We start from the raw sequence: 57,671 nt of genomic DNA on the forward strand, positions 1-57,671 counted from the left end.
GGTTACCGAAGATCGATGGCGTCACGGTTCTAAAGGGGTGGCGCGAAAGCGAACGCAATCTCCCCGTCCTTGTCCTGACGGCGCGTGACGGCTGGCCGGACAAGGTATCGAGCTTCAAGGCCGGTGCCGACGACTTCCTTGCAAAGCCGTTCAAAATTGAAGAGCTGGTGCTGAGGCTGCGGGCCTTGGTGCGCCGGGCAACCGGCCATGCTTCTTCACGCATTCAATGTGGCGCACTGATGTTTGACGCCCAGCTTGGCACATTTGAGCTGAATGGACTTCCAGTCAAACTGACTGCGCTGGAATGGCGGGTCCTGTCATGCCTCATGCTCAGGAAGGAGATGGTTGTTGATCGGCGCGAGCTGAATGAGCGGGTTTACGACGGAGACGCTGAGGTGGATTCCAACTCCATCGAAGTCATCATCGCAAGGCTGCGCAAAAAGCTTGGTTCTGAAATTATCGAGACCGTCCGCGGTCGGGGCTATATGCTGACAGCGCCGGTGCAATCATGACGTTTCCTACGCTCAACCGCCCCAAATCAATTGCCGGACGACTGCTGATTTTCTCCGGCGTCTTCGTCACTCTGGCCCTCGTGGTGGCGTCTGTCGTTCTGTGGCTAGCGCTCAAAACCGTCATCCGCGAGCAGATCGATCAGCGCCTCGACACGCAGATCAGCGCCCTGGCCAGTGCGGTGGTGCGGGATGAAGGCGGTAGGCTCACGCTTTCCACACCGCTGGACGCGCCGCCGTTTGATCGCCCCGGATCAGGCTGGTATTGGCAGATCGAGAGCATGGGGCAGCAGCTCACCTCACGTTCGCTGTTGGGTGGAACCATAGACACTCCGCCACTAAGCCAAGATTTCTTCCAGATGATCACGGCCACGCCGACCCCCGGAGAGGGGCATGACCATGGAAAAAAGCTCTATTTGCGTCAGAGCACCCGTGATGTCGGTGGCGCCATCATGACGATTACAGTGTCCGCGCCTCAGGCAGCGCTCGCCGATCCTGCTATTCGCGCTTTGCTGTGGCTGGCACCCAGCATGCTGCTGTTGGGCGCTGTGCTGATGATCGGCACGCTCTGGCAGATCCGCTTTGGCCTTCGTCCCCTCACATCGATGGCAGCCGACATCGACGCCATCAACCGTGGAGAAAGGTCTCGGCTTCCCGATATGCCCATCATCGAACTCGCGCCACTGGCATCAAAGACCAATGCGCTGATTGAGGCCAATGACGAGAGACTGGCCGCAACACGCATTCAATTTGCCAATCTGGCGCACGGATTGAAGACACCCGTCGCCAGCCTGCTGCTGGCGCTTGATAGCGGCAACGATCAGGACGGTTCGCTGCGCGACCTCGTCGCTAAAATAGACAACAGGATCAAGCACCATCTCAGTGCCGCCCGTCGAGTGATGGCATCGGCAAACATAGTTGCGCGCACCAATGTGGCTCAGTCAATTGCCGACGTCTATGGCGCGATCAGCCTGATCCATGCGGATCGTGGCATCATCTTTCAAACCGAAGTTGCGGATGGATTGTGTGTCGCCTGCGACGACAAGGATGTCGAGGAGATGTTTGGCAACCTGATCGACAACGCCTTCAAGTGGGCATCGGAGCATGTTTCAGTTCTTGCTGAGCGGGATGGACCTATGGTGAGGATCAGCGTTGAAGACGATGGTCCCGGCATCCCGTTGGAGCGTCTCCATACAGTTCTACTGCCCGGTGTTCGGGAAGACGAACGGGTTCCTGGCGATGGTTTTGGTCTGACGATTGTAACGGAAATGGCTGGTCTCTATGGGGGATCGTTTGAACTAGAGCGGCTTGCCCCGACTGGCTTGCGTGCGGTGCTTGCACTTCCCGCCGCCAAAGGTTCCGTCCAATAACCTGATGAAGTGCTGCTTATCTTGATTGGTCAACCAATCGTGACGGCTGACGCATTTTCTGTAAAGCACCCTTGTCCAAATTCCTTGCCGACCGCAGCCGTAAAGCCATATAAGGCAGCATGACCTCTGATTCAAAGATTTTTGTTGGCCTCCGGTCGACACGTAAAAAGCCTGCTCCAGACCGTGGATCGACAGGTCCGAAATGCCAATGGGATGGCTGCGAAAAGGGTGGAACGCATCGCGCTCCTGTCGGGCAAATTGCCGAGGGTCTCTATCTGCTGTTCTGTGCCGATCATGTGAAAACCTACACCAAAGGTTACAATTTCGCACCCAATCTGTCCGACCCCGTAACGGCGCGCTATCAGAAGGATGCGGCGAGCGGCAAGCTGCAGACGTGGGGGACCAGCGTCAATAAGCCGTCGGAAATTCCGCTGCCTTCCACGGCCCGCTCCGGCTCTGCAAAGGCCACAAACGCACGTAAAAGCGCGGCACAGCGCCAAGCGGAAAAATTGGATATTCAGCGCCGTAAGCTCAAGGTGCTGGAAGCGAAGGCTTTCGAGACGCTTGGCCTTTCCCCGGATGCAACGCCGGAAGAGATCAGAAGCCGCTATAAGCAGAAGCTCAAAATGCATCATCCGGATGCAAATAACGGCGATCGAAACTCCGAGGATAAGCTTCAGGCTTCGATCGACGCCCATAAAATCCTCAAGCTCAACGGATTTTGTTGAGTGTAGGGCACGAAAGAACAGGCAGGTTCAAGTGCGGTCTGTCTCCCGAATTGCACACCACTGAACCTACCCAATCTCCAGAATAGCCTTGATCACACCGGCTTGCGGCTGGGACCATTCCTTGAACAGCTTGACGCTATCATCAAGGTGGCCGGTATGGGTGTTCAAAGCGCGCGTCGGCACCTTGCCAGCCTCAATCTGGCGGACGACTTCGGCAAAATCGTCGGGTTGGGCATTGCGGCTGGCAATCAGCGTTGCCTCGCGTTTGTGGAATTCCGGATCAGAGAAGGTTATGTCCTGGCGAACGACGGAGAGCAGGACATAGCGTGCGCCATGGGCGAGGAAATTGAAACCGCGCTGCATCGGAATGGCATTACCGGTGGCATCGATCACCACATCGAAACCATCGCCACCCGTCATCCTCTCAACTTCGGCCTCGGCGGAAGTATCGGCAAACAGCGATTGATCCGCCATGAGGCGATCCACGGCAAAGGCCAGGCGATCCTCGCGGGTATCCATAACAGTCACATGCGCGCCTCTCGCCTTGGCAAAGATGATGGCCGACATGCCAATCGGGCCGGCGCCGGTGACGAGAACACGATCCTGCTGTTGGATGTTACCGCGTTTCACACCATGAGCGCCGATGGCCAGAAACTCAATCATCGCCGCATCAGCAAGTGAAATGCCACCGGTCGGTACGACGTTTTCTTCCGGCACGCTCACATATTCGGCCATGCCGCCATCACAGTGAACACCAAGAACCCGGATATTCTGGCAGGCATTCGAGAGACCCTTGCGGCAGGCATGGCAGGCGCCGCAGGACAGGTAGGGGACAATATAGACGGCATCCCCGGTCTTCAGATGACTGCCTGCGGGCGCCTCCGCAACCGTTCCCGACAATTCATGTCCCATGACGCGAGGATATTCAAGGAAGGGATGCTTGCCCGCATAGATGTGAAAATCCGTGCCGCAGATGCCGACATGGCGGATCCGCACGAGAACCTCATTTTCTGCACGCGGTGGCGGCGCGCGCTCGATAAGGGAGAGGCGGCCGGGTTCTTCGCAGATGAGCGCTTTCATCAGGATGTCCTTTATTCAGTGGATGACGGGTCGCGTGTTGGGAAACTGACGCGTCAGACTGCCTTTGAGGTGGGGAACGTATAGGCAGCAATTGATTCAGGCTTCATCTCGATGGAGAAGCCGGGGCGGGATGGCGGCATATAGGCGGCGTTGCGGATGACGCAGGGATCGATGAAGTGTTCGTGCAGATGGTCTACATATTCGATCACGCGGCCCTCTCTGGTGCCGGAGACCGCGATATAATCGATCATCGAAAGATGCTGGACATATTCACACAGCCCAACACCGCCCGCATGCGGCCAGACAGGCTTTTCATATTTCGCCGCCAGCAGCAGTACGGCGAGAACTTCGTTGAGCCCACCCATGCGGCAGGAATCGATCTGGACGATGTCAATCGCGCCTTCGGTGATGAATTGCTTGAACATGATGCGGTTCTGGCACATCTCGCCGGTTGCGACCTTGATCGGCGCAATGGCATCGCGGATCTTGCGGTGACCTGCCACATCGTCCGGGCTGGTTGGCTCCTCGATGAAAAAAGGTTTGGCAAAGGCGAGCTTTTTCATCCAGTCGATGGCCTGGCCGACTTCCCAGACCTGATTGGCATCGACCATCAGATACCGATCCGGACCGATCACCTCGCGGGCAATCGTCAGACGACGAATGTCATCCTCAAGATCACGCCCAACCTTCATCTTGATATGATTGAAACCCTGGTCGATGGCGTCCTGCGCCAGACGGCGCAGCTTGTCATCGTCATATCCCAGCCATCCGGCCGAGGTTGTGTAACAGGGATAGCCTTGCCTTTCGAGAAGCGCGATGCGGTCGGCCTTGCCGTCCTCCGCCTTGCGTAAAATCGCGACAGCTTCCTCGCGGGTCAGCGCATCGGTGAGATAGCGATAATCGACGATATCGGCGATCTCTTCCGGTGACATGGTCGATACGAACTGCCACACCGGCAGACCGGCCTGCTTTGCCATGGCATCCCAGAAGGCATTGACGACAGCGCCTGTTGCCAGATGCATGGCGCCCTTGTCGGGTCCGATCCAGCGCAACTGGCTATCGCCAGTCAGCTTTCGCCAGAACTTGCCAGGCGCAGCCCGTACTTCGTCCAGATCCACGCCCACCACCAGATGGCGCATGGCCTTGATCGCCATACAGCAGATATCGTTGCCGCGGCCAATGGTAAAGGTGAGGCCATGGCCTTCCAGGCCAGGCTCATCCGTTTCGAGGACCACGTATGCCGCTGAATAATCCGGGTCCGGGTTCATGGCATCGGAGCCGTCGAGGCTTGCAGATGTCGGAAAGCGCAGGTCGAAAACATTGAGATCGGTAATGCGGGTCATATCAGCCTCTCGGGCAGATCCGCAAAGCGGTGATGCGCTTTTGCGCCGGACCTGCAAATTGAAACAAGCATGGGTGCCTTCTTCTGCTCACTTAAAAACGGGTCATTATACGAAGAGTCATTGAAAATGACTCTTCGTATACCACTTTAGAATATCTCAAGCCCTTGATGCATTTGAGATATTCGAAACTTTTTCAAGTCGAGGATGCGTGAGCATCTTCGAGACTTGGTATTATTAGTCCCTCAAAGGCCATAGAAGCGGCGGGCATTTTCACAAAACACCCGATCATGTGCGGCTTCCGGCACGATGGCGCGGGCCTGGGCAAACCAGCTGTCATAATCGCTGACGAGGTTCAGCACGGGCCAGTCGCTGCCCCACATCACCCGCTCCGGCCCAAAGAGTTCGAGGATCGTCTCGGCATAGGGACGAATGGCTTCGGGCTGCTGCGCACCGGCTTCGGTCAGCAGGCCGGATAGCTTGCATGAGATGTTTTCCAGGTCGGCAAGCCGCGTCATGGCCGTGCGCCAGTCGCTATAGAGCCCTTGGGCGATGACGGGTTTTGCCCCGTGATCGATGACGACAGGAAGAGCGGGATACCGGCGCGCAAACCTCTCCAATGGTGCGAGGTGGCGGGGCAGAACCAGCGCGTCGAAGGTGAGACCCGACGCCAGCATCGCCCCGATGGCCGGGTCGAGTGCGGGATCGTCGATCCAGTCATCCTCGGCAATATCCTGCACCATCGGGCGCAGGCCCTTCAGCTTCGGATAGGTCGCCAGTTCCGTGATGAGGGTGGCCGCGTCCGCCGCCTTCAGGTCAACCCAGCCCACCACGCCAAGAATGAAATCATGGTGTTGCGCCAGATCCAGCAGGAATCGCGTGTCATCAATGCTCGGCAGTGATTGAACCAGAACCGTCCCCCCAACGCCCGTCGCTGACAGTTGCGGCTCTAAGTCTACGGTCCCGAAATCCCGGTGAATGGTGGCAAGTTCCGGTGGGGGCCATTGGCCTTGCCGGTTTTTCATGAGCCAGAAATGCTGATGGGCATCGATGATCATGGTCACACTCCGATCGGGACGCCATCGGCGATGATGCCCTTGTCCTTCAGGGATCGCCACACGGAGGAGGGGACGTCTTCCTGCATCCAGGCCACGTTGGCGCGGATCTGCTCGGCGTTGCGGACGCCGGATACCACGGAGACGACGGCGGGATGCAGCAGCGGAAAATTCAAGGCCGCCGCCTGTAGCGATACGCCTTCAGCGGCACATGCCGCTTCGATTTCTGCGACGCGCGCAAGAATGTCGGCGGGTGCCTCGGCATAGTTGAACTTGCGGTTTCCCGCCAGCAGGCCCGAATTGAAGACCCCGGCCACGACGATCCCAACATTGGCTTTTTCCGCCCGGTCCAGCAGCGTCAGGCTGTCCTGTTCCAGCAGCGTGTAGCGCCCGGCCAGCATGGCGACATCGATATCGAAGGCATCCATCGCATCCCAGACCGCCTGCCATTCATTGACGCCGAGGCCGATGGCCTTGACGAGGCCAGCGTCGCGCAATTGGCCGAGCGCCTTGAACCCGCCGCCCTTGGTCAACTGTTCCCAATAATGCCCGTGTTTTGCACCATGCGTCATCTGGCCGATGTCGTGGACATAGAGAATGTCAGGCTTCAGCACGCCCGTGCGCTGCTGGCTTGCCTCAAAGGATTTCAGAATGGCGTCATAGGTGTAGTCGTAGACCGGACGGAACGGCAGGGGCTGAATATAGGTGTCTTCCTCTGGTCCGACGGTCTCATCGGGGACCATCACGCGGCCCACCTTGGTGGAGAGCACGTAGTTTGCGCGCTCATGCTCGGTCAGCATCGTCCCGAGACGGCGTTCGGAGCGGGTGTAGCCATAGAAGGGAGCGGTATCGAAGTAACGAATGCCTGCATCCCAGGCGGCATCGAAGGCCCCGAGCGCTTCCTGGTAACTTGTCCAGCGATAGAGATTGCCCATCTGCGCACAGCCCAGACCCATCACCGTGAAGGAAACATCGCGATTGCGCAGCTTGCGCCTGTCGTTGACCTGCATTGTCCTGCCTATACACTGAAAAAATCCGGGGAAACGGCACGCGAGATGAACCCGCGTGCCGCAATTACATCAATAAAGCACGTTCTTGGCTTCCGGCTTGTCGATGTTCTGCTTGGTGACGACCACGACGCCGGTGTCGATGAACTTTTCGACCTTTTCCTTCGACAGAAGCTTCAAAAGCGTATCCACGCCCTTTTCACCCATCTGATAGGAACCCTGGACGACGGTGGCTTCCAGTGTGCCATCCTTGACGAATTCCTGAAGGTCCTGGTTGCCGTCAAAGCCGATGGCGACGAGCTTGCCAGCCTTGCCAGCCTGCTTGATCGCCCGGCCCATGCCGATGGCGGTCGGCTCATTGGCGCCGAATATGCCCTTCAGGTCGGCATTGGCGGCAAGAACGTCGGTCGTCTGGTTCAGCGCGGTCGCCATCTGCGACTGCGAATAGTAGGGGCCGACGATCTGGAGTTTCGAGTTTGCCTTGATGTAGTCGGTAAAGCCGCCAACGCGGCCGATTTCGGAACCGGCACCTGCGACATAGGACATCACGGCGATCTTGCCTTCGGTCCCGACTTTCTGGATCATCGCCTTGGCCGCCAGTTCACCGGCGGCCTTGTTGTCCGTCGCCAGGAAGGCCTGGTAATATTTCTCGGCATCCTTCGAGAGCATCGAGTCAATGATGACGACGGGAATGCGGGCTTCCCAGGCCTTCTTCACCGCCGGGACCAGTGCGTCCGGGTCGGATGGCGCAAGCAGGATGGCATCGACCTTCCGGTTCACGGCGTTCTCGACCATATTGACCTGATCGGCAATGGCGGATTCCGCAGCCGGACCCTGGAAGGTTATCGTATGGGCCTTCTGCTTGCCAATCGCGGCATCCGCGCCCTTCTGGACGTTCTGCCAGAAGGTGGAGTTGACTGTCTTGACGATCACGGCGATTTCGCCCGCCGAAGCGGTGAGCGCGCCCGACAGTGTAAAGACTGAAGCCGCAAGGGCCAGGGCTAGTTTACGCATAGTTTTCCTCCTCAGTGTGACGGGCCCTGCCGGGGACCGATGCGGGGGAAGGCTCCTCCCTTCCCATATTCGTTCTGATCCCCGCGTGATGGCGGGTATTATTTCCGATTGCGGATCTGATCGATCCAGACGGTGCCGAGAATGACGAGGCCTATAATGATCTGCTGGGTGAAGGCGGAGACGCCGTTCATGTTCAGGCCATTGCGCAGGATGCCGATGACAAAGGCACCGATGAAGGTTCCGGAAATCGTGCCGACACCGCCGATCAGCGAGGTTCCGCCAATCACCGCAGACGCGATTGCATCCAGCTCATAGGCCACGCCCTCATTCGGCTGGGCGGTGACGAGACGAGACATCAGCATACAGCCGGTGAGACCGGCCAGCGTGCCGGAGACGATATAGGTGAAGGCGGTGACGCGGGCGACATTGACGCCTGAGAGCTGGGCGGCGTCCGCATTCGAGCCGGTGGCATAGATATGCCGGCCAAGCACGGTTCGGTTCAGCACGAAGGCAGCGGCCACGGCAATGACGACCATCAGCACCACGGGATAGGGAATGCCCGGAAAGCTGACCACTGGAAATCCTTGATCGTCAATGCTTTCGAAGCGCAGCAGCGAACCATTGCCCAAAACCCCGAAGGATTCGCCAAGGCCCGAGACGGCGCGTGCGCCGGTGATTTGTAGTGCGACGCCCCGTGCAATCAGCATCATGCCAAGGGTCGCAATGAACGGCGGCAGCTTCAGCCTGGTAATGACCAGGCCATTGATGACGCCGCAGGCCGTGCCGGTGAGAACGCCGAGCACCATGCCGATCCACACCGGCGCGCCGAGTTCCTTGACGGCAAGGGCGGCGACCACCCCGGCAAGGGCCAGCACGGAGCCGACCGAGAGGTCAATGCCCCCGGTGATGATGACATAGGTTGCCCCGATGCCGAGAAAGGCAATCGACGTGACCTGTAGCGCAATCGTCATGCCGTTGTTGACGCTCAGGAAGGCATTGGATGTAAGAGCAAACACGGCGGCCAGAACGACCAGGCAGCCAAGCGCTGCAAATTTCTGGATGATATCTTTTTGCCGGTCGCTCAGTCCCCTTTTGTGGCCCTTTTTCTGGTCCGCCTGCGGTGGCTTGTCGGTGATGATCTCAGCCATGGGTCATTCCTCGCGCGCTCTCCCGGACACGGCCGGAGGCATACAGCATGATCTCTTCTTGCGACGTCTCGCGCGTCGTCAGTGTTGCGGTGATGCGGCCTTCGTGGAAAACTGCAACGCGGTCCGATAGTCCGAGGATTTCTGGAAGCTCGGAACTGATCAGAATGATGCCGATGCCTTTGGCGGCAAGCTCATCCATCAGCCGGTAGATAGCGAGCTTGGCACCCACATCAATGCCTCGCGTCGGCTCATCAAAGAACATGATCTTTGGCTGCCGGAACAGCCATTTTCCAATAATGATCTTTTGCTGGTTTCCGCCCGACAGAAGGCGGACGGGTTGGTTCAGGCTGGGCGTTTTGATATTGAGCAGATTGACATAGTGCTGGCTCGACTGGCGGTGCAGTTCCTTGTCGATCACGCCGAACGGATTGGAGACGGCCTCCATATTGGCCATCATCAGATTGGCATCGACCGGCATCTTGACGGCCAGGCCTCCCGCCTTGCGGTCCTCGGAAAGATAGGCAAGCCCTGCGTCAATGGCCGAACGCGGGTCGGAAATCGAAAGGGGCCGCCCTTCGAGCAGGAGTGTTCCACTGTCGAACGGATCGGCTCCAAAGATCGCCCGGGCCACTTCCGTCCGGCCTGCACCCATCAATCCCGCAAAGCCCAAAATTTCACCGCGGCGCAGTTCAAAGCCGATATCGGAGAAAACGCCATGGCGGGTAAGACCCGAAACGGAAAAGATGGTGTCCTTGCTTGGCGAACGGGTCGGTGCCGGGAATTTCTCTTCCAGCGAGCGGCCCACCATGCGGGCCACGATATAGTCCACGGTGATCGCATCGAAATCATCTGTGGAGATGTAGCGCCCATCGCGCAGCACCGTGACGCGATCAACGATCTCTGCCATTTCGTCGAGCCGGTGCGAGATATAGATGATACCGGTTCCCTCGCGTTTCAGGTCACGGATGACGCGAAACAGAAGCTGTGCTTCCTGTTGTGTTAGCGAGGAGGTCGGTTCATCCATGATGAGAACGGAGGCGTTGAGCGAAAGGGCCTTGGCAATCTCGACCATCTGCCGCTGCGCGACGGAGAGCGTGCGCACCTGCGCGTCGGGGTTGATGTCGACCCCCAGACGGTCAAGGCATCGCTTGGCGTCCTGGCGCAGCTTGCGCCTGTTGACCATGAAGTCCCCACCGATAAAACTTAGCCGTGGTTCCCGGGCAAGATAGATGTTTTCGGCAACGGAGAGATGCGGAACAAGGTTGAGTTCCTGATGGATGATGGCAATTCCGGCTGCTTCCGACTGCAATGTGGAGGTGAAATGAACCGTCTCGCCCTTGTAGATCATGTTGCCAGCGTCTCTCTGGTAGACGCCGCTGATGATCTTCATCAGCGTGGATTTTCCGGCTCCATTCTCTCCGCAAACCGCATGGACTTCACCGGCCCTGACATCAAGGCTGACGTCCTGCAGGGCCTTCACACCAGGGAATTCCTTGGTGACGCCCTCCAGTTTTAAAAGCAGCGGCGCGGGTTTGCACTCGCCAGCGGCAAGCGACACTCCTCCCATCGCGATGTCCTCCAATTCGAGAAAGCCTCCCAGACTTTCGGTAGACAGACATAGGGCATGCTGCGATAATTGGTCAAGCCAATTATTCTTTCTCGCTTGCATGCACTGCAATATCTCGGATAAATATCGTTTTATTGATGGAATTCTTTAAATTGGACTGACCAAAATGACATTGCCCAAACGTCTTTACCAACAGATTGCCGACCAGGTTCGGCATCTGATCCAAAGTGGCCCTTATCCGGCAGGGGCGCGGCTGCCACCTGAACGTGAGCTGGCGCAAACCCTGGGGGTCTCACGACCGTCCTTGCGCGAGGCGTTGATTGCGCTGGAAATCGACGGAACAATCGAGATTCGCATGGGATCGGGCATTTATGTCCTGTCTGCCAGCAAGTCCGCCGCCTCTGGGCGATCACTGGGGGAGAGTCCGACAGAGTTGATGCAGGCGCGTGCCGTCATTGAAAGTGCTGTTATCGTCAAGGCCGCTGCCGCAATGACCGATGCGGTTTTTGCGGCGCTTGTCGGGATTGTCGAGTCAATGCGTCAGGAGATTGCCGGCGGTCGCAAGCCGATTGATCAGGACCGCCAGTTTCATCTGACCATCGCGGAACAGTCGGGCAATTCGGTGCTGGCGGAGATCGTCGCCAATCTCTTTGACGAACGCCATAGTCCTATCTCGGACCATATACGCGGCCGCTTTGAGACGCCCGAAACCTGGTCACTGGCGCTGATCGAGCATGAGGCAATTCTGACTGCGCTGGAAGCACGCGACCCGCTCGCAGCACAGGCTGCAATGTATGCCCATCTGACGGCATCGCGAAGGCGATGGTTGGAGAATTGACTGGCTGTATGATCTCTCGGTCAGCATGTTCTGCTTCAAGATATTGAAAAATAAACAAATAACCATGAATCTGGACGATTTTGCTTTGCTCAAGCGTTGCCTGAGTTCACCAGTTTTCATCGGCAGAGTCAATTTAGTTGACATCGTTTCATTTTAGATGACAGTATAGCGTCATAACGGGAGGAGGAGCCCCTATGATGACTACCAGTTTCACGGCTATCGCCGGGGATGCGTCACGCTGCGCGCGTCTCACTTTGGCAGCGTTTACCCTCGCATTGGCCTCAAGCGGCTCGGCCTTGGCCCAGCCCAAAGGCGATCTGGTCATCCTGCAATGGATGGCAGGGTCTGACCTTGAGGTGATCCAAAATCTGGAAAAAGCCTTCATGGCCAAATATCCGGATGTGAAAATCAAGGAAGTACCGGTGACATGGTCCGGCGATCCGCGTGGCGGGCTTCGCACCTCGTTGATGGGCGGCGAAAAGGCTGATCTGATGATCAATACGTGGCCTGCTTTCCGCACAGAACTCGTCACCGCCGGTCTTTTGCGCCCGCTGGATGATGCCTATTCCGCTCTGAAATGGGGAGAACGGCTCGACAACAGCTGGAAGGATCTTGGGTCTGTCTCCGGCCAACTCTACGGCGTTACCTTCACTTATGGCGACCGTAGCGGTCTTTGGTATGATACCGGAACCTTCAAAAAGGCAGGCATCACCACGCCGCCTAAGGATTGGGCGCAGTTTCTGGACACTATCGCCAAGCTGAAGAGTGCCGGTGTGGTGCCAATGGCCGTCCCTGCCAAGACCTGGGCGCATGCCGAAGTGTTTGAAACGCTGATCTTACGCGAGGGCGGTGCGGATCTTTCGCGCAAGCTGGTGGCCCACGAGATCCCCTGGACCGATGATCGCGTCAAGGCGGCCCTTCGCAAATGGCGCGAGCTGTTGAGCGCCGGTTGCTGCGGCGATGCCTCCACAATGCTTGGCACAGAGTGGGACAATGCCTCCGACCGGGTATTGAAAGAGCGCAAAGCAGGCTTTGTCCAGATGGGAATGTGGATCAACAACCGCGCCGAGACCGTCTACAAGCTTGCCCCGGATCAGTTCGGCCTGTTCCAGTTTCCAGCCACAGGGCAGGGCCATGACACTGCCGCCAGTGTCGATGCCAAGGAGTTTGTCGCATTGGCATCCGGCGGCAATAGCGAGGCTGCTGACGCCTTCATGGACTTCACCATAAGCCGTGAAGGTGCCAACATCATTGCCAAGGGCGGGTTAGCATCGTCCTCTCGAGCTGTTGATGTTGGGCTTTATAGCCCTGCCATTCAGGCGTCCAATACCTTTGTGACCGGGGCGGATACGGCCTTTGTTCTGGGGGATGGCCTGCCCGGCGATCTGGCTGATGAGTATCGCATTCAGCTCCAGAAATTCCTGGGTGATCCCAGCGATGCCAATATCGATAGGGTGACGGCGGCGATCGAGGCCAAGGCAAAGGGATCGTATTGATGCGGGCCATCAGCGATCTGCCACGGACGGGAGGGAGCGCCAGCCGGCGCTTCTTCCAGACGGACGGGGGAGCGGCTCTCGTCCTGCTGGCACCCATGGTGCTGTTATTTCTGTGCGCGGTCGTCTATCCGTTGATCGATACGATCCGTCTGTCGTTTTTCGATATTCGCGGTCTTGCACCGGCAAAATGGGTGGGGCTTTCCAACTACGCAAACCTGCTGGCGGATTCCAGTTTTCGGGTCGCCGTGATCACCACCATTGTCTGGACGGTCGGCACAACGGCGCTATCCGTGGGCATCGGCTGGGGTCTGGCGGTGCTGTGTTCGTTGGCCCCGCGCACCACATTGCCGTTTCGCGTGATGATTTTCTGTGCCTATGGCATTGCTGAGGCCGTCAGCGGTTTCATCTGGCTCGGCATCTACCGGCCAGGAGACAGCGGTTTACTGAATGCCGTCTTGAATACGCTCGGTCTGGAAAACCTGGCCCGCGCGTGGCTGGGCGATACGTCCACAGCCCTCGCATGTCTGGTGATTGCCTATGCCTGGACGCAAGTGGGCCTGCCGCTGATGACCTGCTTTGCCTCGATCCAGACCATCCCCAAAAGCATCAAGGAAGCGGCCTATATTGACGGTGCCAAGCCGCTCTCCATCATGCGCCATATCATTCTACCCCTGTCGATGCCGGGGTTGAAAGTGGCGGTATTCATCAATCTTCTCGGCAGCTTGCGGGCCTTTGACATGATCTTCGTCATGACAGGCGGCGGTCCAGTGCGCTCCACCGAGACGGTTGGCTATTTCATGTTTCGGGAATCGATGATGCAGTTCAAGCTTGGCTATGGCGCGGCAGCCACCGTCGTGTTGCTGGCCGTCGTGCTGTTCGTCTCGATCCCATTGCTGCGCCAGCGCACCAAGGAGGCGACATGAACGCCCGTGCCCCTCTCTGGATTCCGGTTCTTGTCGGTCTTTTGGCCATCCTCTGGATTGTGCCTGTTGTCGGTCTGGTTTTGACCTCCATCCGGCCCGCTGGTGACATTGCCGTTGGTGGCTGGTGGTCACTGCACACCCTGCGCTTCACGCTGGAGGCTTGGCAGACGGTCTGGACAAAATATCCGCTGGCTCCCGCCTTTTTGTCATCCCTGAAACTGACCGGGCTTGCGACGTTGTTGACGGTTCTTCTGGCACCGGCTGCGGCCTATGCCTTTCAGTTTCTCAAGTTTCCCGGACGGCGCATTCTGTTGCTTGTTATCGTCAATTCCTTCGTGTTGCCGCAGCAGGTGGTGATCATTCCGCTGTTCACGCTCTGGCGCGATCTGCACATGATCGACAATGTCTGGGCCGTGCTTATTCCCTTTGTCGGGCTGTCTTTCGCCTGGTCGATCTTTCTGGTGCAGAGTTTTCTGGCGGAATTTCCACGTGAATTGATCGAGGCCTCAAAAATTGATGGCTGCACGCCAATCCGCACCTTTCTTCATGTCGTTCTGCCCAATTCTCTCACACCCATGGCAACCGTAGGCATCCTGCAATTCCTGTGGTGTTGGAATTCCATGCTGCTGCCCATGCTGTATCTGCGCTCCGATGTGCCGCTGACGGTGCTGTTGGCCCGCATTGCAGGCTCGTTTGAGCCCAACCTCGATCAACAATCGGTGGCGGCCATCGTCACCATGGCAGTGCCTCTGGTGGTCTTCATCGTGTTTCAGCGCTTCTTCGCGGCAGACGCGCGCAATCGCTCGGGAGGCAAGGAATGATCGCGTCATCCACAGTATTCATGTCCCGGCCAAAAACCGGCCACCGGGAGGAGAAATCATATGGCTACCGTTGAACTCAAAGGTGTGGCTAAGCGCTACGGTGCCTTGAAGGTCATTGATGACATTGATCTTGACCTTGAAGATGGCTCCCTGACCGTCTTTGTGGGGCCATCCGGCTGTGGCAAATCCACCCTGCTGCGGATGATCGCCGGGCTTGAGCCGATCACTAGCGGCGACATTCTCATCGATGGTCAACGCATTAACGATGCCACGCCCACCGAGCGCGGTGTGGCCATGGTGTTTCAGAATTACGCCCTCTATCCGCATATGACGGTGCGCAACAATATCGGTTTTCCACTGCGCATGGCGGGCATGAAAAGCGCCGACATCGGACGGCGGGTGGAACAGGCGGCAAACCGTTTGCACATCACGCCGCTTCTGGAGCGCAAGCCTGCCGCCTTGTCTGGTGGCCAACGCCAGCGGGTGGCCATCGGGCGGGCCATCGTGCGCGATCCCAACGTGTTCCTGTTCGATGAGCCGCTCTCCAATCTCGATGCCGAATTGCGAGTGAAAATGCGGCTTGAGATTGCCGAACTGCATCGGTCATTGGCGTCAACCATGATTTACGTAACCCACGATCAGGTGGAAGCCATGACCTTGGCTGATCGGATCGTGGTGTTGCGGGCGGGCAATGTCGAGCAGATTGGCACGCCGATCAGCCTTTATGACGACCCCGACAACATGTTTGTTGCCGGTTTCATCGGCTCACCGCGCATGAATTTTCTGGCCGGTCATGTCGTGGCGCGCAGCACAGCGGCAATCCGCGTCAAGCTCAGCGAGTTCAAGGACGTGGAATTCGAACTTGCAATGGGTTCAGACCTTGCCCCCGGTGCAAAGATTTCCATTGGCATGCGGCCAGAGAATTTTTCCTCTGACGGATCAGCCCGGTTCGACCTGCGGGTGGACATGGTGGAGAGCCTCGGCGGTGTTTCCTATGGCTACAGTAATATGCGCGGCGAAGATGCCCTGACGGTTGATCTGAAGGGCGACCGATCCGTGCGGGCCGGCGATACGATCCACACCGGTTTTCATCCGTCCAAGGCCCTGCTGTTTGATCCGGCCAGCGGTGCGCGCCTTCGGTGACATGTCATTCAGCTGATATTTCAAAAGGATTTCTATTCATGAGCGATAATGAACTCTGGTACGACCGTGCCGCATCTGTCTGGACCGAGGCCCTTCCCGTTGGCAATGGTCGGTTGGGGGCTATGGTGTTCGGAGATGCCTGGAATGAACGCCTTCAGATCAATGAGAGCACATTCTGGAGCGGTGGCCCTTACCAGCCGATCAATCCCGATGCCCGCGCTGCCTTGCCTGAGGTGCGTAATCTGATCCTTGCCGAACGGTATCAGGAGGCAGACCGCAAGGCCTATGAAGGGGCCATGGCCAAGCCGGATCGGCAGACCTCCTATCAGCCGATTGGCGATGTCTGGCTTGATTTGCACCATGATATGACCGTCACCAACTATCGCCGCTCGCTTGATCTGGAAACCGCTGTTGCGGTGACACAGTATGATTGCCATGGCGTGCATTTTCGCCGCGATGTGTTTGCCTCCGCCATTCAGGACGTGATCGTCTGCAAGATTTCGGTGGATCAGCCCGGTGCCTTGTCGATGACGGTGATGCTGAGCAGCCCGCAAAATGGCGATCCGATTGATATCGCCGATGCCACCCTTGGCTATGACGGGCGTAATCGTCGGCAAAATGGTATTGATAGCGCGTTGCGCTTCGCTTTCCGGGTGCGGGTGCTGGCCGAGGGGGGCTTTGTCGATATTGGCGAGGAAACCATTCGGGTGCGTGAAGCGTCCAGCGTCATGTTGCTGATCGATGCAGGGACCAGCTTTCAAAACTACAGGACTGTTGATGGCGATCCACAGGCGCAGATCAAGGCGCGCCTGGATGCGGCGGCTATGCTGTCCTATGAGGCGCTGCTGGAAGCCCATGTCACAGAGCATCGCCGTCTATTTAACCGGATGCAAATTGCCCTCGGTGACAAGCCCGTGCCAACGCTTCCCACCGACAAGCGCGTTGCCGCCTATGCCGAAGGTGATGATCCCTCACTGGCCGCGCTCTATTTGCAGTATGGCCGCTACCTTGCCATTTCCTGTTCCAGACCCGGCACGCAGGCGGCCAATCTCCAGGGCATTTGGAATGAAGATATTCTGCCAGCTTGGGGCAGCAAATACACCGTTAACATCAATCTGGAGATGAATTACTGGTTGGCCGATGTTGCCAATCTCTCCGAGACCTTCCTGCCGCTGGTGGAACTGGTGGAGGATGTGGCCGAAACCGGCCGCGAGATGGCCAAGGCCCATTACGGCGCACGCGGCTGGGTTCTGCACCATAACACCGATATCTGGCGTGCCACTGGCCCCATTGACGGCCCTCATTGGGGTCTCTGGCCGATGGGCGGTGCCTGGCTCTGCGCCCAGCTTTATGATCACTATCGCTTCAATCCCGATCGCGCTGTGCTGGAGCGCATCTATCCTTTGATCAAGGGGGCGGTGGAATTTGCGCTGGATACGCTGGTTGCCTTGCCTGATAGCAATTACCTCGGCACTTGCCCATCACTGTCGCCGGAAAACTCCCATCCTTTTGGTTCTTCACTCTGCGCCGCACCGGCCATGGACAATCAGATTCTCCGCGATCTGTTCGAGGCCTTCGCGGATGCCAGCGCCACGCTTGGCCGGGACGGCGAGCTTCGCACAGAGGCTGCCGCCACCCGCGCTCGTTTGCCGGAAGACCGTATCGGCAAAGGCGGTCAGTTGCAGGAGTGGATGGACGACTGGGATCTGGACGCGCCAGAGCAGCAGCATCGCCATGTCTCGCATCTCTATGGGCTTTATCCGAGCCTGCAAATCGACCCATTGGAAACGCCTGAAATGGCTAAGGCCGCACAGGTTGTTCTGGAGCGGCGCGGCGATGATGCAACGGGCTGGGGCATTGGATGGCGGCTGAACCTTTGGGCCAGACTGGGCAATGGCAATCGGGCCGCAGAGGTTCTGGTCAAGCTTTTGACACCGGAGCGCACCTATCCAAACCTGATGGACGCCCATCCGCCTTTCCAGATCGACGGGAATTTCGGAGGAGCGGCGGGGATTGTGGAAATGCTGGTGCAATCGCGCCCCGGCGAGCTTCGCCTCCTGCCCGCCTTGCCGGAACAATGGTCAAGCGGCAGCCTGAAGGGCGTCCGCATCCGTGGCGGTCACACGGTTGATCTCAGCTGGCAAGCAGGAAAACTGACTTCACTCCGCATCACGGCTGGCCACTCCGGGCCACTCACCATCCGGCAACCTGCTGGTGTCCTTGAGGTTCAACTTAGGGAAGGCGAGGTTTGGGAAGGTCGATAGCCGATATTTCAACATGCATTTTCTGGTGTTCTAACGGGGTTTTCGCGGCTTTCGTGCCGGAGAAAAGGAGCCATCATGTCGCAGAATTCATTGCGTCCATTGCGCTATCGTCAAATTCATCTCGATTTTCACACATCCGAGCATATTCCGGGCATTGGCAGCCAGTTTGACGCTGAAGCGTTCGTTGACACGTTGAAGCAGTCGCATGTCAATTCCATCACGCTGTTTGCCAAATGCCACCATGGCTGGTCTTATTATCCGACCAAGGTGGGTGCGCCGCATCCCAATCTGTCTCGCCCCGATCTGCTGGGGGAGATGATTGCCGCCTGCAACGCTGCTGATATTGAAACGCCGATCTATCTCTCGGTGCAGTGGGATGAGCGGACCGCCCGCCTGCATCCCGAATGGCGGGTGATGAAGGCCAACAATCATCTTGACCATGCCGATGACCATGATCGTTCGGCCCAGAAGCAGTTAAGCGCCGCCTGGCACACCTTGTGCCTCAACCACGATGATTTTCGCAGCCACTTGATGGCCGAAGCCCGAGAGGTTCTGACGCTTTATCCGACTGCCGGGCTGTTCTTCGACATTATCCAGACGCCGGATTGTGTCTGCAATGCCTGCCTTGCGCGCATGGCACGCCTCAATCTCGACCCGTTGAACAAGGTGGATCGGTTGGCCAATGACGAGGCTGTCAATGCGCAGTTCCGCGAAGAGATGAGCACCGTTCTGCGGCGCGAATTTCCGCAATCGCGGATCTTTTACAATAGCGGCCATATCAACAAATATGGCAAGGACCGTTTCGCGCCCTACACCCATCTTGAACTGGAAAGCCTGCCCACGGGCGGCTGGGGCTATAATCACTTTCCCTCCAGCGCCCGCTATGCGGCGCGGCTTGGCCTAGATTTTGTCAGCCACACCGGCAAATTCCACACCAGTTGGGGCGAGTTTGGTGGCTTCAAACATCCTGATGCGCTGGAATACGAATGTGCCATGATGGTGGCGCTTGGCTCCAAGTGCCTGGTTGGCGATCAGCTCCATCCCAATGGCCGGATCAATGCCGATACCTATCGCAGCATCGCCCCAGCCTTTCGCCGGGTTGCCGCTCTTGAACCCTTTCTGGACGGGGCGCAACAGGTCTCTGAGATCGCCATTCTCGCCACCGAATATTTCCATCGGGACGGTGTGGAGCGTGTGCGCGATAGCGATGACGGAGCGGTGCAGATGCTGCTGGAATTGCACAGATGTTTCGATGTGATTGACCCGGAGATGGATTTTTCCCGCCATCGCCTGATTATCTTACCCGATACGATCCCGGTGGATGCTGCATTAAAGGCAAAATTCGATGCCTATCTCGCTTCGGGTGGCGCGGTCCTCATTTCCGGTCAATCCGGCCGCATACCGGACAGCGGCGCTTTTGCCTTTGAGACGGGCCTAACACTCACAGGCGAAAACATCGCCTTCGAGCCATCCTATGCGCAGATCACCGAAGCATTGACCGATGCGCGCCTGCCGGCAAGCCCCTTCGTGGTCTATGCCGAGGCCGAAAAACTGCAAGCGGCGGGCGCCACTGTTCTGGCAAGCATAAGGCCGCCCTATTTCAATCGTGCCTTCAACCATTTCTGCTCGCATCAGCATACGCCTGACGATCCTGAGGCCGATTCTATTGGCGTGGCCTGCGCCATGCATGGCAAGGTAGGCACCATCGCCTATCCGGTCTTTGCACTTTACCGTGCCATGGGACAGCCTCTCTACAAATATCTGGTCGATGCGCTGATCGAACGGCTAATGCCGGGGCGGGTGCTTGAAACCACTTTGCCCTCCGCAGGACGCGCGACGCTGACGGTGCAGGCCCATGAAAATCGCAGCATCGTTCACCTTCTCTGCGGTTTTCCGCAAATCCGCGGTCAATCGGTGCGGATCAATTGGCAGCCAACAGCAAGACCCATGGAGATGATCGAGGATATTACCTCCATCGGGCCGGTATCCTTCACGGTCCGGCTGCCTGGGACGCCATCATCGGTCTATGATGCGATTTCGGGCGAGACATTTGCTTGGAAAAAACAAGCAGATGGCGCAATCACGGTTGATCTGCCAGGCCTTTCCATTCACCGTGCGATTGTTATTGACGGAATGGCACCCGGATGATGTGAGGCCATGGGTTGGTTGTCTTTGCTGGAGCTACCAATGGATCTGGGAGAGGACCTGTGGAAATAATCGGCAAGCGAAAACAGGCAACCATCCACGATGTCGCCGAGGCAGCAGGTGTCGCCATCGGCACGGTGTCCCGCTATCTCAATGGGCAAACGGTGCGCAATGGCAACCGCGCCGAAATAGAACGGGCCATCGAGGCCCTGTCTTTTCAGCGCAGTGCCGCCGCGCGGGCGATGAAAAGCGACAAGACCGATGTGATTGGCTTTTTGACGCCGGAGCTGGACGAATTTCATGCCCAGCTCCTCAATCATCTGGCCCGGTTGTTTCGCCAGAGCGGCAGAACGCTACTGACCTATTGCCATGATGGTGACATCAGGCTGCTGAGTGAATCCCTCTCCTATTTTGCGGGACAGAACGTCGATGCGCTCATTCTTGCGGGACATGGAGACATTCCCAATGACGTCGAGAGATTCGTGGAACGCGGTATTCCCGTAACCGTCTACAATAATGATATTATGGGGTTGCGCGTTGACCGCGTGTTCGTTGAAAATGCCAAGGCATCCTACCGTGCTGTCCGCCATCTGATCGATCTTGGACATACACGCATTGCCACCGCCTTTGGCACATTGGATACGTCATCGGGATTGCAGCGCCTGAATGGCTATCAGCAGGCCCTGGAAGAGGGCAGGATTGCTCTCAACCCTTCCTACCTGCATTCCGGCGACTGGACCGAAGAAGGCGGATATTCTGCCATTCAGAAATTCATGGCACTGGCTGAGCCGCCAACAGCGGTCTTCTCCGCCAATTATAAGATGACCTACGGCATTCTGGAATGGGTCCGGGAACACCGAGCAAGGGTGCCGGAAGACATCGCCATTGTTAGTTTCGATGATGTGGAATTGTTTCGCCTCTATGATGACGGCGTGACAGCCATCGCTCAACCTATTGAAAAAATAGCGCAATCGATCAGCGCTTATGTTTTGTCGCGGTTAACACAAGACAATGTTCCGGACATACGCACGCGCACTCTCGATTGCAATTTGATATTGCGCGGATCAAGCCACTTTCGCCGATCATCCCGATGATGTGCTTTTCTTAAAAAACCGGGATACAGGCGATTTGGGCTGTGCGATCAACGGGCACCTTGCCATTCGCGTTGATATGTATGGATTTGATCTCAACGCCTTCAGTGGATTTTGCGAAATCTCGTGACAAGGCGCATCGGTTTCCAGCTTAGATTATAGCGCGTTTGGTGGCGCGTTCAGCCCAACGGTCATTCTTCGCTAAGCGCAAAAATTAGAAAATAAAACCTTTAAAATCTATGGAAATTATAGATAAATAATCGCACTGAACAAGTACGGAATTGAAAAGGGGGCGTCGGCAGTCAAAAGTATAGGAAAATGAAAATATATTTTGTTTTCCACGCGCTTCGTATGCTGTGTTTCTAATTAAACTCAATAGGTGTCGGTTCTAATCTTAAATAAAGACCGGTTTCTTTCTGGGTGCGAAACAGGCTTTTGATTGATGTACGGATGTATCTATTGCGGTTCTATTGAGTGGTGAAAATCGGATCAACCTAGTTGTCCGGCTTCCATCATTTCGGTTTATGCCGCTCGCAGACAGCAGAAGGAAACGTCTGTCATTTCGCCAAGTGTACATCCTGTACGGGTGCGTTCTGAAGGGACTTTATCAAACCGGCCAAATGCCGCCTCCATAAGATCTGGAGACATCGGACGGCAGACATCGGACGGCACGGAAACGTTTGCTGTGCGCCAGAGTTTGTCAGGGGAAAGTGGAACCTGGTTTTCCCGAAAAGACAAACGAAAACAAGAGAACTTAGAGTCTGTCTGGTTCAATATGAAGCTGACAGACTCTAAGACCAGACAAGCACAGTAAATCGCTCTTTGGGCGCAGCGATCTGGAGATGAGGAGGGCTTACAACATGACGATTGCTATGCAGGCGGCCCGATCTGGTGCCATTTTCTTGGCTGATCTCAGCGTATCGGTGGATGATGTGGCTGCGGTCAACAGTGCAAAGGCTTCCTCAAATGCCTTGGCCCTCTCTGGGGTCACTCTGTCTTTTGGAGGCGTTGTAGCGCTCAGCGACATTGATCTTAAGGTGAGCAAAGGTGAAATCCGCGCAATTATCGGCCCGAACGGTGCTGGTAAGAGCTCCATCATCAACGTGATCAGCGGTCTCTATCAGCCGGATCACGGCCGCGTTTCCATCGGCGAACTCCATTTCAGCCGCGTGCCGACCCAGAGGCTAGCGCAGCTTGGTATTGCCCGAACCTTTCAAAACCTCGCCCTGTTCAAGGGGTTGAGTGTTCTGGACAATGTCATGGCGGGCCGCGTTTACCGCAATAGATCCAGTTTTGTGGAGCAGATCATCGGCTATGGCAGGGCTGCCCGTGAGCATAAGGATGCCCGCGACAGATCGGTGGCAATTCTCGATTTTCTGCATCTCACCGACCTCAGGGATCGCCTTGCGGGTACTTTGCCTTATGGTCTTCAAAAGCGGGTGGAGCTTGCCCGTGCCCTGGTCGCAGAACCCGACATCTTGCTGCTGGACGAACCAATGGCAGGCATGACAGCCACCGAAAAGAACGAAATGGCGCATTATGTGCGCGCCGCACGGGATGAATTTGGCACCACTGTGGTGTTGATCGAGCACGATATTGGCGTCGTTATGGGCCTTTCCGACCATGTGGCGGTGCTGGATTACGGGCGGAAAATTGCCGATGGCACACCAGCGGAAATTTCCGCTGACCAGAAAGTCATTGATGCCTATCTCGGTGTTGCACCAGAGAATGAAGACGGAGATGGCATTTGATGGCCGATTTTGACGGGTTGTTTTTTACCGAAGTGCTTGTCGGCGGATTGCTGTCCGGCGTGATGTATTCGCTCGTGGCAATCGGTTTCGTGCTGATTTACAAGACATCGGGTGTTTTGAACTTTGCGCAGGGTGCCATGCTGCTGTTTGCAGCGCTGACCTTCGTCAGCCTCACAGAGCGCGGGTTTGGTTTTCCGCTCGCCTTCCTGGTTACCTTCGCCATCATGATCCTGCTCGGCATTGGCATTGAGCGGACGGTCCTTCGTCCGCTCACCAACAAGCCGCCGATTACCATGTTCATGGCCACGCTTGGCCTGTCCTACATGATTGAAGGGGCAGCCCAACTGCTCTGGGGCACGCAGGTACATGGGCTTGATCTGGGCATTGAGGATGTTCCTTTCGATATCGCGGGTGTGTTTATCAGCAAGTTCGATATTTTCGCAGCGGTCGTCGCCTTTGGGCTTGTTGTCGCCCTGTCCGTGTTCTTTCGCTATACCCGCATTGGGCTTGGTTTTCGTGCGGTGGCCGATGATCCGTTTGCGGCTCTCGCCGTGGGCCTGAAACTTCCCTGGATCTGGGCAAGTGTGTGGGCCGCCGCCGGGCTTGTGGCGCTGGTTGCCGGGCTCTTGTGGGGCGCGCGCTCCGGCGTGCAGTTTTCCTTGTCCTTGATCGTGCTGAAAGCACTGCCTGTGCTGGTGCTGGGCGGTTTTGATTCCATCCTGGGGGCGATTATCGGCGGGCTGCTGATTGGCGCTTCGGAGAAATTGGCCGAAGTCTATATCGGGGCCTATTTTGGCGGGGGGATTGAAGGGTGGTTCGCCTATGTGATTGCCCTGCTGTTTTTACTTGTGCGCCCCTCCGGTCTTTTCGGCCAAAAGCTCGTGGAAAGGGTTTGATCCATGTCTGCTGTTTCGCCCAACGTGACGCCTGCGAGGATCACGCCAGCAAAAGCGATGCCGATCTCCGTCGCCACCCTGCTGGTGCTTTTGTTGGCCTATGGCATTCTTCCAGTGATCGGCACGAGCTACCTGTTCGATGGTATCCTGCTGCCCTTTCTGGCCCTTAGCCTCGCAGGGGTCGGGCTCAATCTTCTGACCGGTTATGCAGGCCAGGTGTCGCTTGGCAGCGCGGCCTTCATGGCGGTTGGCGCGTTTGCCTGCTTCAATTTTGACCTGCGGGCCGGTTCCCTGCCGCTTATCGTCAGCATCCTGCTCGCGGGTCTATCCGCTGCGGCCATTGGCATTGTCTTCGGCTTGCCAAGCCTTAGGCTGCGCGGCTTCTATCTCGCGGTTTCCACCCTCGCTGCACAGTTCTTCGTCCAGTGGGCGTTGACGAAATTCAGCTGGTTTTCCAACGATAGCGCTTCGGGTGTGATCGATGCGCCGCCGCTAACGCTTGCCGGTTTTACCTTCGAAGGGCCGGTCGGGCGCTACTATTTTGCGCTGATCATCGTCACACTCGTCACCTTTCTCGCCCATCGGCTGGTGATTTCTCAAACGGGTCGCAATTTCATCGCGGTGCGAGATAACGAAACGGCGGCGCGCATTATCGGCGTTCCGGTGTTACGCACCAAGCTTCTGGCCTTTGCCGTGTCGTCTTTTATCATTGGTATCGCCGGTGTGCTCTGGGCCTTTGCCTATCTGCGCACCGTCGAACCGGCGGGTTTCAACCTGGATCGTTCGTTCCAGGTGTTGTTCATCATTATCATTGGCGGTCTGGCCTCGCTGCGCGGCGCCTTTTTCGGGGCGGCCCTGATCGTGGTGTTTCCGGTGGTGCTGTCGCGGGTTGGGGCCTTCGTCTTTGGTGACCTGTTCGATAGCGGCGTGCTCGATATGACGCAGCGTATCGTGCTCGGCGCACTCATCATTCTTTTCCTGATCCTTGAGCCTGATGGGCTTGCCGCCCTTATCGACAGGATCCGAAAACGCTTCGGCGTGCCGGTTTGGCCAGCCTGATCCGGCTCTCTCTCCGCACGCCGTTTATCCGCAATCCATCCATCATCCATGAACACGTCCGATGCGCATCGCACCGGGCAATACCAGGAGTGTATCCAAGCATGAGCATTCTTTCGAAATTCAAGGCCACAGCATTGGTGATCGGCATCTCGTTGAGTGTCGCGCTTCCCGCAGCGCATGCCGATGAGCAGTATTTTCCCTTGCAGAGCTACCGCGTCGGTCCCTATGCCGCAGGTGGAACCGGTTTCTTTGGCGGGTTTATCGATTATCTCAACCTGATCAACACCCGTGATGGCGGCGTCAATGGCGTCAAGCTCACCTGGTCGGAGGCCGAAACCCAATACGAGGTCGAGCGTGGCGTCGAAGCCTATGAGCGCCTGAAAAGCAATCCGAACGTCGCCGCCTGGAACCCGTTATCCGTGGGCATCGCCTATGCGATGATCGACCGCATTACCGCCGACAAGACACCGTTGATCACCATCAACCACGGTCGTACGGATTCCACCGATGGCCGCGTATTTCCCTATGTTTTCCCCTTGTTGCTCAATCCCTACAGCGAAACCTCCGGTATCGTGAACTATATTGGCTCCAAGCTCGGCGGGATCGAAAACCTGAAGGGCAAGAAGATCGTGGTTCTCTATCACGGCTCGCCTTATGGCAAGGAAACCATTCCGATCTATGAATTGCTGGCCAAGAAATATGGTTTTGATGTCCAGCAGATCGAGGTGCCGCATCCCGGTAACGAACAACAGGCCCAATGGCTCACCATTCGTCGCGCCAAACCCGATTATGTCGTGTTGCGCGGCTGGGGCGTGATGAACCCGGTGGCCCTGAAAACAGCTGCCAAAACCGGCTTTCCGGTGGACCATATCATTGGCAATGTCTGGTCCAATTCTGAAGAAGATGTGATCCCGGCAGGCGATGCCGCCAAAGGCTATACCGCCATCACCACCCAGGCGTCCGGTGCCGAGTATCCAGTCGTCAAGGAAATCGTCAAGACGCTTTATGATAGTGGCAAGGGCAACCTGGAAGACAAAAAACGCATCGGCTCCGTCTATCACAACCTGGGTATCGTCAATGGTATCCTGAATGTCGAGGCGATCCGCATCGCGCAGGCAAAATTCGGCAAGCGCACGCTGACCGGCGACGAAGTACGCTGGGGCTTCGAGCATTTGCAACTGGACCAGAAGCGCGTTGAGGAACTTGGCGCCAAAGACCTGTTTCACTCCATCAATGTCACCTGGGACAATCACGAGGGCAATGGTTATGTGACCTTCCAGCAATGGGACGGCAAGAAATGGAACGTCGTGTCTGATTGGATTGCACCGGATTGGGCGTTGCTGCGGCCGATCATTGAAAAGTCCTCCGAGGCTTATGCCAAGGATAAAGGCATCAAGATCCGCACGGCTGCCGATGCGGATGGCGTTACCAATTAACACCAGTAGGGACTGAAGATGTCAGTTCCTGTTCCTTTTGCAAATAGTCCAAGCATCTGATGGATTTGAGATGTTTGCCTTGGAAAAACAGCCCATCGACAACGAGATGGGCTGATTTTGCGGTTCAGCGCTCAATTGAAGTGACGCCGCGACGGGGCAATTTTTTGCCAGACCAACGAGGAATTGATCCCATGAAAGACGCCAGATTGTTGCAGGTGGATGGGCTGCACGCCACCTACAATCATGCCATCACCGCTTTGCATGGTGTCAGCTTTTCGCTTGCGCGGGGCGAGATCCTAGCACTTTTGGGCGCGAATGGAGCGGGCAAGACGACGGCGCTGAAGGCGGTGTCAAACCTTCTTTCGGCAGAGCGCGGACAGATCAATGCCGGGTCTATCCATTTTGACGGCGTAGATGTCACCAAAACAAGCCCGGCGGCGCTGGTGCGCGCCGGCCTTGTACAGGTATTGGAAGGGCGCCATTGCTTCCATAGCCTGTCCGTCGAGGAAAATCTGACGTGTGGTGGTCTGGGACGTAGCAGTTCGCGGGCGGAAATCGCCAATGATCTCGAGCGTATTTATGGGCTCTTTCCCCGACTGAAAGAAAAGCGCCGGACACTGTCGGGCCTCACCTCCGGTGGCGAGCAACAAATGACGGCAGTTGGCCGGGCTCTGATGTCGCGTCCCCGTCTGCTTGTTCTTGACGAACCGTCCATGGGTCTTGCCCCCATCGTGGTGCAGGACATATTTCGCACCCTGCGCCGATTGAACCGGGAGGAGGGGCTATCCATTCTCGTCGCCGAACAAAATTCGGCGATTGCTCTCACCTATGCCCATCGCGCCACCATTCTCGAAAATGGAAAGGATGTGCTGACGGGCACCGCCCGCGAGATCCGCGAGCGAGACGATGTGAAATCCTTTTATCTCGGGCAGAACAATCGGGTTGCGAATGACCATGTCATATGACCGCGTCTGACGGGCATCGTAAACCGAAGGCTTCTGAAACAGAATGTCGAAGCGAAGCTTTCGCTCAGGCGGGGTTTAAGGCGTTTGCGCTGTATCGTTGATACCCTCTGACACGGTTTCCGCGTGTCAGAGGGTTATCTATACCATTTCTGTCAGGCGTGACGCGCTCACCAACTGGACAGCATCAGGACGGCGTCCATTGTAAACAGAGCCATCCTCAGAACTCTTCCCAACTCTCGCCCTTCAGCGCAGCATTGCCCTGAGTGGCATAGGTCTGGCGTGATGGTGCGGCAGGCCGAGTTGCAGGTCTGGCAGGGGCTCGTCCAGTGGGCGCGTGTCCGGCCTGCCGGTTATCTCCCGTGCGGAACTGGCCGAGCAATTCGGTCAGCTTGCCGCTTTCCTGGGCCAGGCCAGCGCCGGCCGCGTTCATTTCCTCGACCATGGCCGCATTCTTCTGCGTCGCCTGGTCCATGTGGTTGACAGCGGTATTGACTTCCCCAAGCCCCACGGACTGTTCCTGCGCTGCCGTGGCGATTGCATCCATATGCTGATTGATCGATTGGACGAGGCTGGCGATCGCCGTCAACCCTTCGCCGGTATCGTTGACCAGTTTGACGCCTTCGCTGACGGCGACTTCCGAATTGGAGACCAGCGATTTGATTTCCTTGGCGGCATTGGCCGAACGTTGCGCCAGTTCACGGACTTCCTGGGCGACGACGGCAAAGCCCTTACCTGCTTCACCGGCGCGGGCGGCTTCCACCCCGGCATTCAAGGCCAGCAGATTGGTCTGGAAGGCAATCTCATCAATCACGCCGATGATCTGGCCGATCTGGCGGGAGGCGTGTTCAATGCGTTCCATTGCTGTGACAGCATTATTGACGACGACACCCGATTGCTCGGCACGGCTTTTGGTATCACGCACCAGATCGCGGGCCTCGCCGGTTCGCTTCGAGGTCGCTCTCACATTGGCGGTGATTTCCTCAAGGGCTGCGGCGGTCTCTTCGAGCGAAGCAGCCTGCTGCTCGGTTCGCTTGGCCAGGTCGTCCGATGCATGCGAGATTTCGCTGCTGCCACCCGACACGGCCAGGGCAGAGCCACCGACGGCCAGAAGTGTGGTGCGCAACTGGCTGACGGAGGCGTTGAAGTCCTGGCGCAGTTCCTCGAAGCGCGGCGCAAACTCCTCGGAAATCTCACAGAGCATATCACCGGAGGCAAGTTTCTGCAGACCGCTTGCCAGCGCGCCGGTGGCGCGGGTCAGTCGCTCCTCGGCCTCCTCTTCTATACGGCGCTGCGTCTCGATGCGATCGCGCTCGGCGATCCTGCGGTTTTCCTCGGCGTTGGCCTCTAGCTCCTTGTTGCGGATGGCTGCAATCTGGAATACTTCCACGGAACGCGCCATTTCGCCCATTTCGTCCCGGCGTTTGGCGCCGGGAACGACAACCGACAGGTCGCCGTCGGCCAATGCGCCCATGCAACGTGTCAACGCGCCGATCGGGCGAATGACCTTGCGGACGATGACGGCCAAGCCGATGATGCCGAGCGCCAACACCAACAGGAAGAGCGCCAGGAACGACAATGTATGGGTCAGCGCTGTAGACTTTGCCGTTGCGGCATTGGCGTTCAACGTATCCATGGCAAGCGATGCGATATCCGCAACCTTCCCCAGGGCAGCCGTGGTCGGCGCTCTCCATTGATCGATTGTCAGCGGCGACTTTTCGCCCGCACTCAGTTTGGCAATGACGTCGGCGCGCATTTTAGCGTAGTCGCCGGTAAAATATGCTGCATCGGCAACCTTGAAACCATCCTTGATGGCCTGGGGCGTATCCTTATGATCGACGAGCACCCGAACAGCTTTCCACGCATAGGCGACATTGGCGTCTCCCGCGGCCAGTTTGACCTGGTTCTCAGCTGAAATCTGCTGGCCAGAGGTCACGGCGTTGTTGAGGATCAAGGCACTGCCGCCGCCAAGGGCACGGGTCGACCATGCATAGGCGCGCATCTGGATCATCGGCATCAACGCCGCGTCGAGCGTGCGCATGCGGCCTTCCGCAGCCTCGGACGCCTTTTCAAGATCGGCCAGGAACGTCCCGCCCAGATCCATTGACGCCTTGGTGATGCTTGCGTCACGAGCCTCAAGCGGCTTTGCCAATTCGGCATCGATGGTTTTACGATAGGTCGCGACTTTTTCATAAGTGGCCAACACCGTTGCGATCGGCGCCGACAAGTCGGTAGCCTTGATCCCTCCAGCGATCACTTTTGCCTCATTCATACCAGCATCGACAACCGCCCGGTTTTTCTGCACCGATTGGACGGAGCCAGCGCCATCGGCAATGGAGATCGACAGGGCGGAGGCGCTGTCGCCGCGCTCGCTGCGAAATGCCAAAAGCGCCTTGAACAACGCCTTGTCAAAACCGGTCAGTTCCGAAACTTCGGCATTGACCTGATAGGTCCGGTACGAAGACAGCATGGAATTTCCAACCAGCACATTCAGCATAAGGCTGAGCAGGGCGAAAACGCTAATGAGCACATTTCTGATGGAGAGCGTCATGGTAAGTTCCAGTGGTTGCAAATTTCAACTCATTGAAAGCTAATTTGGATAAACTGCGGTTAACGCCATCAGGCTTTTTATGACGTCTTTCCGTATAAAATTGCCAGTCTCGCCATTCGCTCGGGTATAGAGGCCTCAAAGCGGCCAGTGGCGTGAGTTTTGCATGTATGTAAAGTGTCTCATCATTTGATCAGCAGTTCGATCGGCAGTTGTGATTTCACTCATTGTCATTGTGACCCGCACCATCTTCTTGCTACACGTTTCTTGGCGATTTCATCGCTGGCCGCCTGCGAGCGGGATAATTTTTAACCTCAAATCATCCGGGTGAATGTCCGATATGTCTCCCAGAAAACAGATCATCCTCAATGCCTTCAACATGAATTGCGTGGGGCATATCAATCACGGGCTCTGGGCGCATCCGCGCGACCGTTCGCACGACTATAAATCTCTTCGCTACTGGACTGATCTGGCCCGCACACTGGAGCGTGGTCTGTTCGATGGGCTGTTTCTCGCCGATATTGTCGGGGTCTACGATATTTACCAGAACTCGGTCGACCTGACATTGCGGGAATCGATCCAGCTACCCGTCAACGATCCGATGCTGCTGGTATCTGGCATGGCTGCTGTGACCGACAATCTTGGCTTCGGTATTACGGTGAATACCAGTGTTGAGGCGCCCTATACCTTTGCCAGGAAAATCTCGACGCTCGATCATCTCACCTCAGGCCGGATCGGCTGGAATATCGTCACCGGTTATCTCGACAGCGCCGCCAAGGCATTGGGCAAGACCGGCATGACAGAGCATGACGCCCGCTATGACCAGGCCGATGACTATATGGACCTGCTGTATAAGCTTTGGGAAGGCAGCTGGGAGGAGGGGGCCGTGCGCCTCGACAAACAGGCACGGATATATGCCGATCCTGCCAAGGTTCATAAGGTGCAGCACAACGGGCCCTATTACCAGTCCGAGGGCTACCATCTGAGCGAGCCCTCTATCCAGCGTACGCCGGTACTCTATCAGGCCGGCACATCGGGCCGTGGCCGGAAATTTGCCGCGCGCCACGCCGAATGCGTGTTTATTGGTGCCACGGACAAGGCCGCGGCGCGTAAAACCTCCCAGGCTCTAAGGGAAGAGGTGGTTGCCGCAGGGCGCCGTCCTGATGATATCAAGATCTTTCTCGGTGTTACTGTGGTGACCGACAAAAGCCGGGAAGCCGCCGCCGACAAGCTGGCGGATTATCGCCGCTATGCCAGCCCGGAAGCGGGCCTGGCGCATTTTTCGGCCGGAAGCGGTATCGATCTCTCCCGCTACGAGCTTGATGATCCTATCCAGTACGGCCCCACCAACGCCATCCAGTCCGTCACGCAGCTTGCCAAACAGAAGGGTTGGACCAAGCGGCAATTGCTGAACGAGCTTTCCATCGGCGGGCGCTATCCACTGATCACCGGCGCGCCTGGCGAGGTGGCGGAGGAACTGATGTCCTGGATCGATGAAGGCGATATCGATGGTTTCAATCTCACCCGGACCGTGACGCCGGAGAGCTACGAGGATTTTATCGAGTTTGTGGTGCCGGAATTGCAAAGCAGGGGCGCTTACAAGACCAGCTATGGTGACGGTTCCTTGCGCCATCGGCTGTTTGGCGAAGGCAACCGGCTTCCCGCTCGCCATGCCGGCAGCCTCTATCGACACACGGAAAGGTAGCGCCGCGACATCGCGGCGAGAACTTTTATGCCTGGCAATGTTTCGTGACTGAAGGCCCTGCATCTGAAAGCCTTCTTCAATGCCCATGACGAGTCCGCCGCATTGGCAGTGCGTTTTTCTCCATGGCCCAGCCTGACAGAAAAACATACCTTCATTTAGTGCATAAAAAACATAGATTAACTTCAATAACCGTCAATGTCTGCGATGCTGCCTCGGCATGTTTGCAGCAAAGGACGGCGCCGATGACCAGGACAATTCACTTCAACGCCTTCGATATGAATTGCGTCGGACACCAATCGCCTGGATTGTGGGCGCATCCAGACGACAGGTCTTATACCTATAAGGATCTGGATTATTGGCAGAATTTGGCGCGTACCCTGGAGCGCGGCATCTTTGATGGCATCTTCATTGCTGACGTGATCGGCTATTACGATGTCTATAAAGGCTCCAATTTCCACGCCATCCAGCAGGCGGCGCAAATTCCGGTCAACGATCCGTTGCAACTGGCCGCACCCATTGCTTTGGCCACCGAACATCTGGGCATTGGCATCACCGCATCAACCTCGTTTGAGCATCCCTATACGTTTGCCCGCAGACTCGCGACGGCCGACCACCACACCAAGGGCCGGGTAGGGTGGAACATTGTGACCTCCTATCTGGAGAGCGGTGCCAAGAATGTTGGCCAATCCGGCCTGAAGCGCCATGATAATCGCTATGAGATTGCCAATGAATATCTTGAGGTGATCTACAAACTGCTGGAAGGCAGCTGGGAAGAGGGCGCTATCATCCGTGATCCGAAGGGGCGGGTTTTCACCGATCCGGCCAAGGTTCATGAAATCGGCCATAAGGGCAAGCATTTCGATGTTCCCGGTTATGGTTTGACCGAGCCTTCGCCGCAACGCACTCCGGTGCTGTATCAGGCGGGCGCATCCGGTCCGGGCAAGAAATTTGCGGCGGAACATGCGGAATGCGTGTTTGTGGCGGCACCCACCAAATCGGTGCTGAAAGCCTATGTTGCCGAGATTCGCCAGCAGGCTGCCGCTGCCGGGCGCGATCCGAATGCCCTCAAAATCTACACGCTGATCACCATCATTACCGATGAGACCGAGGCAAAGGCCAGGGCGAAGTTTGAAGATTATAAGCAATATGTATCCTACGATGGCTCGCTGGTGTTCATGTCCGGCTGGAGCGGCATTGATTTTGGCCAATATGCGCCAACCGATGTGATCCAGAAGGTAGAGACCAACGCCATCCATTCGTTTGTCGAGCATATCGCTGGCGGCGACAAATCCTGGACCATTGAAGAACTGGCAAAATTCGGTGGCATTGGAGGGTTGGGTCCGGTGTTTGTTGGCGCGCCCGATCAGGTTGCTGATATTTTGCAAGAATGGGTGGCGGACACCGATGTGGATGGCTTCAACATTGCCTATGCGGTCACGCCCGGCAGTTTTGAGGATGTGGTCAACCACATTGTACCGGAACTGCAAAAGCGCGGAGCCTATCCCACCGCCTACAAACCCGGAACCCTGCGCGAAAAGCTGTTCGGCCAAGGGCCATATTTGCCGCAAAACCATCCCGCCGATCAATACCGCGATATTGAGGCGTTCAAGCGCGCCCAAAAGGCTCCGCTGGCTAATGCCAGCTAAATTTTCATCCCAATTTCAAGCAACGAGGCACGATATGGGTACCGTTACTGACACCAAGATCGATTACACCGTTCACCCGCGCGTCAATTCCAGCGATCCGGTTGCTCCGCGCCCGCGCCCAGCCGTGCCAGCCCATATCGTGCAATCCGATGCCGAGGCGATTGAGATTGCAAAGCGGCTGGCCGAGCGCTTCAAGGTCAATGCTGCCTTGCGTGACCGGGAAGGATTGTTGCCGATTACCGAGCTGGATGAATATTCCCAAAGCGGGCTGTGGAGCATCAACGTTCCGAAAGCCTATGGCGGGCCGGAAGTGTCCTACGCCACCGTTGCCAAGGTGATTTCCACCATCGCGAGCGCCGATCCTGCCATTGCGCAGGTGACGCAAAACCATTTGGCCATTGTTGCCACCGTTGATCTCGATGGCACCGAAGAGCAGAAACAGCTGTTCTTTGGCTGGGCTTTGCAGGGCTTGCGCTACGGCAATGCGTTTTCGGAATTGAAAAGCAAGACGGTTGCCGATTTTGAAACCAAGGTGGTGCATGACGGTGACGACGTGATCGTTAATGGTGAGAAATTCTACACCACCGGAGCACTTCTCTCCCATGTTGTACCGATTGTTGGCGTTGATGAAACCGGCCAAGGCTATCTGGTGTTTGCCGACCGCGAAGCACCCGGCCTGACTGTGACCAACAATTGGTCCAGCTTTGGCCAGCGCACCACGGCCTCTGGCTCGGTGAAACTTGAGAATGTGCGGGTGCCGAAGGTTCGCGCTTTGAAAGTCACCTCGTTTGATCATCCCACGGTGGGTGGTCCGGTCTCACAGATCATCCAGTCGGCCATTGATGCAGGCATCGCCCGTGGGGCGATTGATGACACCATCAGGTTTGTCAAAACCCTCAGCCGTCCGTGGATTGATAGCGGCAAGCAAAGGGCCAGCGAAGACCTGTTTACCATTGCAGCCATTGGCGATCTGAAAATCCGGCTGCATGCGGCGGAAGCGCTGCTGGAGATTGCTGGTCGCAGCATTGATGCAGCGCGGGCCAATGCAACGCTGGACACGGTTTCTGAAGCAACCATCAAGACCGGCGAATCCAAGGTGCTGACCACTGAAATTGCCATTCTCGCCACCAACAAGCTGTTTGAGCTGGCGGGCACCCGCTCGACATTGGCGGAACATGGTCTGGACCGCCATTGGCGCAATGCGCGGGTGCATACATTGCATGATCCGGTGCGTTGGAAATTCTACCACGTTGGCAATTACTACCTGAACGGCGAGCATCCGCCGCGCCATGCATGGAATTGAGTGGGGAACTGAGGCAGAGCAATGAGCACCACAGATCGTACACTCCACCGTCAGGCGGCCCTGACGGCTGGTCGCCCGGCTCCGCATATTCCGCCACGGCGGACCAAAGCGCATGTGATCAAGGACGATGCCGAGGCAGTCGCTGTTGCCAAGGAATTGGCCCGTGACTTTGCCGTGGGCGCAGCAGAGCGTGATCGGCAGCGGCGTTTGCCGGTGGCCGAGATTGACCGCTTTTCCCAAAGTGGGCTTTGGGCCATTTCAGTGCCAAAGGCTTACGGCGGCGCTGGCGTATCGACGGTGACACTCGCGGAGGTGACGGCGATCATCTCGGCAGCAGATTCCTCCATCGGGCAAATTCCGCAAAACCATTTCTATATGGTGGAAGCGCTGCGGCTCTCTGGTTCCGATGCGCAGAAGGCGCATTATTTTCAGCGGGTTCTCGATGGGGATCGGCTGGGCAATGCCTTTACCGAAATCGGCACCAAAACCCCGGTGGATTACAAGACCCATTTTGCGGAGCGCGATGGCAAGCTGCTGTTAAACGGACAGAAATTCTACGCGACCGGATCGCTGTTTGCCCACATCATTGTTGCCGTTGCCAAAGGTCCGAATGGCCGCGTGCATCTGGTGTTTATCGATCGCGCCACACCCGGTCTTGATCTGGTGGATGACTGGACCTCCTTTGGTCAGCGCTCCACCGGCAGCGGCACGGTGACCTTTGACGATGTGGAAATCACCCCGTTTCAGGTGGTGGATCATGATGAGAATTTCGATAAGCCAACGCCGATGGGACCATTTGCCCAGATCATCCATTCGGCAGTGCAAGTCGGTATTGCGCGGGGTGCTTTGGCTGAAACCATCTCCTATGTCCGCGCCCATGCAAGGCCGTTTTTCGAGCTGAGTATTGAGCATGGCTATGAAGACCCACACACCATCCATGCGGTGGGCGATGTCTCCATCCGCGTCCATGCCGCCGATGCGCTCTTGGCGCGGGCAGGGCGCATTCTGGACATTGCAACGGCCAATCCCACCGCGCAAACGGTGGCAGAAGCCTCGATTGCCGTGGCCGAAGTGAAAGCATTGGGGACGGAGGTGGCGCAATTGGCCGCCACCAAGCTGATTGAGCTTGGTGGTGCGCGCTCCACGTTGGAGGCTTATGGGCTGGATCGCTATTGGCGCAATGCTCGCACCCATTCGCTGCACGATCCAGTGCGCTGGAAATATCACCATATCGGCAATTTCTACCTGAATGATCAGCTGCCGCCACGCCACGGGGCCATCTGACGTTCAGATTTTCTATCCGCCGGGTGCATACCTCTGCACCCGGCCTTTTCTTGACCATAGGAAACCACAACATGACCTATCAGCCTGATCCCAAGCGCTATGATAACGCCCATTTTCGCCGCACAGGCCGAAGTGGTCTGAAACTGCCCGCATTGTCCTTTGGCCTCTGGCATAATTTTGGCGATACCACGCCAGTTGAAACCCAACGCTCTATCCTGTTCAAGGCGTTTGATCTGGGCATTACCCATTTCGATCTCGCCAACAATTACGGCCCACCAGCAGGCAGCGCCGAAATCAACTTTGGCCGCATCCTGCGCGAGGATTTTGCAGGTCTGCGCGATGAGCTGATAATTTCCACCAAGGCTGGCTGGGATATGTGGCCGGGGCCTTATGGTCGCGGCGGTGGCTCGAAAAAGGCGCTGCTCTCCAGCCTTGATCAGAGCCTGACACGGCTGGGTGTTGATTATGTCGATATCTTCTATTCGCACCGCTATGATGCCGAAACGCCTTTGGAAGAAACCGCCGATGCCTTGGCGCAAGCCGTGCGGCAGGGCAAGGCGCTGTATGTGGGCATTTCATCCTATTCCGGCACCAAGACCCGCGAGATTGCAGCGCTTTTGAAAGAACGGCAGGTGCCACTGTTGATCAATCAGCCCGCCTATAACCTGTTCAATCGCTGGATTGAAAAAGATCTGATTGATGCCGCCGATGAGGTTGGCGCTGGCATCATTGCGTTTACGCCACTGGCACAAGGCCTTCTGACCAACAAATACCTCAACGGCATTCCAGACGATGCCCGCGTCAACCGCCCCGGCGGTGATTTCCTGCGGCCCGAGCATTTGAAGGAAGAAAACATTGTGCGCGCCCGCGCCTTGAATGAAATTGCCACCCGCCGTGGCCAATCTCTGGCGCAGTTGGCGATTGCATGGGTCTTGCGCGATCCGCGCGTGACATCGGCCCTGATTGGAGCCAGTTCTGCCCGGCAGATTCAGGAAAATGTCGATGCTTTGAACAATCTCTCCTTCACAGCCGAAGAACTGGCCGAGATTGACCGCTATGCGGTCGAAGGTGGCATCAACCTTTGGGAAAAGCCTTCCCACGATCAAGTGGTGTAAGGACAAACAAAAACGGCCTGAACAGAAATGTTCAGGCCGTTTTACATTTCAGATGGCGAGACAATCAGCCGCCATATTCAATGATCTCCAGCCCCGCATTGTAATCGGTGGCGTAGATTAAGCCATTGGCATCCACAAACACATCCGCCGACTGGATGACCTTGGGGCGACCGGGTCTGCGGTCCGTCATCGTGGTGGGGGCGGCAGGCACCAGAGCGCCTGTTTCCACCGGATGGTATGGATCAGAAATATCAAAAGCGCGGATGCCTGCATTTTGCCAGGTGGCGAAAATCAGCGTGTCGGACACAAATGAGCCGGGCCGGTTTTCATGCAGGTTATGGGGGCCAAAATGGCCGCCTTTCTGGGTGTAATCGATCTCATTCGGGATCGGGAAGGTGGAGATGCTGATCGGATTTTCCGGCACGCGGATATCAAACACCCATGTGTGCTTGCGGCCATCTTCTTCATTATCCAGCACCGCTTCATCTGCCACGACCAGCAGATCACGCCCCGGCAGCGGCAAAGGCGAATGGGTGCCGCCGCCATAGGGTGGGGACCAATTGTGGTGCTTGATGAGTTTGGGTGCTGAATGGTCCTTGATGTCGAGAAGTGTCAGCCCGCCATCGCGCCAGCAGGCATAGGCCGTGTCGCCATGCACCAGCGCGTGGTGCAGGGCATAGCGTTTGCCATCCGCCCATGTGCGGCTTTCGCCTGCTGCTGTGTTCATGCCCGGCAACCACCAGCGGCCAACCAGTTCCGGCTTGGTGGGATCAGCCATGTCGATGGTCACGAAAATATAATCGGAAAAGCCATCGAGCAGCGCCGATGCATAGGCATAGCGCCCGCCAACATACCAGAGCCGATGAAAGCCCACGCCATCCACATCCAATTGCCCGATCTTGCGCGGGGCGGCTGGTGTGGAAATGTCATAGACCGTCATGCCCGCTGTCCACGCCCGTTCGCGCTTGCTGGCAGCGACCGTTTCGCCGACTGATTGGGTGTAATAGGCTTTTTCATCCGTAAAACTTTCCACATCGGCAAACAGATCAAGGGCGTTGATCACCAACAGCAGATCACCATGGGTTTGCAGATGGATGTTCCATGTGTTGGCGGGGGCCTGCACGTAGTTCACGGTTTTCGGATGTTTCGGATCACGCACATCGATAATGGAGAAGCCCTGCGACCACGGATGCGCCACATAGGCATGGCCATGATGCACCATCAATTGCAGCCCATCACCGCGTCCGCCAATGTCGCTATGGCCGATCAGTTTCATATTGCGGGCAAAGTCTGGCTTTGGCAGGTCTAGGGTGGTCATTGGGCTTCTCTCTCTTTCAGTCGGCTTGCGGCATTACTTGACGGTTGATGGAATCCACGCAGCCGTGGCGGCATCGCTCTTCAAAAACGCCGGGAATTTTTGCTGCAATTCCTCAATCGAGCCGATCTTGTTGTTCACCAGATCATCGCGAGTAATCAAGGTTGGCTTGAGCAACACGGAATGGCCGGGATTTTGTCCGGCAACGGAAAGCGAGACTGCCCGCACCGAAACCTCACCCACCACGGCAGCATTGGTGGCAGCGGTTGCCACCCAGGCGCTGTCTGGCTCAATCATCAACTGAATATCAGCCGTGGAAATATCCACACCATAGATTTTGACCTTGCTGGACAGGCCAAGCTCATCAATGGCCAATTTCGCGCCCTTGGCGAATTCATCCCATGGGGTGAAAATCACCGAAATATCGGGGTTGGCGCGCAGCACAGCCTTGGTCTGGTCGGCAACGGTGGCCGGAACCGTGTCATTGACCACGCCCCAGACGGCCTTTTCCTTCAGATTATGCTTGGCCACATAGTCCTTCCACACCGCATAGCGGCGATCCAGCGGCGCAAACCCGGCGACATAGATAGCGCCACCGTTAAAGCCATCGCCCTTGTCCTTCACGGCTTGATCCAGCACCAGCTTGGCCATATCGGCATCGCTTTGCTCAATTTGCGGAATGTTGGGATTGTCGAGGTTCACATCATAGGCCACCACCTTGATGCCCGCATCCAACGCCTTTTGCGCTACATCCTGCAACACTTCCGGGCGGCCATTGTTGATGATGATGCCATCGACCTTCAGGTTGATGGCCTGCTCGATCAAAGCGCGTTCCGCATCATTGTCATTGCGGGCCTGCGAAACCGTGAGGTTGATGCCCAGTGCATCAGCCTGCCGCTTGACGCCTGCCTCAAAAGCTTGCAGCCAATCACCACCGCCGAGATAGCTTACAACGGCAATGTTGACGGTTTTCTTATCAAACGGGGCAGGCGCGCCCGCAATGCCTGCGGCTGAGGCCGTGGTGGCAAAAATCGATCCGGCCAGAAGAACTGCGCCAAGGGTACGAAGAGATTTGATCATGTTGGTTCCATTCAGATGAGAAGGTCGATGTTTATGTGCGGGCGCGGCTGACGCCATAGGTGAGGGCAAGGGCGCCAACCAGCACGAAACCCTTGACGAAATCCTGGGTGTAATAGGGGGCGTTGAGCATGGTCAGGCCATTGAGCAAAATGCCAACAAACACCGCACCAATGATGGTGCCCAGCACGTTGGGACGGCGCAGGCCCAGCACGGCAAAGCCGATGAGTGAGGCTGCAACCGAGTCCATCAGCAGCGATGCCCCCGAAGAGACATCGCCCCGGCCAACGCGCGCCGCCACGATAATCCCGCCAAAGGCCGCCAGCGTGCCGGAGAGGACATAGGCGAATGTCTTGATCTTGGCGGTATTAGCCCCCGCCAGCCGGGTTGCCACTTCATTGCCGCCGGTGGCAAACAGGAGCCGACCAAGACGGGTGCGCTCTGTCAAAACAAACAGCGTCACCGCCACAATGGCCAGCAGAATGACTGGGAAGGGGATAAGGCCAAACAGGCTGGAACGACCGATGGTCAAAAACAGCGGATCATATTTGCCCGTTGCCGTTGTTCCATTGGGCAGAATGAGACCGACCGAAATGGAACGCCCTGCGGTTGGGATCAATTGCAGACCGGACAGAAGAAACATCATCGCCAACGTGGCAAGAAGGTCTGGCACTTTGAGCTTGACGATCAAAAAGGCATTGGCAAAGCCAATCAACGCGCCAAAGGCCAGCACCAGCGGTACGGTTTGATAGGCATTCAAGCCCAGCACAATCATGGCATAGCTGGATGCCATCACGCTGGAGGCTGCCACCGCGCCCACCGAGAGATCAAAACCGCCAATTGCCAGCGTCACCGTCACGCCTGCCCCAATGATGGCCACCACGGCAACCGCTTGCAAAATGCTCATCAAGTTGTTGATGTTGATAAAGGCGGGCTGGGCAAGGCTGAAGATCACAATCAACCCCGCCAGCAAAATGAACACCGCACCGCGCCGGATGGTTTCCCGCACAAGGCTTGCCAAACTTTGGCGGTCCTGCGCTTGGGCCAGCGTCTCTTTGGGAATGTCATTCACCGTCGTCATCAGGCGATTTCCTTGTGGTGATGGGCTGATGCAGCCGTTGGCGTCAGCTCAATCAGCGTGTGTTGATCAATCAGCAAAATGCGGTCGGCCACCTCCTGTGCTTCCTCAAAATCCGAGGTGGCTATCAGGGTTGCGCGATCCGCGTGGCTGCGAATGGTGGTGATAATATCTTGCCGGGCCCCGACATCGACGCCCTGAAATGGCTCATCCAGCAACAACAGGCGGCTTTGCTCCACTTCCCAGCGGGCAATCACCGTCTTTTGCTGGTTGCCACCAGACAGCGACCAGACGGAAGCATCAGGCCCCGCCGCTTTGATTCCAAGCCGGGAAATGGCAGCCTTTGCCTTCACCCGTTCAGCATCCGACGCCAGAAAACCCGAAGGATACCAGCGCTTGAGATGCGGCAGGCTGATGGTGGCTGCCACGCTTTCGCCCGGCCAATCGGCAGGCATCAGGGCCGAACGGTGGCGATCTTCCGCAACAAGCGCGACACCTGAGGCAATGGCCTCTGCCGGGCTTTTGGGGGCATAGCGCTTGCCATCCAGAACGGCTTCACCTGCCACAAATTGGCCCGCTCCAAACAATGCTGATAGCAGCCTGCTTTTGCCCGCGCCCAGCACGCCTGTTATGGCCACCACTTCACCCTCGCGCACCGTAAGATCAAAGGGTTTGCTGCTGTTCAGCAGTCGAATGCCACGCAAATCCAGCACGGTTTTGCCAAATTCTGTGCGCCGATCCGGGCGCGCGATGTTCAATGCGCGGCCAATCATGGTCTCAAGGGCTGCATCGAAATCAATCGGACGACGGAGCGCCCCGACATTGCGCCCGCCTCGCAGAATAACCACGCGGTCGGCAAGGGCTGCCAGATCGGCCGTGCGATGCGAGATATAGAGAATGGCTATGCCACGGGCTTTCAAGCCCAACAAAATGGCATAGAGGCGTTCCGCTTCCTGCGTTGAGAGGCTGGCCGTTGGCTCGTCCAAAATCAACAATTCGGCCTTATTGGCAAGCGCACGGGCAATGGCCACCATTTGCCGATCGGCCGCCCCAAGATCAGCAAAATCGCGGTCCAAAGGCAGGTTAAAACCCGCGTCACTCAAAATGCGCGCTGCCTCACGCCGCACGCTTTTGGTTGATAGAAAAAACGGCTGACGGCCATCGATATAGTGATTGAGCAGCAGCGCATCGGCCACGCTCAAGCCCGGAATGCCCACCACATCCGTGGATTGGTGAACCGTCACCACACCAAATTTGGCGGCTTCTGCCGGGCTTTGCGGGGCAAAAGGCTGGCCTTTTAGCAAAATACTGCCGGAATCCGCCGATTGCACGCCTGAGAGAATTTTCACCAGCGTGGATTTCCCAGCCCCGTTTGCGCCCATCAGGGCAACAATTTCGCCCGGCTCGATCACCAGAGATGCATCAATCAAGGCTCTGGTGGAGCCGAAGGAGCGCGAGATGGTTTGGACATCGAGAAGGGGCATGTTGGGTTCACCAATTGTGTTGATCAGGTGATAAACCCTTGGTGACCGCCAGCAAGAATGGCAGTTTCAAACATCATTTAATATATAGAATAAATTTGCATAACAGGTGGGCCGAACGATGCCTGCTATGGTGTGCCGATCATTATACTGTCGCATAGCGCGATCAAAACTGGCATTTATCAACGATTGCTGGAGCAGCCGGCATCGCAAACTCCGCGGATAAAATAACCGGAGAATGCGGCACAAAGGGCAAAGAAATCTATTCTTGACCGGAATTTCACGTATTAAAAATCTATAATACGGTAGATTTTATTGATAATAATCCCCATGTGGCCCGATTGGTGGCCTTTGTTCAACATGGGGAACCCGATGACATCGATCCTGCGCCTTCTGGCATTCACCGCTCTTTCACCTTTGGTTTTAACGCACTCGGCTGTTGCGGCTGGTATTGCTGGCGCACCGGCGCCGTTTGACCAAGGTGGCGTCAAGCTGGCGCTGATTAGTTATATTTCCGCTGGCGATTTCTTTCAGGCCTATCAGGCGGGCGCACAGGCGCAGGCCAAGGCGCTGGGGGTTGATCTGAGGATTTTCCCCGGTCGTCAGGATGCTGCCGAGCAGCGCGAGCAGATTTTACAGGCGATTAATCTCGGCGTGAAAGGCATTGTCATTGACCACGGCCTGCCGGAATCGCTCAGCGATGTCGTCCAGCAGGCGCTCGACAAGGGCATAAAGGTCGTGGCTTTCGATGTGAACCTGAACAACCCGAAAATCCCGCAGGTGGAACAATCCGACCACAAACTGGCCGAACTGACGCTGGATCAGGCGATCAAGGATAATGGCAAGAGTTTCAATGCTGGATATGCCTATGTCGCTGGTTTTGCACCCTTGGATCGCCGCAATGAAATCTGGGACAAGGTCAAAGCTGCCAACAGCGGCATTGTTGAAAAAGCACGTTTCGGCACGGTCAGCGACACCACAGCCACCTCCACCGCCGATCAGGCCAAAGCGGTGTTTCGTGCCAACCCGGATATTTCCGTAGTTTTTGCGCCCTATGATGAATTCGCCCGTGGCGTCAAACTCGCTGCCGCCGATCTGGGCATCAGCGCCAAGCTGAAAATCTATTCGGCGGATATTTCCACCGCTGACATTCAGGAAATTGTTGAGGATGGCAGCCCCTGGGTGGCAACCGCTGCCACCAATCCGGCAGTCGTGGGTGCCGTTTCCATCCGCGCTGCCGCCTTGCAGATTGCCGGCGAAACGGTGCCGCATCAGATTATTGTCGATCCGGTTCTGGTGACGCAAAAGCAATTGCGGGATGCCAACGTCAAGACCATCGAAGAATTGGCCAAGAAAATTCCAAGCTTCTCGACAAGCTCTGCTGTCACGGCAAGCTGGATTCCGTCTGCTGCTTTTTGAGCACCTCCCTCCCAAGCAGGCTCTGCGCAGACAAAAACGGAAGCACCTCACGGTGCTTCCGTTTTCCATGTTTGATCAGGCTGCCTTGCTGTTCTGCACGCCAGAAGATGCCGCATCGAGACCACGTTGGATATCGGCGATGATGTCATCGATATGCTCAATGCCGATGGAAAGGCGCACATAGCCCGGCGAAACGCCACTTGCGGCCTGTTCTTCGGCGGTCAGCTGGGAGTGGGTGGTCGAGGCCGGATGAATGGCGAGGCTGCGGGCATCACCAATATTCGCAACGTGATAGAGCAATTCGAGCCCGTCGATGAACTGGCGTCCAGCGTCCAGCCCGTCTTTCAGCTCAAAGCCAACCAGGCCGCCGTAACCACCCTTAAGATACTTATTGGCCCGCTCACGCCATACGCCGCTCTGCTGGGATGGATAGATCACCTTGGCAATTTCTGGCCGCTTGGCCAGATAGTCTGCAACGGCTGCGGCGTTTTTAACGTGGCGCTCAATGCGAAGCGGCAGGGTTTCAATACCTTGCAAAAGCTGGAAGGCGTTGAAGGGTGAGAGTGCAGCTCCAAGATCACGCAGCAGGGTCACACGCGCCTTGATGATATAGGCAATCGGTCCCAGCGGCTTGGTGGCTTCCGTCCAGACGGCACCGTGGTAGCTTGGATCGGGTGTGTTCAGCGCGGGCTGGCGCTCTTTGTGGGCTTCCCAATCGAAATTGCCGCCATCAACGATCAAACCGCCAATGGACGTGCCGTGGCCGCCAAGATATTTGGTGGAGGAATAAACAACCACAGCCGCGCCATGATCAAAAGGCCGCGCCAGCAAGGGGGCTGCGGTATTGTCCACAATCAGCGGAATGCCGAATTCGCGGCCAATGCTTGCCACCTCGGCAATCGGGAAAACGGTCAGTTTCGGGTTTGGCAAGGTTTCGGCATAATAGGCGCGGGTGCGCTCATCTGTGGCGCGGCGGAAGTTTTCCGGGTCTGTCGGATCAACAAAACGAACCTCAATGCCCTGATCTTTCAGCGTGTTGGCAAACAGGTTCCATGTGCCGCCATAGAGATCGGTGGAGCTGACGATATTGTCGCCGACTTTGGCAAGGTTCTGGATCGCAAAGGCAGACGCCGCCTGACCGGAGGCAAGCGCCAATGCCGCAACGCCGCCTTCGATGGCTGCAATGCGCTGCTCAAGCACATCCACCGTTGGGTTGCCGATGCGGCTATAGATATTGCCCAGCTCTTTCAGGGCAAACAGATTGGCCGCATGCTCCGTATCTCGGAACTGAAAAGACGTGGTCTGATAGATCGGAACGGCGACAGCCCCCGTCGTCGGGTCGGCGCGCCAGCCGGCATGAAGGGCCAGCGTTTCTGGATGCAATGGTTTGCTGCTCATCTATAACTCCCGTCCTGTGTTGAATTTCCGCCAGTCACCGCCCTGGATTTTTGCTATGCCTTTGGCCTCTGTGACGGTTGCATGATGGAATAATCCATCGATTAAGTAGAGAAATATTCTTCCCTTCTTTCGACACCGCTTAGAAATTGCGCCTGAGGGAAGAGCCGGTCGTCTGCTGCCTCTTAACGTCTGAGCGAAAAGCTGGCTGGGATGATCGCTGCGCCATTTCGGTGCTGATTGGGTCGGTTTTTCCCACTTGGTTTATCAAGACGCAAAATCCTTTCTCGGCCAAACAGCAAATAATCTTACTCTATAGAAAAACTAGACAACCGGAGAAGACGACATGTCAGGCGACGAATTCAACACTGAAATTGGACGGCGTCAGCTCATCAAGCTCTCGGCCTTTGCCGGCGCAGCGGTTGCTGGGGCAAGCCTGCTTGGTGTCAATGCTGCCCATGCAGCAGATGAAGCTCTCAGCCTGAAGGGCAAACGGATCGGCATCAGCACGGCAGGGACCGACCATTTCTTCGACCTCCAGGCCTATAATGCCCAGATTGCCGAAGTGAAGCGTCTGGGCGGCGAACCTCTTGCCGTCGATGCGGGCCGTAGCGATGGCAAGCTGGTGGCGCAACTCCAAACCCTGATCGCCCAAAAGCCGGATGCCATCGTGCAATTGCTCGGCACCTTGACGGTTATCGACCCCTGGCTGAAACGGGCGCGCGACGCTGGCATTCCGGTTCTGACCATCGATGTCGGCTCCAGCCATTCGCTGAACAATTCGACCTCCGACAATTGGGGCATCGGCAAGGATCTGGCCCTGCAACTGGTCTCTGACATCGGTGGCGAAGGCAATGTCGTGGTCTTCAATGGCTTTTATGGCGTGACGCCCTGCGCTATCCGCTATGACCAGCTTGTCAACGTCATCAAATATTTCCCGAAGGTCAAGATTATCCAGCCGGAACTGCGCGACGTCATCCCCAATACCGTGCAGGACGCATTCGCCCAGGTCACCGCCATTCTGAACAAATATCCGGAAAAAGGCTCGATCAAAGCCATCTGGTCCGCCTGGGACATTCCGCAATTGGGGGCAACCCAGGCGCTGGCGGCAGCCGGGCGCACGGAAATCAAGACCTACGGCGTCGATGGCAGCCCTGAAGTGTTGCAACTGGTGGCGGACCCGGCCTCGCCTGCCGCCGCCGATGTCGCGCAGCAGCCCGCCGAACTCGGTCGCCAGGCCATTCAGAATGTGGCGCTGCTGCTGTCCGGCAAGACCTTGCCGCGTGAGAGCTATGTGCCAGCCCTGCTGGCCAACAAGCAGACTGTCAACGAGGTCACCAGGAAGCTCGGGATCGGCTGATCGCCAAGGCAGGGTGTTGGAACGCCACAGCTTATGCCGGGGGCGACAAGCGGCTTTGCGAAGGACATTTTTATGCGTGAGAGACAGCCTGCGGAGGGCGATGCAATCCGCTTTCATGGCATTTCCAAACGGTTTGGCGGAGCAAGAGCGCTGGCCGAGGTATCGTTTGGCATTCGCGCTGGAACGATCCATGGGCTTGTCGGCCAGAATGGCGCGGGAAAATCGACCCTGATCAAGATTCTCGCCGGTCTTCACCGGCAGGATGACGGAACGATCAAGATCGACGGGGTCGCAATACAGAATCTGACGCCGCCGCTGGTCGAAAAACTGGGCATCCATTTCATTCATCAGGATCGCCTTCTGGTCTCGTCCTTCACGGTTGGCGAGGCCTTGTTTCTGGGGTGCGAACCGAAGATTGCCGGCACGCCATTTCTGGATCGGCGCGCGATGAAACGCCAGGCGCAGGCGATTTTGCAGGACTATTTCGGCCTGAGCCTGCCGACCAATGCATTGATCGGCGAGCTGACCACCGCGCAAAAGCAGATCGTCCAGATCACACGCGCACTGCTGGCCAAGCCCAAGGTGCTGGTGTTCGACGAACCGACGGCGGCGCTGGTGCGGCGCGAGGCCGATATGCTGTTTTCCCTGATTCGACGGCTGCGGGACGAGGGGGTGACGATCGTTTACATCTCGCATTACTTGGCCGAAATCGAAGCGCTTTGCGACGACGTGACCGTGCTGCGCAATGGTGAGGTCGTTGCCAGCCGCTCGCTTGCCGGTCTTTCGGCAAAACAGATTGCAACCCTGATGGTGGAGCGCGATATTGCCGAGATGTTTCCAAAATCGGTCGTCGCCAAGGGCGAGCGCCTGCTGGACGTTCGTGGCTTGACAGCCGAAGGCCAGTATCAGGACGTGTCCTTCAGCCTGCACCGGGGCGAAGTGCTCGGCATCACCGGTCTTTTAGGCTCCGGTGCCAAGGAACTGTTGCAGACACTGTTTGGTCTGGAAACAGCAGGCTCGGGCACCATTCAAACGGACGAGACGGTGGTGTCATTCGACAGCCCACATCAGGCCGTGTCGCGCAATCTGGCGCTTGTGCCGGAAGACCGGCGCGGCAATGGCGTGGCTTTGGACCTCACGGTGGCGGAAAACATCACGCTTGCCAGTCTCGACCGCTTTTCAAGGGCGGGTTTCCTGAAGACCGGTCTTGAGAAGAGTGCGGTGGACCGGCTGATCGCGCAATTGCAGATCAAGACGGCAGGCCGCGATGCACCGGTAAGAACCCTGTCCGGTGGCAATCAACAGAAGGTGGCGATTGCAAAATGGCTGAGCCGCCAATCGGAAATCTATCTTCTGGACGAGCCGACTGTTGGCGTCGATATCGGCGCGAAAGTCGAAATTTACCAGCTGATCGGCGAGCTGGTCGAAAAGGGCGCTGGCGTCATCATCCTGTCGTCCGACCTGCCGGAACTGGTTGGCATAACCGACCGGATTCTGGTGTTTTTCCGGGGTCGGATCACGGCGGAACTCATGTCCAGCCAGACGACGGCGGACGCAGTCTTTGCGAGCGCGACCGGCTCGGATGCCGCAACGGGGTCGAAGGAAGGATTGCGCCATGTCGGCTGAGGTGAATTCCGTTTCGATTGGCGTGAGGTCGCCTATACCCACTGGCACACGTCATAACGGCTCTTCCGAGGCGCGCGACTTTACCCAGTCCCGCAAGGGTGCTGCCTGGCTGCTGCGGGCCGGTTCCATATTCGGAATCCTCAGTGTCTTCCTGTTTTTTTCGCTGACCGCTCCCTTCTTCTTCAGTGTCGGCAATCTGGGCAATGTGCTGGCGCAATCGGCCATTCTCGGGGTGCTGGCCTTCGGGCTGACGGTGGTGATTATCGCGGGCGGGTCGAATGTCGTGACGGGAGGGATCGATCTGTCGCTGGCCGCCAATATGGGCCTCAGTGCTGCGGTCTATGCCAGCCTTGTGCAACTGGGATGGAGCGATGGTGTTGCCGTTTTGGGGGCGTTGGCCACCGGATTGGTCATCGGTCTCGTCAATGCCTTGGCCGTGGTCATTGTCGGTATTGTGCCGCTTCTGGCAACGCTTGCGGTGATGAATGTGGTGGCCGGTCTCGAACTGGTGTTAACCCAAAACACCGTCATTCCTGCCTCCACCGATTTTCTCTCACTGCTTTCAGCCACAGGGCCGTTTGGCCTGCCGGTGCTGGCCTATGTTCTGCTGGGGGCGGCCTTGCTGGTGGGAGCTGTCGTCCAATACACCGCGCTGGGTTTGAGGCTTTACGCGGTCGGTGAATTTCCGGAAGCCGCAAGGGCGGCGGGCCTCAGGGTCAAAACCCTGACGGCAGGTGCCTTCATCGCCGCGGGTCTGCTGGGCGGTATCGCCGGCATCCTCAATACGTCCTATCTCAGCGGCAGTTCCACCGGTGCTGGCGATATCTTGCTGCCCGTCGTGGTGACCACACTGCTGGGCTCGGTCTTTTCACGGCGGCTGGTGCCAACCATTCCCGGCACGCTGGTTTCGGCGATTTTTGTCGGTGTGCTGATCAATGGATTTCAACTGCTCAATCTGTCGAGCACATTGGTGGCTGGCGTCCAGGGCGCGCTGATCCTTCTGGTCGTCTCGGCCACCACTTTGCTGCGCAGGAGGTAGGATCATCATGTCAACGGTGGACACGAAGACCTGGACGGCTGGGGCCTTGGCGGGTGGCCGCCGTCGCGGTGCATATCTGGCGCGTTATGCGTTGATCTTCGCGATCCTCGTGGTGATTTCGATATTTTCAACGGTGGCGCCGAGTTTCCTGACGGGCACCAACCTGATGAGCGTATTGGTCAACAATGTCGCCTTGCTCGCCATCGTGTCGATTGCGATGACCTTTGCCGTCGCTTCCGGCGGCATCGATCTTTCGGTTGCAACGGCGGTGGATTTTGCCAGTTTCACCTTCGTCTCGCTGGTGCTGGGTGGTGTGCCCGTCGGCCTCGCGATGTTGGCGGCAATCGTCGCTGGCGGACTGGTCGGTGCCTTGAATAGCCTGTTGATTTCGGCAATCGGCATCTCGCCGTTTCTGGCGACGCTTGGAACGCTGTTCATCGGCCGCAGCGTGCAGCAATTGCTGACCAATGGCGGCAATCCGGTCTATCTGTCCCAAGCCGCCATTCCGCCAGGCTTTTCGTTTATCGGTCATGGGCAGCTGCTCGGCGTACCCGTGCCGCTGGTCGTCACGTTCCTGCTGATTGTTTTGACTGTCGTGTTATTGTCAATGACCCGTTTCGGGCGGGTCCTGACGGCCATCGGCACGCAGGCCAGCGTGGCGCGCTATTCCGGCCTGTCTGTCGCCTCAGTTGTTGCAAGCGCCTACATTCTGGCCGGGCTGATTGCCGCAATTGCCGGCATTCTTTTGACGGCAACGGTCAATGTCTACATTCCGTCATCCGGCAATGCCTTCCTGCTGAATGCCATTGGCGCAACCTTCATCGGCACCACGCTCCATCCGCTGCGTCGGCCCAATGTGATTGGCACCGTGCTCGGCGTTCTGCTGCTTGGCCTCGTCTCGAACGGGTTGTTGCTGTCCGGCTTGAATTTCTATTGGCAACAGGTTGCAACGGGCCTGCTGATTTTCTCTGTGCTGGCCCTGAGTTCTAAGACGGCGCGCCGGGCGTGATCGCAAACATCAATCCCCGGAGTCTGTCAGGGAAAGCAAGTGTTGCCTTGTTGATGCCGCCTTAGAGGTCACAGGATTGTGCGTCTGCCAGGCAGGCGAAGCCAGTCAGATGCAAAGAAAATTCTACTTTAGTCGTAATCTCCGGTAGACCGATCCTTGATGGCTGCGTATGGAGGAACGCCATTGCTCGTGATCGATGCGGCTCTTCAATACGGTGTCGCCAAAATAAGGAGCCTCGCCATGCTTGCCGCCACCATGACCAAGACAATCTTCGGTTTTGTTCTCTCTCTATCCGCCCTCGTCGCAACCCAGGCCTCGGCAGATGCCACGCTTGACCGTATTAAGGGGCGTGGCAAGCTCACTGTCGGCGTCATCCTGTCTGGCGCACCTTTTGGTTATATCGATCCGAAAAGCCAGGAGCAGAAAGGGTTTAATGTCGATATTGCCCAGGCGCTGGCTGATGATCTCGGGGTCAAGCTGGAGACGGTGACGGTTACGCCGCCCAACCGCGTGCAGTTTCTCCAGCAGGGCAAAGTTGATATCCTGATCGCCAATATGCAGTATACCGAAGACCGTGCCAAGGTGCTGGATTTTGTGCCGACGCCTTATGATCGCAGCGGCGGTGCTGCCGTGGTGCGTAAGGATAGCGGTTTGAAGGATTGGGCGGACCTGAAGGGCAAGCCGGTCTGCGTCTCGCAGGGTTCCAACTATACCCAGCCGCTGATCGAGGAATACGGCGCGGTCGTCAAGGCGCTGCCGAGCCAGCCGGAATCGCTGTTGGCGCTGCAAGGCGGCAATTGCGTGGCGGCTGTGCATGTCGGCGCAACCGTTGGGCTGTTGTTGCAGGATCGCCCGGAGGAATGGAAGGATTATGCCATTCCGTTCCCGACCGAACTGGTTCCCTCGGACTCGGTCATCTGGCTGCGCAAGGGCGAGGCGGATACCCAGACCGCGCTCGACAACGCCGTTAAAAAACTGCATGTTTCCGGCAAACTGCTCGATTTCGCCAAGTCCAGCCGCCTGCTGAATATCGACTATCTCGAGCAGGAACACAAGGCGCTCGCTGCGACCAAGTAAGACGAAGGCGCGGAGATGCTCAGGCATCTTCGACTTCAGAAGATTTCGAATATCTCAAACCCATCAAAGGCTTGGGATATTCGAAAATGAAATACGGCGCGTCATTTTCCAAGACTTATGGTACAAGACTCGTGGTATCAGCGGCGCAACGGTAGAGACACATGCAGGATATCAATCTCACCGATCTGTTCGTCCGTCTGACGGGCAGTATCGGTCTTAATTTTGAGTTCCTGGCAACGGGATATGAGGCGCAGATCTGGCGGGATGGTTTTCTAACCACGCTTTATTTGGTGGCTTTGCTCATTCCCGTCAGTTTGCTGTTTGGTCTCTTGTTTGCCGCCTGCCTGACATCGGGCCGGTCATGGCTTTCCGCGCCAGTCCGGGCGTTCGTGGAAGTGACCCGCAATACGCCGACGCTGGTACAGCTGATGTTCAGCTTTCTGGTGTTGAACACGGTTGTGTCCAATCTTGTCGGTGGCGCGCAGAACAATCCGCTGACGCCATTTTTCTGGGTGGTTGCTGTGGTGGGCCTGCATGTGGCGGCCTTGCACTCCGAAGCGATCCGCGCCGGGATCGAAGCCGTACCGGCCTCGACGATTGAGGCGGCTCGCGGCATTGGCTTCAGCCAGTTCCAGATCCTGCGTTACGTCGAGGTGCCGCTCGCCTTTCGGGCTTCGCTACCGGCCATCGTCAACAACCTGATCAATCTCGTCAAGCTGACGACGGTCGGCAATGCAATTGCTGTCAGCGAAATCACCTATGCGTCGATCATGGTCTGGACCCAGCGTGACAATGTCATAGAACTGATGATCGTTATCCTGGCTTTCTTCAGCCTCATCAATCTGGTCGTCGCCCGCGTCGGCCTTTGGGCAGAGCGCAAGCTCGCTATTCCGGGATATGGGCTATGATGTCGCCAATGCTTCACAACCCTGCGGGCCGCAGCCCCGCGCTGCGCAATATAGCTCTTGTCGCCTTGCCGCTAGCAATCCTTATCTGGGCATTGGCCGATCTGTCGCTTGGCCGTGAACTGGTGCAATGGCTTCCTTATCTCGGCTCCGGCTTTGCGATGAACATCGTCATCAGCCTGTCGGCGATGACGCTGGGAAGCGTGCTGGGTATCCTGCTCGGCATGCTGCAAATGGTGCCATTCCGGCTGGTCCGCTACCCGGCTGCGGTCTATGTGCAGGTGTTTCGCAATGCGCCGCATCTGGTGCTGATCTTTGCGACAACCTATATCTTTCCCTTCGAGATCATCGTCTTTGGCAATTATCTGTCCTTTCCCGATTGGGTGAAAGCCATGGTCGGTCTGGCCATCCCGGCAAGCGCCTATATCGCCGAAATCACCCGTGGTGCCATTCTGTCCATTCCGACCGCGCAATGGGAGGCGGCACAAGGCCTGGGCTTTTCGCGCTGGCAGGCGCTGCGCTGGATCATCCTGCCGCAATGCCTGCGCCGGTCGCTGCCGCCATGGATGAATGTGCTTGCCTCGATCACCATGGGGACTTCGCTGGCCTCGCTGGTCGGCGTCCATGAACTTCTCCATGCCGCCACCGATGCTAGCACGTCCGTGCGGCGGCTTGATTTTACCGTCATTGCCTATGTCGTGGTGATGGCTGCTTTCTTCGCGCTTTGCTACCCGATCGCCCGTCTGACCCGCCGTCTGGAGCGCCGTTTCAAGGCGGCCTGAGGATTTGAGAGAATGATTGCAAATACCGACAATGCCATCGTCCGTTTGGAAGACGTGCACCTGTCCTTCGGCCAGACGCAGGTGCTGAAGGGCATCGACCTGACGGTCAACAAGGGCGATGCCGTGTCGATCATCGGTCCCTCCGGCTCGGGCAAATCCACCATCCTGCGCTGCATCAACGCGCTGGTGACGGCCCAAAGCGGTCGCATCACCGTGGCGGGGACCCGCGTGGACCAGTTGACCAAGGAAAGCGAACGTATCGCGCTGCGCAAGCGGGTCGGCATCGTCTTCCAGCAATATAATCTCTTTCCGCACCTGACGGTGCTCGACAATATCATGCTTGCCCCGACCCGCATTCTGGGGACGGCAAGACGCGAAGCGGAAAAGGTTGCGCGCGAATTGCTGGACAAGGTGCGGCTTGGCGAAAAGGCCGATGCCTATCCCGGCCAGCTCTCCGGCGGGCAGCAGCAGCGCGTGGCGATTGCCCGGGCGCTGGCGATGAAACCCGATCTCGTGCTGTTTGACGAGGTCACATCGGCGCTCGATCCTGAAACCGTCGGCGAGGTTTTGTGGGTGATCCGTGACCTGATCCGCGAGGGTATGACCAGCATTCTCGTCACCCATGAAATGCGCTTTGCCGAAGAGATCAGCGACACCGTGGTATTTACCGAGAATGGCCGCATCGTTGGCCAAGGCTCGCCTGAGCAGATCTTCCATAAAAGCGACAATGCGCGCATCCGCCAGTTCGTCGGCGGGTTGTCGGGCCGGGGTACGGTGCGCGAAGGCGAAGGCATATAGGAGCCGCCATGACGACGACCACAGCCGCGCCACTGACCAGTGCTTTCGCACGGGCAATTGTGCAATCTGAGCCCGCCCGCGACAATGCGGCGATGGCAGCAGCCCGCACGGCGATCATTGATTTTTTGGCCTGCGCGATTGCTGGCGCAGGCGAGCGGACAACGGCTATCGTCGCAACCGCACTCGGCGGGAATATCGGCGGTGAAGCCGTCCTGATCGGCAGCGCGCGCCGCACCGATCCGCTGGTAGCGGCTGTCGTCAATGCCTATGCGGGCCATGTGCTTGACTATGACGACGTCCATTCCAGTGTGCGCGGCCATCCGACGACCGTGATTATTCCGGCATTGCTTGCGCTGGCTGCGGAGCGCGATTTTACCGCCGACGCAATGATCGCATCCTATAGTGTCGGGCTGGAGGCCATGGCGCGGCTGGGCCTTTCGCTCGGTGCCCGGCATTACGAAAACGGCTTCCACGCTACGGCGACCCTTGGCACGGTGGGTGCTGCGGCGGCGATTTGCCATTTGACGCAGGCATCACCGGAAGAAACAGCGGTGGCGCTTGGCCTTGCCGCAACGCAATCCTCCGGGCTCAGATTGCAGTTCGGTTTCGACGCCAAGCCCTATCATGCCGGCATGGCGGCGCGCTCCGGCCTGCTGGCAGCGCGGTTGGCCTCGGCGGGTTTCGGGGGCGCGCCGGATTTTCTGGACAATCCGGTTGGTTTTCATTCCGCCTATGCTTTCGGGGCAGGGCATCCGGGAACCGTGGTTGAGAACTGGGGTGCGCCCTGGCAGATCGTTTCGCCGGGCCTCACGCTGAAAGCCTATCCCTGCTGCACGGCCAGCCATCCGGTCGCATCCCTCGGCATAGACCTGCATCGCGAGGGCCTTGCCGCTGATGCCATCGACACGATCACCTTCACCTATCCGCCCGGAGCGGATGCCGCGCTTGTCGTTACCAAGCCAACGAATGGGATCGAGGCGCGCTTCAGCCCGGAATATGTTTTTGCCGCCAGCCTGATCGATGGAGCTCTGCGGCTCGACCATTTCGATGAGCGACCGGTGGAACCCCGGTTGATGGAACTCGCGGCCCGTGCCGGTCGTCGGCATCAGGAGAGTGCGCCGCGGATGTCGAGCGATCCGACGACGCGATTTGTTATCCTCGATATCGTGCTGAAAGACGGCGGTACCATCCAGCGCCGGTTCGACGGCCTGCCGGGGCTTGCCGATCCAGCCGACAAATTCCGCGAGGCGACTGGGGCGGATGCCTGCTTTGCCGAAATCCCTTCGCTCGTCCGGCATATGAGCAGCAGTGCCGATCTGCGCCGCCTGCTTGCCCTTCTCAACCAGGACGCCTTGCTTATCCGTAAATGACGCCTGACCCACACGTGACGAAAGACTGTGCCATGACCCGCAAGAGAGAAATCCACCTCGGCCTGTTCCTGCAAGGGGCTGGCCACCATGTCTCCGGCTGGCGGCATCCGAATGCGGAAGCCGGCAGCGAAAATTTTGACCTGCTGCGCCGCGTCTCGCAGCTCGCCGAACAGGCGAAATTCGACATGGTGTTCCTGGCCGACGGGCTGACGAGTGGTGTTGATGCGCATCCCTCGACCATTGCCCGGTTCGAACCGCTGACCCTCTTGGCCGCACTTGCCATGGTCACCGAAAAGATCGGCCTTGCCGCAACCGCCTCGACCACCTACGGCGAACCCTACCATGTTGCCCGTGCCTTCTCCTCCATTGACCATTTAAGCCAGGGGCGGGCCGCTTGGAACATCGTCACCACATCCTATGCCCGGACCGCCAATAATTTTTCCAAATCCCATCCCGGCCATGATGAACGCTACGCCGTCGCCGAAGAATTTGTCGATGTGGTGCGCGGCCTTTGGGACAGCTGGGATGACGATGCCTTCATCAAGGACAAGCTGAACGGCATCTATGCCGATCCCAATAAGGTGCATCTCCTTGACCACACGGGTAAATATTTCTCGGTCAAGGGTCCGCTCAATATTCCCCGGTCGCCGCAGGGTCATCCCATTCTGATTCAGGCCGGATCATCCGGGCCGGGGCAGGATCTCGCGGCCCGAACGGCCGATGTGGTGTTCACGGCCCAACAAAGCCTCGATGAAGCGCAGGCTTTCTACAAAAGCCTCAAGGATCGTGTCACCGGGTTTGGCAGGCATCCCGATGATGTCGCTGTCATGCCGGGCTTCCTGCCTGTCATCGGTCGCACGGCACGGGAGGCTGCCGACAAGCTGGCCGAACTCGACCAATGGACCGAACTGAAAAGCGCCATGCCGCTGCTCGAAGAGCGGATCGGCCATAGCCTTGCCGATTACGATCCGGATGGTCCATTGCCGGACCTGCCGATTTCCGACCAGCTGCGCAGCCGCGCCGAATTGCTGACCGCGTTGGCCCGGCGCGAAAATCTGACCATAAGGCAATTGGCCCTACGGGTTGCTGCCGGGCGGGGACATCATATCGTGCTCGGCACGCCCGAAGATATCGCCGACCGTATGCAGCAATGGTTTGAAACACGCGCCGCTGACGGCTTCAACATCATGCCCCCGTTCTTCCCGGAGGGACTGGAGGATTTCACCCGCCTGGTGGTTCCGATCCTTCAGGAACGCGGCCTGTTTCGGACAGATTATAGCGGCGTGACCTTGCGCGATCATCTGGGCGTATCCCGGCCATGACTGAAACTCACGCATGGGATGGAAGAGGAACAGGCGGTTTTCCGATCACATCTTCTATCGGAAGCGAACCGGGTTTGCTTCCGTCCCGTGCGAGTTTGGCGGCGGCTTGCTGGAAAGCGGTATTGATCGGCGCATCAATGCCATGAAACCGGGCGAGGCGAGTGATTTCACCGTTCAGATAATCCACTTCGCTCGAACTGCCTCGCATGAAGCTTTGCCAGGTCGATTGCTGACCCGGTTCAATGCCGGCGTCTTCGGCAACATGCCAACCGGATATATCGATGTTTCTTTCAGAGCGGGACGCCGGATCGTAGCCAGCGGCTCGCAACACCAGGCTTGCTTCGACCGCGAGCGCTTGCGCTGCGTTTGACCGTGCTTCGGGCGTTCCGGCAAAGAGCTCTACGACATTGGTGACATTATGCTCGAGCTTTGCTGCTTTCCAGCGCCGGATATCGGCCCGTGTTTCAACCAGATAACCAGCTGTTGACAGGTCGGCAGCGATGGCAAATGCCTTGTCATCTAGTCCTTGCGGATAGCGTCCGAGCGTGACCACGCCCACCTCCGGCTCGCCTCCCACGACGACCTCTCCCGTCACTGTAAAACGCGCTGGAATGAGAATGCTTGCCGCATAGACCTTGGAAAAGCGCCGCAATGCGATGTCTTCGGCGGCAAGACCATTCTGAAACGTCACCAAGGGTAGTTCTGATGCCAGACCTGTATTTCCCACAGGTTGAGATGCCCAAAATTGGGTTGCGGCCTCAACATCCTGTGCCTTCACCGTCAGGAGAAGAACATCGTCCGGGTGAAGATCGGGTGGATGTGCGGTGTCGAGCACGTTGAGACGGATGACGCGACTTTGTTTCGGGCGGTGGTAAGTCAGGCCATGGGCCGCGATATGTGCGATCTGCTTTCCGCGTCCGACGAGAAGATAGGGTATGGCCTTGCTGTGAAATTCTGCTGCAAGGCTTGCGCCGACCGCACCCGCGCCAATGATAATGTATCGTGTCATCAGGCGGTTTTCAGGATGGAGTGTTTCACGACAGAGTTTTGCGGCGTTGCTTCCTGGCGCTGCCAGCGTTCAAACGCCGCACGGCCAAGGATCGACAGGGAGGTATCTTCCTGCGGAGCATGAACAAGCACGGCCTGAATGTCACGGAAGTGGCGTTCAAGCCCGATATCGGCGTTAAGGCCCGGATTGCCGATGCCGCGCACGGCGATTTCCACGGCGCTCCGCAACTGGCGGCCAGCGATAAGTCTGGCACGCATCAGGCGTTCCGCATCGCCTTGACCGGACAAAAGCGCATCGAAGATAATCTGGCGCGCGCCGCCGACCAGCAGGTCGATTTCGCCTGATAGCGTTATGAACCGTTCGGT

47 protein-coding genes (2 of these 47 running past the window's edge) are annotated in these 57,671 nt (G+C 57.4%); 32 read left to right on the top strand and 15 right to left on the bottom strand.

The genetic code is table 11. From position 1 onward, the window contains the following. From AVI_RS17915 to AVI_RS17925, 3 genes are all read left to right on the top strand, one after another. On the top strand, positions 1–512 hold the 3' portion of the coding sequence (locus AVI_RS17915; protein WP_012653545.1) for a response regulator transcription factor. The gene continues 157 nt to the left of window position 1, outside the view; only the last 512 of its 669 coding nucleotides appear in the window; the start codon falls outside the window, past its left edge; its stop codon occupies positions 510–512. Beyond that, a complete protein-coding gene (locus tag AVI_RS17920; RefSeq protein ID WP_012653546.1) occupies positions 509–1,879 on the top strand; it encodes a sensor histidine kinase in 1,371 nt (456 codons plus the stop codon). Before AVI_RS17915 ends, AVI_RS17920 begins: the two co-directional genes overlap by 4 nt. Before the next feature lie 119 nt (positions 1,880–1,998). After that, positions 1,999–2,607 carry a J domain-containing protein gene (locus AVI_RS17925; protein ID WP_012653547.1) on the top strand — a complete coding sequence of 203 codons (609 nt, stop codon included), beginning with the start codon at positions 1,999–2,001 and terminating at the stop codon, positions 2,605–2,607. A 66-nt stretch (positions 2,608–2,673) separates the two neighbouring features. Here AVI_RS17925 and AVI_RS17930 read toward each other — a convergent pair whose 3' ends face one another. The 7 genes from AVI_RS17930 to AVI_RS17960 all read right to left on the bottom strand — a co-directional run bounded on the left by AVI_RS17930 (position 2,674) and on the right by AVI_RS17960 (position 10,818). After that, entirely contained in the window at positions 2,674–3,687 is a 1,014-nt protein-coding gene (locus AVI_RS17930; protein ID WP_012653548.1) for a zinc-binding alcohol dehydrogenase family protein, read from the bottom strand. Between the two features lie 53 nt (positions 3,688–3,740). Further along, complete coding sequence (locus tag AVI_RS17935; RefSeq protein WP_012653549.1) at positions 3,741–5,030, bottom strand: L-fuconate dehydratase; 1,290 nt, start codon at positions 5,028–5,030, stop codon at positions 3,741–3,743. A 242-nt stretch (positions 5,031–5,272) separates the two neighbouring features. After that, entirely contained in the window at positions 5,273–6,085 is an 813-nt protein-coding gene (locus AVI_RS17940) for an amidohydrolase family protein (RefSeq protein ID WP_012653550.1), read from the bottom strand. Between the two features lie 2 nt (positions 6,086–6,087). Next, positions 6,088–7,092: an aldo/keto reductase gene (locus AVI_RS17945; RefSeq protein ID WP_012653551.1), complete on the bottom strand. Its 1,005-nt coding sequence runs from the start codon at positions 7,090–7,092 to the stop codon at positions 6,088–6,090. A gap of 69 nt (positions 7,093–7,161) precedes the next feature. Continuing rightward, a complete protein-coding gene (locus tag AVI_RS17950; protein ID WP_012653552.1) occupies positions 7,162–8,103 on the bottom strand; it encodes an ABC transporter substrate-binding protein in 942 nt (313 codons plus the stop codon). A gap of 98 nt (positions 8,104–8,201) precedes the next feature. After that, on the bottom strand, positions 8,202–9,251 hold the full coding sequence (locus tag AVI_RS17955) for an ABC transporter permease (RefSeq protein WP_012653553.1): 1,050 nt from the start codon (positions 9,249–9,251) through the stop codon (positions 8,202–8,204). Continuing rightward, the gene (locus AVI_RS17960) at positions 9,244–10,818 is read right to left on the bottom strand and encodes a sugar ABC transporter ATP-binding protein (RefSeq protein WP_012653554.1); all 1,575 of its coding nucleotides are present in this window, start codon (positions 10,816–10,818) and stop codon (positions 9,244–9,246) included. Before AVI_RS17960 ends, AVI_RS17955 begins: the two co-directional genes overlap by 8 nt. A 166-nt stretch (positions 10,819–10,984) precedes the next feature. Here AVI_RS17960 and AVI_RS17965 point away from each other — a divergent pair, with 166 nt between their 5' ends. The 13 genes from AVI_RS17965 to AVI_RS18025 all read left to right on the top strand — a co-directional run bounded on the left by AVI_RS17965 (position 10,985) and on the right by AVI_RS18025 (position 27,646). Then, on the top strand, positions 10,985–11,656 hold the full coding sequence (locus AVI_RS17965) for a FadR/GntR family transcriptional regulator (protein ID WP_012653555.1): 672 nt from the start codon (positions 10,985–10,987) through the stop codon (positions 11,654–11,656). Between the two features lie 194 nt (positions 11,657–11,850). Then, entirely contained in the window at positions 11,851–13,152 is a 1,302-nt protein-coding gene (locus AVI_RS17970; protein ID WP_012653556.1) for an ABC transporter substrate-binding protein, read from the top strand. Beyond that, positions 13,152–14,075: a carbohydrate ABC transporter permease gene (locus tag AVI_RS17975; protein ID WP_049777331.1), complete on the top strand. Its 924-nt coding sequence runs from the start codon at positions 13,152–13,154 to the stop codon at positions 14,073–14,075. Before AVI_RS17970 ends, AVI_RS17975 begins: the two co-directional genes overlap by 1 nt. Then, complete coding sequence (locus AVI_RS17980) at positions 14,072–14,896, top strand: carbohydrate ABC transporter permease (RefSeq protein ID WP_012653558.1); 825 nt, start codon at positions 14,072–14,074, stop codon at positions 14,894–14,896. The genes AVI_RS17975 and AVI_RS17980 overlap by 4 nt, the downstream gene beginning before the upstream one ends. Positions 14,897–14,956: 60 nt before the next feature. Then, positions 14,957–16,039: an ABC transporter ATP-binding protein gene (locus AVI_RS17985; protein ID WP_012653559.1), complete on the top strand. Its 1,083-nt coding sequence runs from the start codon at positions 14,957–14,959 to the stop codon at positions 16,037–16,039. A gap of 38 nt (positions 16,040–16,077) precedes the next feature. After that, on the top strand, positions 16,078–18,303 hold the full coding sequence (locus AVI_RS17990) for a glycoside hydrolase family 95 protein (RefSeq protein WP_012653560.1): 2,226 nt from the start codon (positions 16,078–16,080) through the stop codon (positions 18,301–18,303). A 75-nt stretch (positions 18,304–18,378) separates the two neighbouring features. Further along, the gene (locus AVI_RS17995; protein WP_012653561.1) at positions 18,379–20,451 is read left to right on the top strand and encodes an alpha-amylase family protein; all 2,073 of its coding nucleotides are present in this window, start codon (positions 18,379–18,381) and stop codon (positions 20,449–20,451) included. 59 nt (positions 20,452–20,510) lie between these two features. Continuing rightward, positions 20,511–21,542, top strand: coding sequence for a LacI family DNA-binding transcriptional regulator (locus tag AVI_RS18000; protein ID WP_012653562.1), 1,032 nt, complete (start codon positions 20,511–20,513; stop codon positions 21,540–21,542). 857 nt (positions 21,543–22,399) lie between these two features. Continuing rightward, on the top strand, positions 22,400–23,290 hold the full coding sequence (locus AVI_RS18005) for an ABC transporter ATP-binding protein (RefSeq protein WP_012653563.1): 891 nt from the start codon (positions 22,400–22,402) through the stop codon (positions 23,288–23,290). Then, positions 23,290–24,186: a branched-chain amino acid ABC transporter permease gene (locus AVI_RS18010; RefSeq protein ID WP_041698430.1), complete on the top strand. Its 897-nt coding sequence runs from the start codon at positions 23,290–23,292 to the stop codon at positions 24,184–24,186. Before AVI_RS18005 ends, AVI_RS18010 begins: the two co-directional genes overlap by 1 nt. A gap of 57 nt (positions 24,187–24,243) precedes the next feature. Continuing rightward, positions 24,244–25,245, top strand: a complete 1,002-nt coding sequence (locus AVI_RS18015) for a branched-chain amino acid ABC transporter permease (RefSeq protein WP_417883892.1) — start codon at positions 24,244–24,246, stop codon at positions 25,243–25,245. Positions 25,246–25,346: 101 nt separating this feature from the next. Beyond that, positions 25,347–26,681, top strand: coding sequence for an ABC transporter substrate-binding protein (locus AVI_RS18020; RefSeq protein WP_012653566.1), 1,335 nt, complete (start codon positions 25,347–25,349; stop codon positions 26,679–26,681). Positions 26,682–26,872: 191 nt separating this feature from the next. Continuing rightward, on the top strand, positions 26,873–27,646 hold the full coding sequence (locus AVI_RS18025; protein ID WP_012653567.1) for an ABC transporter ATP-binding protein: 774 nt from the start codon (positions 26,873–26,875) through the stop codon (positions 27,644–27,646). Positions 27,647–27,863: 217 nt separating this feature from the next. Here AVI_RS18025 and AVI_RS18030 read toward each other — a convergent pair whose 3' ends face one another. Next, positions 27,864–30,194: a methyl-accepting chemotaxis protein gene (locus AVI_RS18030; RefSeq protein WP_012653568.1), complete on the bottom strand. Its 2,331-nt coding sequence runs from the start codon at positions 30,192–30,194 to the stop codon at positions 27,864–27,866. Between the two features lie 337 nt (positions 30,195–30,531). On the opposite strand from AVI_RS18030, the gene AVI_RS18035 reads away from it, so the two are divergent. The 5 genes from AVI_RS18035 (at position 30,532) to mgrA (ending at position 37,244) form a co-directional block, all read left to right on the top strand. Then, positions 30,532–31,896, top strand: a complete 1,365-nt coding sequence (locus tag AVI_RS18035) for an LLM class flavin-dependent oxidoreductase (RefSeq protein ID WP_012653569.1) — start codon at positions 30,532–30,534, stop codon at positions 31,894–31,896. 242 nt (positions 31,897–32,138) lie between these two features. After that, positions 32,139–33,542, top strand: a complete 1,404-nt coding sequence (locus AVI_RS18040) for an LLM class flavin-dependent oxidoreductase (protein ID WP_012653570.1) — start codon at positions 32,139–32,141, stop codon at positions 33,540–33,542. A 34-nt stretch (positions 33,543–33,576) separates the two neighbouring features. Next, the gene (locus AVI_RS18045; protein WP_012653571.1) at positions 33,577–34,845 is read left to right on the top strand and encodes an SfnB family sulfur acquisition oxidoreductase; all 1,269 of its coding nucleotides are present in this window, start codon (positions 33,577–33,579) and stop codon (positions 34,843–34,845) included. Positions 34,846–34,866: 21 nt separating this feature from the next. Then, the gene (locus AVI_RS18050; RefSeq protein ID WP_012653572.1) at positions 34,867–36,129 is read left to right on the top strand and encodes an SfnB family sulfur acquisition oxidoreductase; all 1,263 of its coding nucleotides are present in this window, start codon (positions 34,867–34,869) and stop codon (positions 36,127–36,129) included. Between the two features lie 71 nt (positions 36,130–36,200). Then, a complete protein-coding gene (mgrA, locus tag AVI_RS18055) occupies positions 36,201–37,244 on the top strand; it encodes an L-glyceraldehyde 3-phosphate reductase (RefSeq protein WP_012653573.1) in 1,044 nt (347 codons plus the stop codon). Between the two features lie 64 nt (positions 37,245–37,308). Here the strand turns inward: mgrA and AVI_RS18060 are convergent, their stop codons facing one another. Genes AVI_RS18060 through AVI_RS18075 form a run of 4 tightly spaced genes read right to left on the bottom strand, consistent with a single transcriptional unit; the run spans position 37,309 to position 42,198 of the window. After that, positions 37,309–38,562: an LVIVD repeat-containing protein gene (locus AVI_RS18060; RefSeq protein ID WP_012653574.1), complete on the bottom strand. Its 1,254-nt coding sequence runs from the start codon at positions 38,560–38,562 to the stop codon at positions 37,309–37,311. Positions 38,563–38,595: 33 nt separating this feature from the next. Then, positions 38,596–39,639 (bottom strand): substrate-binding domain-containing protein, encoded by a 1,044-nt coding sequence (locus tag AVI_RS18065; RefSeq protein WP_012653575.1) that lies wholly within the window; start codon positions 39,637–39,639, stop codon positions 38,596–38,598. A gap of 31 nt (positions 39,640–39,670) precedes the next feature. Continuing rightward, on the bottom strand, positions 39,671–40,717 hold the full coding sequence (locus AVI_RS18070; protein WP_012653576.1) for an ABC transporter permease: 1,047 nt from the start codon (positions 40,715–40,717) through the stop codon (positions 39,671–39,673). Next, on the bottom strand, positions 40,717–42,198 hold the full coding sequence (locus AVI_RS18075; protein WP_012653577.1) for a sugar ABC transporter ATP-binding protein: 1,482 nt from the start codon (positions 42,196–42,198) through the stop codon (positions 40,717–40,719). Before AVI_RS18075 ends, AVI_RS18070 begins: the two co-directional genes overlap by 1 nt. Before the next feature lie 369 nt (positions 42,199–42,567). On the opposite strand from AVI_RS18075, the gene AVI_RS18080 reads away from it, so the two are divergent. Next, on the top strand, positions 42,568–43,614 hold the full coding sequence (locus tag AVI_RS18080; protein WP_012653578.1) for a substrate-binding domain-containing protein: 1,047 nt from the start codon (positions 42,568–42,570) through the stop codon (positions 43,612–43,614). A 75-nt stretch (positions 43,615–43,689) separates the two neighbouring features. Here the strand turns inward: AVI_RS18080 and AVI_RS18085 are convergent, their stop codons facing one another. Continuing rightward, positions 43,690–45,012 carry an O-acetylhomoserine aminocarboxypropyltransferase/cysteine synthase family protein gene (locus tag AVI_RS18085; protein WP_012653579.1) on the bottom strand — a complete coding sequence of 441 codons (1,323 nt, stop codon included), beginning with the start codon at positions 45,010–45,012 and terminating at the stop codon, positions 43,690–43,692. A gap of 343 nt (positions 45,013–45,355) precedes the next feature. Here AVI_RS18085 and AVI_RS18090 point away from each other — a divergent pair, with 343 nt between their 5' ends. The 10 genes from AVI_RS18090 to AVI_RS18135 all read left to right on the top strand — a co-directional run bounded on the left by AVI_RS18090 (position 45,356) and on the right by AVI_RS18135 (position 56,297). Next, positions 45,356–46,369 (top strand): sugar ABC transporter substrate-binding protein, encoded by a 1,014-nt coding sequence (locus AVI_RS18090; protein WP_012653580.1) that lies wholly within the window; start codon positions 45,356–45,358, stop codon positions 46,367–46,369. 72 nt (positions 46,370–46,441) lie between these two features. After that, positions 46,442–47,995 carry a sugar ABC transporter ATP-binding protein gene (locus AVI_RS18095; protein WP_012653581.1) on the top strand — a complete coding sequence of 518 codons (1,554 nt, stop codon included), beginning with the start codon at positions 46,442–46,444 and terminating at the stop codon, positions 47,993–47,995. Further along, positions 47,985–49,034 carry an ABC transporter permease gene (locus AVI_RS18100; RefSeq protein ID WP_012653582.1) on the top strand — a complete coding sequence of 350 codons (1,050 nt, stop codon included), beginning with the start codon at positions 47,985–47,987 and terminating at the stop codon, positions 49,032–49,034. The genes AVI_RS18095 and AVI_RS18100 overlap by 11 nt, the downstream gene beginning before the upstream one ends. 7 nt (positions 49,035–49,041) lie before the next feature. Then, complete coding sequence (locus AVI_RS18105; RefSeq protein WP_012653583.1) at positions 49,042–50,043, top strand: ABC transporter permease; 1,002 nt, start codon at positions 49,042–49,044, stop codon at positions 50,041–50,043. 240 nt (positions 50,044–50,283) lie between these two features. Then, positions 50,284–51,120: a transporter substrate-binding domain-containing protein gene (locus AVI_RS18110; protein ID WP_012653584.1), complete on the top strand. Its 837-nt coding sequence runs from the start codon at positions 50,284–50,286 to the stop codon at positions 51,118–51,120. Positions 51,121–51,281: 161 nt separating this feature from the next. Further along, positions 51,282–52,028, top strand: a complete 747-nt coding sequence (locus AVI_RS18115) for an amino acid ABC transporter permease (protein ID WP_012653585.1) — start codon at positions 51,282–51,284, stop codon at positions 52,026–52,028. A gap of 8 nt (positions 52,029–52,036) precedes the next feature. After that, on the top strand, positions 52,037–52,807 hold the full coding sequence (locus AVI_RS18120) for an amino acid ABC transporter permease (RefSeq protein ID WP_085946650.1): 771 nt from the start codon (positions 52,037–52,039) through the stop codon (positions 52,805–52,807). A gap of 12 nt (positions 52,808–52,819) precedes the next feature. After that, the gene (locus AVI_RS18125) at positions 52,820–53,605 is read left to right on the top strand and encodes an amino acid ABC transporter ATP-binding protein (protein WP_012653587.1); all 786 of its coding nucleotides are present in this window, start codon (positions 52,820–52,822) and stop codon (positions 53,603–53,605) included. 8 nt (positions 53,606–53,613) lie between these two features. Further along, positions 53,614–54,975, top strand: a complete 1,362-nt coding sequence (locus tag AVI_RS18130) for an MmgE/PrpD family protein (RefSeq protein ID WP_012653588.1) — start codon at positions 53,614–53,616, stop codon at positions 54,973–54,975. Positions 54,976–55,007: 32 nt separating this feature from the next. Next, positions 55,008–56,297, top strand: coding sequence for an LLM class flavin-dependent oxidoreductase (locus AVI_RS18135; protein ID WP_012653589.1), 1,290 nt, complete (start codon positions 55,008–55,010; stop codon positions 56,295–56,297). 7 nt (positions 56,298–56,304) lie between these two features. On the opposite strand, the gene AVI_RS18140 is transcribed toward AVI_RS18135, so the two are convergent. After that, a complete protein-coding gene (locus AVI_RS18140; protein WP_012653590.1) occupies positions 56,305–57,306 on the bottom strand; it encodes a ketopantoate reductase family protein in 1,002 nt (333 codons plus the stop codon). Then, positions 57,306–57,671 carry the end of an acyl-CoA dehydrogenase family protein gene (locus tag AVI_RS18145; RefSeq protein ID WP_012653591.1) on the bottom strand. 816 nt of this gene lie beyond the right edge of the window, so 366 of the gene's 1,182 nt are visible here — the last part of the coding sequence; the start codon falls outside the window, past its right edge; the stop codon is at positions 57,306–57,308. Before AVI_RS18145 ends, AVI_RS18140 begins: the two co-directional genes overlap by 1 nt.

The sequence above is a fragment of the Allorhizobium ampelinum S4 genome, from assembly GCF_000016285.1.
In the GTDB taxonomy this organism is placed as follows: domain Bacteria; phylum Pseudomonadota; class Alphaproteobacteria; order Rhizobiales; family Rhizobiaceae; genus Allorhizobium; species Allorhizobium ampelinum.

Excerpts from the sequence above, each read along its gene's own strand:
- AVI_RS17920 (WP_012653546.1), top strand. The coding sequence starts at position 509 with ATGACGTTTCCTACGCTCAACCGCCCCAAATCAATTGCCGGACGACTG.
- AVI_RS17925 (WP_012653547.1), top strand. The coding sequence starts at position 1,999 with ATGACCTCTGATTCAAAGATTTTTGTTGGCCTCCGGTCGACACGTAAA.
- AVI_RS17930 (WP_012653548.1), bottom strand. The coding sequence starts at position 3,687 with ATGAAAGCGCTCATCTGCGAAGAACCCGGCCGCCTCTCCCTTATCGAG.
- AVI_RS17935 (WP_012653549.1), bottom strand. The coding sequence starts at position 5,030 with ATGACCCGCATTACCGATCTCAATGTTTTCGACCTGCGCTTTCCGACA.
- AVI_RS17940 (WP_012653550.1), bottom strand. The coding sequence starts at position 6,085 with ATGATCATCGATGCCCATCAGCATTTCTGGCTCATGAAAAACCGGCAA.
- AVI_RS17945 (WP_012653551.1), bottom strand. The coding sequence starts at position 7,092 with ATGCAGGTCAACGACAGGCGCAAGCTGCGCAATCGCGATGTTTCCTTC.
- AVI_RS17950 (WP_012653552.1), bottom strand. The coding sequence starts at position 8,103 with ATGCGTAAACTAGCCCTGGCCCTTGCGGCTTCAGTCTTTACACTGTCG.
- AVI_RS17955 (WP_012653553.1), bottom strand. The coding sequence starts at position 9,251 with ATGGCTGAGATCATCACCGACAAGCCACCGCAGGCGGACCAGAAAAAG.
- AVI_RS17960 (WP_012653554.1), bottom strand. The coding sequence starts at position 10,818 with ATGGGAGGAGTGTCGCTTGCCGCTGGCGAGTGCAAACCCGCGCCGCTG.
- AVI_RS17965 (WP_012653555.1), top strand. The coding sequence starts at position 10,985 with ATGACATTGCCCAAACGTCTTTACCAACAGATTGCCGACCAGGTTCGG.
- AVI_RS17970 (WP_012653556.1), top strand. The coding sequence starts at position 11,851 with ATGATGACTACCAGTTTCACGGCTATCGCCGGGGATGCGTCACGCTGC.
- AVI_RS17975 (WP_049777331.1), top strand. The coding sequence starts at position 13,152 with ATGCGGGCCATCAGCGATCTGCCACGGACGGGAGGGAGCGCCAGCCGG.
- AVI_RS17980 (WP_012653558.1), top strand. The coding sequence starts at position 14,072 with ATGAACGCCCGTGCCCCTCTCTGGATTCCGGTTCTTGTCGGTCTTTTG.
- AVI_RS17985 (WP_012653559.1), top strand. The coding sequence starts at position 14,957 with ATGGCTACCGTTGAACTCAAAGGTGTGGCTAAGCGCTACGGTGCCTTG.
- AVI_RS17990 (WP_012653560.1), top strand. The coding sequence starts at position 16,078 with ATGAGCGATAATGAACTCTGGTACGACCGTGCCGCATCTGTCTGGACC.
- AVI_RS17995 (WP_012653561.1), top strand. The coding sequence starts at position 18,379 with ATGTCGCAGAATTCATTGCGTCCATTGCGCTATCGTCAAATTCATCTC.
- AVI_RS18005 (WP_012653563.1), top strand. The coding sequence starts at position 22,400 with ATGACGATTGCTATGCAGGCGGCCCGATCTGGTGCCATTTTCTTGGCT.
- AVI_RS18010 (WP_041698430.1), top strand. The coding sequence starts at position 23,290 with ATGGCCGATTTTGACGGGTTGTTTTTTACCGAAGTGCTTGTCGGCGGA.
- AVI_RS18015 (WP_417883892.1), top strand. The coding sequence starts at position 24,244 with ATGCCGATCTCCGTCGCCACCCTGCTGGTGCTTTTGTTGGCCTATGGC.
- AVI_RS18020 (WP_012653566.1), top strand. The coding sequence starts at position 25,347 with ATGAGCATTCTTTCGAAATTCAAGGCCACAGCATTGGTGATCGGCATC.
- AVI_RS18025 (WP_012653567.1), top strand. The coding sequence starts at position 26,873 with ATGAAAGACGCCAGATTGTTGCAGGTGGATGGGCTGCACGCCACCTAC.
- AVI_RS18030 (WP_012653568.1), bottom strand. The coding sequence starts at position 30,194 with ATGACGCTCTCCATCAGAAATGTGCTCATTAGCGTTTTCGCCCTGCTC.
- AVI_RS18035 (WP_012653569.1), top strand. The coding sequence starts at position 30,532 with ATGTCTCCCAGAAAACAGATCATCCTCAATGCCTTCAACATGAATTGC.
- AVI_RS18040 (WP_012653570.1), top strand. The coding sequence starts at position 32,139 with ATGACCAGGACAATTCACTTCAACGCCTTCGATATGAATTGCGTCGGA.
- AVI_RS18045 (WP_012653571.1), top strand. The coding sequence starts at position 33,577 with ATGGGTACCGTTACTGACACCAAGATCGATTACACCGTTCACCCGCGC.
- AVI_RS18050 (WP_012653572.1), top strand. The coding sequence starts at position 34,867 with ATGAGCACCACAGATCGTACACTCCACCGTCAGGCGGCCCTGACGGCT.
- mgrA (WP_012653573.1), top strand. The coding sequence starts at position 36,201 with ATGACCTATCAGCCTGATCCCAAGCGCTATGATAACGCCCATTTTCGC.
- AVI_RS18060 (WP_012653574.1), bottom strand. The coding sequence starts at position 38,562 with ATGACCACCCTAGACCTGCCAAAGCCAGACTTTGCCCGCAATATGAAA.
- AVI_RS18065 (WP_012653575.1), bottom strand. The coding sequence starts at position 39,639 with ATGATCAAATCTCTTCGTACCCTTGGCGCAGTTCTTCTGGCCGGATCG.
- AVI_RS18070 (WP_012653576.1), bottom strand. The coding sequence starts at position 40,717 with ATGACGACGGTGAATGACATTCCCAAAGAGACGCTGGCCCAAGCGCAG.
- AVI_RS18075 (WP_012653577.1), bottom strand. The coding sequence starts at position 42,198 with ATGCCCCTTCTCGATGTCCAAACCATCTCGCGCTCCTTCGGCTCCACC.
- AVI_RS18080 (WP_012653578.1), top strand. The coding sequence starts at position 42,568 with ATGACATCGATCCTGCGCCTTCTGGCATTCACCGCTCTTTCACCTTTG.
- AVI_RS18085 (WP_012653579.1), bottom strand. The coding sequence starts at position 45,012 with ATGAGCAGCAAACCATTGCATCCAGAAACGCTGGCCCTTCATGCCGGC.
- AVI_RS18090 (WP_012653580.1), top strand. The coding sequence starts at position 45,356 with ATGTCAGGCGACGAATTCAACACTGAAATTGGACGGCGTCAGCTCATC.
- AVI_RS18095 (WP_012653581.1), top strand. The coding sequence starts at position 46,442 with ATGCGTGAGAGACAGCCTGCGGAGGGCGATGCAATCCGCTTTCATGGC.
- AVI_RS18100 (WP_012653582.1), top strand. The coding sequence starts at position 47,985 with ATGTCGGCTGAGGTGAATTCCGTTTCGATTGGCGTGAGGTCGCCTATA.
- AVI_RS18105 (WP_012653583.1), top strand. The coding sequence starts at position 49,042 with ATGTCAACGGTGGACACGAAGACCTGGACGGCTGGGGCCTTGGCGGGT.
- AVI_RS18110 (WP_012653584.1), top strand. The coding sequence starts at position 50,284 with ATGCTTGCCGCCACCATGACCAAGACAATCTTCGGTTTTGTTCTCTCT.
- AVI_RS18115 (WP_012653585.1), top strand. The coding sequence starts at position 51,282 with ATGCAGGATATCAATCTCACCGATCTGTTCGTCCGTCTGACGGGCAGT.
- AVI_RS18120 (WP_085946650.1), top strand. The coding sequence starts at position 52,037 with ATGCTTCACAACCCTGCGGGCCGCAGCCCCGCGCTGCGCAATATAGCT.
- AVI_RS18125 (WP_012653587.1), top strand. The coding sequence starts at position 52,820 with ATGATTGCAAATACCGACAATGCCATCGTCCGTTTGGAAGACGTGCAC.
- AVI_RS18130 (WP_012653588.1), top strand. The coding sequence starts at position 53,614 with ATGACGACGACCACAGCCGCGCCACTGACCAGTGCTTTCGCACGGGCA.
- AVI_RS18135 (WP_012653589.1), top strand. The coding sequence starts at position 55,008 with ATGACCCGCAAGAGAGAAATCCACCTCGGCCTGTTCCTGCAAGGGGCT.
- AVI_RS18140 (WP_012653590.1), bottom strand. The coding sequence starts at position 57,306 with ATGACACGATACATTATCATTGGCGCGGGTGCGGTCGGCGCAAGCCTT.